The organism is Ruegeria sp. R14_0, assembly GCF_017743975.1.
GTDB lineage: Bacteria > Pseudomonadota > Alphaproteobacteria > Rhodobacterales > Rhodobacteraceae > Ruegeria.
Genome location: NZ_JAGHRC010000008.1, coordinates 1 through 55,317, shown reverse-complemented (window position 1 = coordinate 55,317; position 55,317 = coordinate 1). Strand labels below are relative to the sequence as shown.

Sequence of the window (55,317 nt, the reverse complement as noted above, 5' to 3'; positions counted from 1 at the left end):
GTGCGGGGGCTGCCAAGCGGTTCCCCGGCCTGTCGGGACGGGCACAAGTGGATGATTGGCAGACGCTCGTTCAGTCCAAGGACGATCTGGTCACGACCCTGCGCCAGAAGAAATACGCGGACCTTCTGCCGGAATATGAGGATGTCGATTACATCGACGCCGGTCCCGCGCGGCTGATCGAAGGTGGCGTGACAGTCGGTGAGCGAACCCTGAAAGCACCGAGGACCATCATCGCCACGGGCGGGCGTCCCGTTCTGCCGACCATCGACGGCATCGAGGAAATCGGCGCGCTCAACAGCACCAGTCTTCTGGAACTCGAAGTACTGCCGAAAAGCCTGATCTTCATCGGCGCGGGCTACATCGGCGCGGAGCTGGCCCAGATGATGAGCCGCATGGGCGTGAAGGTCACGCTTGTCGCCCGTTCGCATCTGTTGCCCGGCGCGGAACCAGAGGTCTCGGAGGCATTGGCGGCGGCGTTCGAGGCCGAAGGCATCACCCTTCTGACCGGGTTAAGCTACGACACTGTGCGCCGCGACGACGCGGGCGTGACACTGCGCGTGATCCAGAACGGAAAGCCTGTCGAAGTGACGGCGGATCACCTCGTTTCGACCGCTGGCAGGCGGGCCAATACCAAAGATATGGGCCTGGACGCAATCGGCGTGGAAACCGACGCGCGTGGGTCCATCGTCGTCGGCGAGGACATGCAGACATCGGTGCGCGGCATCTATGCCGCAGGCGATGTGACCGACCGCGACCAGTTCGTCTATATGGCGGCCTATGGTGCAAAGCTCGCGGCCAAAAATGCGGTTCTCGGCGAAGACCATCGCTACGACAACGCCGCGATGCCCTGGGTGGTATTTTCCGACCCGCAGGTCGCGGGCGTCGGTCTCGGTGAAGCCCAGGCGCGGGACGCGGGCCTCGACGTCAAGACGTCCATCGTACCGCTCGATCAGGTGCCGCGCGCACTGGCCGCACGCGACACGCGCGGATTGATCAAGCTGGTGGCGGACAGAAAGTCCGACCGGCTGCTTGGCGGCCAGATCATCGCGCCCGAGGGGTCCGATACGATCCAGACCCTCGTTATGGCGCTGAAGTTTGGCATGACCACAAAGGCGCTCGGGGAGACGATCTTCCCCTATCTGACGACCGTGGAAGGGCTGAAGCTGGCGGCGCAAACCTTCGATATGGACGTGGCAAAGTTGAGCTGCTGCGCCGGATGAAGATCAGGACAAGGACCGGAGAATGAATGAAGACTACGACCTGATCGTCATCGGGGCGGGCATGGCGGGCGTGGCCGCGGCCAACAAATGTGGCGCGGCAGGATGGCGTGTCGCCATTGTCGATGCGCTGCCCTACGGCGGCACCTGCGCATTGCGCGGCTGCGATCCAAAGAAAATCCTGCGGCGCGGTGCGGAAATCATGGACGCGGCACGGCTCATGCAGGGCAAGGGGATCGATCCCGGTGATCTGTCGATCAACTGGGCCGATCTGATGGCACACAAGCGTGGCTTCACCGATCCCGTGCCGGACAAGATGGAAAAGGGCCTGTCGGGCAACGGCGTCGAAACCCTGCATGGAGCCGCGCGGTTCACGGGAAGCAACACGCTGGAGGTCGATGGAACGGCATATCAGTCGGAACGGTTCCTCGTGGCCGCCGGTGCCATGCCCAGGCCGCTGAGCTTCACAGGGGCCGATCTCGTGATCGACAGCACGGATTTCCTCAACCTGGAGGCCCTTCCCAATCGGGTTCTTTTTATCGGTGGCGGCTTCGTGTCCTTCGAGTTTGCGCATATCGCCGCACGGGCCGGAGCCAACCCGATCATCGTGGATCGTGGCGCCCGGCCCTTACGCGGCTTCGATCCCGATCTGGTCGAAATGCTGATCGACCGCAGCGGCGGTATCGGCGTGGACCTGATGCGCGAAACCGAAATCGTATCGGTCTCGGAAGCCAGTAGAGCATTCACTGTCGAGGTGAAGTCGGGCGATGAAACCCGAACAATCGAAACCGATCTGGTCGTGCATGGCGCGGGCCGTGTGGCAGCCCTGGCCGATCTGAATCTTGAGGCGGCTGGTGTTGATTACAGCGACAAGGGCATCGTTGTAGCCCCGCATCTGCAAAGCACGACAAACAGCGCGGTCTTTGCCGCCGGAGATTCCGCCGACACCGATGGCATGCCGCTGACGCCAGTCGCAGTGATCGAAGGGAAGGTCGCGGCCTCCAACATGCTCAAAGACACTCAGACCGCACCGGATTATGCCGGTATTCCTACAGCCGTCTTCACAGTCCCGGAAGTGGCGCGTGTCGGCATGTTGGAAAGTGAGGCAAGGGACGCCGGGTATGATGTCGATGTTCGGTTCACCGACACTGGCGATTGGTATTCGAACTACCGGATCGGCGAGACCTCTGCTGCCGCGAAGGTCCTCGTGGACAAGTCGAACGGCAAGATCCTCGGCGCGCACCTGTTCGGCCCGGAATACGGCGAACTGATCAATTTCTTCGGGCTGGCAATCAAGCTGGGCCTGGCGGCCAAGCAACTTAAGTCGATGACGGCGGCCTATCCAAGTGTTGGATCGGATTTGGGCTCGCTTCTCTGAATTTGAAAGATTTTTCGCAATAGACCCGATCCTCCTCGGAACGTATGTCTGGCCCGATGAAGACGGTTCTTATCTACTTCGCCGCTGCGCTGGCCGAAATTGCCGGATGCTTTGCTTTCTGGGCCTGGTTCCGGCTGGACAAGAGCGTGTTTTGGTTGGCACCGGGCATGCTGTCCCTTGTCGCTTTCGCCTGGCTACTGGCGCTCAGCCCCGCCGATCAGGCGGGCCGCGCCTATGCAGTCTACGGTGGCGTTTACATCGTATCGTCCCTGCTGTGGCTATGGGGCGTAGAAGGGCATCGCCCGGATCAATGGGATGTAGTTGGAGCGGTCATTTGCCTTGTCGGTGCGGGTATTATTCTCTGGGCACCGCGCAGTATTTGAGAGGCAGCCGCAGACGGGGTGAAGCGCTGAATCGTTCGATTAGATCGCCTTTTGGTTCACGCGTTCCGACAACTCGGCGCTGCTTTCCCTCCGCATCGCGGCTGCGATCAAGCAGGTTTTCTACCGCCCTCGAAAGCAGCGATACATCCTTTACGCAGCATCGGTCAAAGTGGGCTCGAAGCTGCCATTTTCTGCGTTGCGGAAGAGCATAGGTCATGCTGCCTCAGCGCCCTCCCCTGCCCTGCACGCCTCCGATCTGGCGATCAGATAGTCGCAGGCCCGCTGCGCGTCCGCGGCGTGCCGGAAGATTGCGCCCTTGTCCGACCGAAGAACGCGCAACCAGTTGTGGAGGTAGGCGGCATTCATCTCGAGCGTATGCGCGGTAAAGCCCAGCGTCTGACCCAGGAACACCGAGGTCAATTCCGCGACGATCTCCTCGCGAGCATAGGACGTGTTGCCAAACTTCGAGAACCCGAAATCGCGGTTCAGCCGATGGGGGGCTTTTGTGGCATGGGCCAGCTCATGGGCCCAGACCCCGTAGAAATTGCGCGGGTCCTGAAACCGCGTGATGGACGGCATGTAGACCTTGTCCACGGGGGGCAAATAGTACGCCTCCGTGCCCGTGAAGACGGTTGTGATGTCGATGGCATCGAAAAACGCTTGCATGTGCGGGATGGGCTCGGACGGCGGATGCTCGGGCACGGGCTCCGGGTCAGGGTAGAAACTGTCGGGCAAGCCCTCGATCTGGCAGGCATTGAACACGCGGTAGGATTTCTGGAAGCGGAAGATGCGGGCTTCCTCGGAGTGATCATCCCCGCTGCTACGGTCGTCCTCGCCATCGGCGTCTTTCCGGCTTTGGCCGTAGTAGACAACGACAGAGGACTTCTCGCCTTTGCGCACCTTCGCGTCCAAGGCATTGGCCTGAGGCAGCGTCATCCAGAAGGGCGAGCTGTGGCCCGCCATCACGGTGCGCATCGTCAGCAGGAAGTTGTTGACCCCCTGGTAGGGCTCACCCCCCACGCGCAGGGGGCGAGAGCTGCCGCCTGCGGTCCAGGGCTTTCGCCAGGGCAGGACGCCGCGCTCAATGATACGGATGATTTCGTTTGTGATGACCTCGGAGGCATCGAATTTGGGCGTACGGGATCGGGCCATGGCTGGCCTCCTTTTCGAGTTTTGGTGAGAGGGAGTGGTGACTAGGTTGACCGACAGGGGCGCGGATCGTTGGCGATCCTGCCACCGAGGGCTTCGACCATGTCGATGTAGGTGGTCAGCGACACGGACTTGCCGGGACCCGAAGAGTCAGGGTCGACCGATCCGTCCCGCGTCACCCGCGGCAGGTTCGCGAAGGCGATGACATCGGTGACGAGTCGGATATCGATGAACGGCGTGCCACGTGCGACCGCAAGAGTGGCCAAGGGAAAGCGCTCGATCGGCGCGAAGGTCGACACGGTGGTCCAACCGAGATGGAGGAATGTCCCACCCTCCCCGCAGATCACATGCGCGTTTGGCAATGACGCCGCCTGCTTCAGATAGCCGAGATCACGCAGGACGGTCTGGCGTTCGAGCCGCTGTGCCAGCGCCCTCTGGCCAGTTCGGCGCAGCTCTCTATGCCGCCACCAGGAGGCGGCGGTTGCGCGGAGCACGCGCAAGACACCTGATTGCATAGGAATGCCCTTCATCCGGAACGGCAGACCGGAACCCGGCCCGGACCCATCTGAGGGACCCCAAAGGCCCTCATCCGTCAGTCACAAAACCCGAAGAACACTTTCTCTTTTTCCGGCCCCTTTGGGCACACAACAAAACCGAAAAGCCCGGCACATCTGCCGAAGCCATTGATTTCATGCAGCAATTCCAGATCGGCAGGCAAGATCGGCAACGCATATCGGCAAAACCTTGCTTGAAAGTACGAAATGTGTTTATTTTTCAAATACTTTGCAAACATGGAAGATCGGCAAAATGCTGGAAACACCCGCCAGGATCGAACCCTGCTTCTTCGAGGAGCATATTCCTACAGAACTGGCAGACCTTTCGGTCGACATCCAGAGGGAAGCCACCGGGCTGGGACAAGGGTTGCATCCTGACAGCGCAGCTGAGCTTGCCGATCTCGTCCGTGTGATGAACTGCTATTACTCCAACCTGATCGAAGAACACAACACGCGCCCCCGCGATATCGAAAGGGCGCTGGCTGGTGCCGAGCTTGAGGAAGAAACCCGTCCCCTCGCCCTTGAGGCCCGGGCGCACGTCATCGTTCAACGGGCCATCGACGAGATGCATCGCAAGGGCACCCTGCCCCGCCCCACATCCGTCGAATTCCTGACTTGGGTCCATAAGAGCTTCTACGACGAGATGCCGAATGAGTTTCGGGTCATCGAACATCCCGACGGCACACAAGAGCCCATCGTTCCGGGACGCATGCGCCAGGATGATGATCGGGAAGTTGCGGTCGGGCGCCACCTACCTCCTTCATCGTCGCGCGTCGCGGCATTCATGGACCACTTCGACAAACGATTTCAGATTGCGGCGCGGTCTTCGAGCGGACGGATCATTGCGATCGCCTCTGCGCATCACCGGCTCAACTACATCCACCCTTTCCCGGATGGTAACGGCCGTGTCAGCAGACTGATGTCTCATGCCATGGCCCTCACAGCGGGGATTGGTGGCCAAGGGCTCTGGTCCGTATCACGTGGGCTGGCCCGCGGGCTAACCGATCGGGGCGAGTACAAACGGATGATGGATCTGGCCGACAGTCCACGCCGCGGAGACCGCGACGGACGGGGGAACCTGTCAGAAGCGGCACTGAAGACGTTTAGTGAATGGTTCCTAAAGGTGACGCTCGACCAGATCAGCTTCTCAGCAAGATTGTTCGATCTCGGCGGATTGGACCAACGGTATCGTCGTCTTGTTGCAGATACCATCGATGACAAGCGAGCGCCGGAACTAATCTCGGCGGTTCTTCGTCATGGGGCACTGGAACGAGGCGATGCGCAGATTGTGCTCAAGACGTCCGAGCGTACTGCTCGCAACACGCTGAGTAAACTGACCGCCGCCGGATACATGACGTCCGTCTCGCCGAAGACGCCGGTTCGGTTGGCGTTTCCGTTGGATTATCGAGAGCGGCTCTTTCCAAACCTCTTTGGAGACGGTGACATGCCCGTGTGACTGGCAACCGAAGCACCCTGTTTCTGGCCAAGTCCGCGAGCGCTGCCTCTGACCGTGTTGGAAAGAAGTTCACAGCTGTGAACTATCCCGAGCTATCCTACTTGTCAGCCGAGTTCACAGCTGTGAACTCATCATGCAGCATCCCGCCGCATCAAGGCCATGATCATCGGACCGCAGGAGAACTCCCCAATTGCTGCCTTTGAAGATAGGGTTCTCAAGTAGCCTCCAGGTGATCGGATATCCGCAAACCGTTCAAGCATTGCAACGATCACAACAGACGCTTCTTCGGGACCCATATAGCGTTTCGCCTCGTCCCACGCGGACGGGGAAATACCCATCATGGGCCTGACCACATCAGCTACACGGACCAGATCGTGCCAGTGGCGAACAGGCTGCTCGGAATAAGCTTTGAATTCCTGACAGGAGGCGAGGACGAGACCAAGCGGTATATTCGGCATCAGTTGATCGTCAGTAATTGCCGTTGGGTTCGCCTCATCTTCAGAACACAGAGGGCTATCGGCAACTTCTGGAATATCGCGCGCAACGCCTCCGCCCCGCGCTTTTTCTAAGCGAGGTTCAAGATCATAAGAGTCTTTATTTGAATTCTGATAGTGCTGCTCAGAAACAGCATCATTGGTGCTCATATTTTCTGTTTCACAGCCATCCAGAAGGTTTCTGGCGTGATCTAAGGCTGACCCCAAAGAGTCTTCGATGCGCCTAAGGTCTTCCATTTCGAGTTTTCTGCGAAGATCTCGGGCCATTAGGGCCGCAAGATCAGAGAATTGGTCCCAGACGCCCTGATCCGGACGAAGTGAGCGCCCGTACTCGGCCAGCCCTGCGAGGTCACGCCGCATGAGGCTCACAGTGGCACGTAGGCGCTTGTACCGCTCTTCTGCGGCCCGGACGGTCTCAGCGGCCTCACAAACCTCCTGGAAGCGTCGAACGAGCGGAGAGAGGTCGAACCCAAACGCAACCTTTTCGTCGCCGTAGCGGCGGGCATAGCGCTTCCCATTGGGGCTATCGCGCCGGACAACAAAGCCAGTCTGCACAAGGTTGGAGAGGTGGCGCCGCATCGTCGAGCAGGGCATGCCGTTCAGGCGCTCGCAAATCGCCTTGTTGGACGGATGTACAATCAATTCGCTGTCATTGCCTCCGAGAATTGTCGCTTGGTGAAAGCTGACCAGCGCCTGAAGCACCGTCAAATCCCGATCGGACAAGCCGAACGCGACTCGAGCGGCAGCGAGCTCCCTCAGGACCTCCCACTTGTTGGCGCCGACTGGGGGCAGGTCTTCCTGGGTCGCTGCCTGATGTTTCAGGATGGCAGCATCTATCGTTCGCCGGAACGGCGTTACGGGCGTGTAGTCCATTTTGTCATTCACGAAGACAAAAATATCCCGGTCCGCGAATCACTTTGGACTTGCGGAAAATAGCTCCGGACACTACCTTGAAGGTGCTAGAAACAAGTTAGGGTCTCGTGGAGTGGTCGCTTTGCGGGACCTTTTCTTTTGCCTTTTCGTGCCTCCTTCTTTGATTTCTGCTCTTCCTCAGTCTTCCGACCGCTGCTTCCAGCGTTCGTGAAGGTCTTCAATCATGTCATGCACTTGCGTCTCGACCCAATCGGCGAAGTCTCCATCCGCCAACTCGATCGATAGGCCCTTGGCAGTGCGTTTGACCGTGCCGCCGCGTTTGCCGCCGATCTTCAGCGGGACGCTGGAAGGTGGGGCAGGGGAGGGCGACTTGGCCGGTTTAATCGCCTTGGTCACAGCCTTTTCTACGGCCAGGAACGTTTGGATGGACGGGTCATTGGTAGAGGCAATGTCATCCACCACCATGGAGGTCTCGGCATTTTCACGTGCCTCTTTCGCGATCCCGATAAGGTCCTCGCGGTCCAGACCATTCTCGTCGATGGCCCGACCAAGGGATTCCCATCGGGGTCGGCCAATGCCATGGGCGGCGCCAATGGCGCGTACCAGATCCGGCCCGACCATGTCCGCGATCGCGATCGCCATAGATATGGACGACTTCGTGACGGTAAGAATTTCTGCAACCTGAGATTGATTTCCGAAGCCGGACGACACAAGGTCCTTTGCGAACAGGGCCTTTTCAATAAAAGACAAATCGCGCCGACCCATGTTCTCCGAAATCTGAGCACGCAGAGCGCTGTCGTCATCCAGGTTGGTGACTAACGCGCGAACCTTGGTAACCTTATCGGACTGACGGATCGCCTCCAGCCTGCGTCGCCCATAGACCAAAAGGTAGCGATCATCTTCACCCGGCGCACGTCGCACGAGGATCGGAACAGTCTGACCGTTCGCCTCAATCGCATCGCGCAAATCCATTACATCGGCCGGGTCAAGCCGGTCCGCCATACGCCCGTCTTCGATGCTCGCCGGGTCCAGTTCCCAAACATGATGGGAATCGACCGCGTCGCGGGCGGACCGAAGGGCACGATTCGAGGTCATCATCGGTGTCACAGCACCTGTCTGAGGGGCAGGGGAGGGGGCCCCAGCTGCCGCGAGACTGTCCAGCATTGACATGCGCTTCTTCTTGCCACTGGTCATGTGCGCCCCCAGGTTTTCTGGATTAGGTCGGCGATCTCGTCATTTAGCGTATTCAGGCTCTCAATCGCGCGATCATAGGTGGAACGCGTGAACGCGCTGCGTTCCACTTCATAAAGTGTCTGCTTGGTCAGGCCCGCATCTGAGATGGCTGTAGACTTCAACATGGGCGAATTCAGCACGGCTTCGCCGTACATTGTTCGCAGGAAAGCCACGATGCGGTTCTGCGGCGCATCCTGCGGCTCGTAGCGGGTCAAAACATAGCGCATCCAGTCATGAGACATGTCAGCGCCGCTCTCGGCAATCACGTCCATGAGGTCGGCTGTCATGCGGAGGAATTGCGACATGGACATCACATCGAGCATCTCTGGATGGATGGTCACCAGAACGCCCGTGGCCGCGGACAGGGCGGACATGGTCAGAAAGCCAAGCTGCGGCGGGCAATCTATGACGACCACGTCGTAGTCCTCATCGACCTGGGCCAGCGCCTCCTTCACGCGGAAGAAGAAAAGTCCGGCATTGCCCTGCGCCAGCGCGCGCGGGGTGTCGTGCTCGAACTCCATCAATTCGAGGTTGCCGGGGATCAAGTCCAAATTGGGGATATAGGTCTTGCGGATGACCGACCGGATCGGCTCCGGGTCCTCATAGCGGATCGCATCGTAGAGAGTGCCGCCATCTTCGAGGTCCAATTCCGGCTGAACGCCGTGCAGCGCGGTGAAGGAAGCTTGTGGGTCAAGATCAATGCCCAGCACACGATATCCGCGCAGGGCAAGCCGTTGGGCGAGATGGGCAGAGGTTGTTGTTTTTCCGGACCCGCCCTTGAAATTCATCACGCCGATGACCTGAAGATGATCACCCTCTCGTCGTCCGGGAACGTAATCGCCCGGCTTGCGAGCGGTTTTTTCAAGGAGCACACGCAGCGCTTGGATATCCTGCGCCGAGTAAAGACGACGGTTGCCGGCGGTCAGCTCGGGAGAAGGCCCTTTGCCATCCAAGTTGAGTTTGCGAAGATAGGAATCGTTTACGCCGAGCAGCGCCGCAGCCTCACCAGAGGTGAATTTGCGCATGGTCTTCTCGGCATCGGGTGGAAACAGGCTCTCACGTTGCGAATGCAACTGGTTCGCCAGCCATTCCGAATGCTGGCGGATCACCGCGTTGAGATCCTCATGCACAAAGGTATTATCCATCTGCCCTCTCGCTTCCGAGACATCGCGTCTTTGGCGTGTTCACGGAAATTGACGTTTTTTGCCTCGTTTCCGTGACTATTGGCGCAAGAGTCGGATTCGCGCAAGGTTTTTCCACATCTAGTGGGCGGGTCGTCACCGAACACAAGGCTGTTAGGCTTCCTGCTGCATGGTGTAACGCACCGCATCTCACGAAAAGGGACAGGGGAGAACTCTTGTCGGAGGGCTCCAGCATGGCTTTGAGCGCACCAGAGCTTGCCTTTTGGCAGTTCTGGATATACATTATTGGATGTTTATCCATGCATGAGAGGACAAGATGCAAGTTGCCAAATGGGGAAACTCCCTTGCCGTCCGGCTACCCGCGGATCTTGTGAGAGAACTCGGCTTAAAGGAAGGCGATCAGGTCGACCTGGTAAAGGACGATGGAACCATTCTTGTGAGACGCCAACCTCGCGCCGATGAAGTTCTACAAGGGCTAAGGCGGTTTCGCGGAAAACTGCCCAAGGACGCGCGTCTAAGCCGCGACGCCGCGCATGAGCGCTGAATTCGCAGACACGAATGTTGTGCTCTACCTGCTCGACGATGGTCCAAAGGCTGAGAGGGCGGAGGAAATTCTGGGGCAGGGACCCCGGATCAGCGTTCAGGTCCTGAACGAAGCGATGGTAAATTGCCGACGGAAAGCTGGTCTCAGTTGGGAAGATACCGGAGCGTTTCTTGAGGGTATTAAGTCCTTATGCCCTGTCGAGGACCTCACGATTCAAACCCATCAAGTGGGTCGCGCGTTGGCAGCGAAGTACCAGTTATCGGTCTATGACTCGATGATCGTGTCTGCCGCGCTGATCGCTGGGTGCACGACGTTATGGACTGAGGACATGCACGACGGATTGCTGGTCGAAGATCGGCTGCGCGTCGTCAATCCATTTGCCTGACCAGCAACCCAAGTCGCTCCGCCCGTTCCAACAGCATCCTGACGGAGGACGGTTGCCAGCTTGTACGTCCCCGTGGAGTCCGCTCACGCATGGATTCCAATCGGTCGCAGATCGCCTGTAGCGTGATATCGGGGTCCGAACCTTTGATGGCCGCCACGATGGCAGGCAGGCGATCGTCGGTTTCGCGGCGTCCGGCGCGGCCAAGCACTTCATCGGGCAGAAACCCGTCGCGCACATATGCCTTTACGGCGCGAAGCAAGCGGCTTTGCGTCCAGCGTCGATCATGGGGCAGGGGGCCATTGATAATCTGCAAGACGTCTTCCCAAGCCATATCGGGGCGCAAGCGGCGCACATGGGGTACCCAATCCTGCGCGGTCTCGTTCAGGCGCTCCATGTAGCCGTCCTGTCGCGCCAGCCGCACCTTGCGCAGCGCGACGGGATCCTTGGCGCTTAGCCCAGGATTGCCACCAACGCGACCCTTGGCGCGCGCAGAGGCAAGCCCGGCCTTTGTGCGTTCGCGGATCAGAGCGCGTTCGAACTCGGCTGCGGCGCCCAGAACCTGCAGCGTAAACTTGCCCTGCGGTGAGGACGTGTCGATCGGGTCTTGCAGGGAGCGGAAGAAGGCACCCTTCGCCTCCAGACTCTCGATCACCTCGAGAAGATGCGACAAGGACCGCGCAAGCCGGTCGATCCGCACGACGACCAGCGTGTCGCCGATCTGAACGCGTTCGAGAACGCGCGCAAGCACTGGCCGCGCGCGATTGCCGCCTGAGGCGTGTTCTTCGAAGATTTCGACGCATCCCGCGATTTGCAGGGCCTCAGACTGGGGCAGGGGTGTCTGATCCTCTGTCGATACGCGCGCATAGCCAATCAGGGGCATGAAATCCGGCCGTTTGCAATTTAAGATATCTCCAATAAACGACCGAATGAGCGTGCGATCAGAGACCGGCTGCTTTGGTTAGGTTCACCCGGAACCGGTCGCGACGGCGCTGGTAGCGGCGGGTCATCTCGGCCGAGGCGTGTCCGAGCTGTTTCTGGACAAAGCGCTCATCGACTTCGGCCGAACTTGCGAGACCGGCGCGCAACGAGTGACCGGAGAACAGCGCAAGGCGCTCGTTTTCGGGCAGCTCGGCTCGGATGCCGGATTTCAGCACCGTCTTCTTGATGAGGCGCGCGACATGCTTGTCGTTGAGCCGCTCGTCCATCGCCCGCTTCCCGTCCCTCGACGTGCGGGTGAACACGGGGCCGAAATCGATCTTGGCGAAATGCAGCCATTGCTCGAGCGCATGCACAGGACAGGTCTGTTCTGAGGATCCGCGTCCGATTTCCACCTCGCGCCAGCCTGTCTTTGCGTTCAATGTCAAAACCGCGCCATCTTCGAAGACGTCAATCCATCCGCTACTGTCAGGCGTGTCGTCTTTGCTGACGTCCAGGCTGACGACTTCGGAGCGGCGCAGACCGCCTGCAAAGCCGATCAGCAAGATCGCCCGATCCCGCAGGCCGCGCAGATCGAAGGGCAGGGTGGCCACCATGGCGAGAATGTCCTCGGGCAGGATCGCTTCCTTTTGCACAGGCGGGCGCGCGTGCCTGCGTTTGATCCCAGCGAGGACGTTGGCGATATGGCGGTCCTTGCGATCGAGCGAGAAGCCGCGTTGCGCATAGTTCCAGGCCAGGCCGGACAGGCGGCGCTCGATCGTAGAGACGGAGAGGGCAGGGGTGCCTTTCGCCGGCGCTGCCAAATCGGTCAGGTAGAGCCCGATCATTTCGGGAGACGGGGGGAGGGGATCCGTTCCCTTCAATCTGCACCAACGCGCGAAGTGCTTCCAGTCGGCGGCATAAGCTTTGTTGGTGTTCTCGGCGGTCGAGGCCCTGGCGTAATCACGGGCGGTGTCGACAAGCCGGTCGAGCGTGCCGGACCCGGCCACATGGGCCGGTAGGGCGATGGGGTCGGTGCTGACTTGGTCTCTCTCGTCGCGCTGAGCTTGATTGTTCGAATCGGAGGGCGCTGAGGTCGATTTCTCGGCGTCTGGGGGCTGAATTTCTGGTGTTTCTTCCATGCTATGGAGCTTACTTCAAATATGTCCGATAATGCAAACTTATTGGACACAGAAAGGCTTGGCAAAGAGGGGCGGTTTCTACACTATGTGGTAGTCAAAAGCGCCGCCGCGAGATAGTGTTGTGGCATGACATATGTCCGGCCAACCTTCGTCAGCGACCCTCTTGGCTTACCCCAGATGCCTCCCTGGGTCACCTCGGCACGCGCCGAAACCCTTGAAGATGTGGCGTTTTTGTCGGGCGCAGCACTGAGCCACCTGCATCTTGTGTTGGGGCGAGAGGTGGTCCCCCAAGCCTTGTTACGGGATCGGCTGGCACTGCGCGCAGCGGAGGCTTGTGTCGCGTTTTCGGGTCGTCTGGAGCGGACAGGGGAGCTGCGCGACGTGGTCCATCTGCTGCGCCCCGTCGACCTGCCCGGCCCGGCAGGCGAAACCTGTCAGGCGTGGCGTCGCGCCACGGAAAGGCCGGTGACCGTGAAAGCTCTGGTCCGGGCGCTGCCTGAACTTCAGGGTGATCAGATCGCGAGTTGGCTCGATGCCGGGCAGGGGGCACCGGTCAGTCGCGCGGCAATGGTGCTGGAGACGGTACTAAACTATGCCCCCCGTGCCGAGGTGCCCGCGCTCGTCCTTGCTGACGCGACCCTCGCTCAGGCGCTTGCTTGGGATCATGTCGTGCCGCTTCTGGCCACAGGCCTGAAACGCGCCGACATGCGCAAGCGAGGCGAAGACCTACGCTCGGCTTGTCATCGTGCGCTCGTCTCATCGGCGGTCGATGCCATGCGTCTCTCAACTGACCTCGCGCGGCGGGCAGCGCATCTCAAAGCGGTCGCGCCGAAGCTGCGCGCCAAAGGCGCGGAGGCCGCCGTCGCGATGTTCCTGACCCAAGATGCCGTCGCGCCTGCGGCCCTGCCACTACCGGACCGGTCCGCACGGCGGCTCTGTGACCGGTTGGTCGATCTCGGCGCGGTGCGCGAGCTGACCGGCCGCGACACGTTCCGGCTCTACGGGATCTGAGCGATGGCCAAGGATCACGCCGAAACGGACTTCGATCGGGAACTGAACGATCTGCCAGCCGAATTGCGCTGGCGCGAATGGATGCGGCGGATTGAAGCCGTTCTCTTCGCCAGTGCATCGCCGGTCCCTCGCGAGGACCTGGCTCGGGTGGTAGGGCAGGGAGCTTCGGTTGAGCTTCTGATCGAGGACCTGGCCGCTGACCTTGACGGCCGATCATTCGAAGTGACAGAGGTCGCCGGCGGTTGGATGCTGAGGACGAGGCCCGCCTACGCCCCGGCGATCCGGACCGCCGCTGATATAGGTGAACAGGACCTCGATCTGCGCGAGTACGATGTCGCTGTCCTGGCCGCCATCGCCTACCACCAGCCGATCACACGGGACGGCCTGAAAGACATCTTCGGCAAAGAGATCAGCCGCGACCTGATCGGAAGATTGCATGCGCGTGGATTGATCGTCACCGGGCCACGGTCGCCGCGGCGCGGGGCACCCTATACCTATGTGACGACGGAGCAGTTCCTGGTCGCTTTCGATCTGGAGTCGCTGCAGGACCTGCCCGATCGGGAGCAGATGGAGGATGCAGGGGTCATCAATTGGCAGGCATAGCCGTTGCCAATGATGTGCGGCGGTTTGAATGAAGGCGGATGATGGCTAGCTGTAAACCTGCCAAATCAGAATGTCTGGAGCGCGCCTTTGCTCGCGGTGTTATCCGTGACGTGATCTCTGCACTCAATGACGCCACCAAGTCGGAATGCTTAGGCGCAGCCAGTGCAATGCGGGTCCAGAGATCAATTGCAGGATGCACGGAACGTTTTTGGAGGTGCGTCATTCCATCGGCCAACTGGCGGAACAATACGTAGCGGACCCGGTGCGGCAGGCGCGAAATTGACGTCGTCTCGCCCTTGAACGCGAAACAAGCCGCTCCAAGCATGGCGGGCAGGGATGTCTTCCCATGCCGTCCATGTCCCGCAACATGCACTCGAAGCAAATCGTCGATGAGCCGCTCGAAACGCTGCGCATCATACTCGGCAGGCAGGGTGGGTTTTCGGAGATCAGCATCACACCAGACGCAGAAATTTTGCGGCAGAAGGCGGTTTTGTCGAGCAGGCGCAATGCCGCCGCCACAGGCAGGGCAGTGATCGCGCAAGCGGCATCCATGCCGAAAGCAGGAAACGCGCGTCGCCAGGCTCCAGCCGCGCCGGAAGAACGGTGCGCGATCCTCTTTCAGGCATGCCGGGCAATATTGCAGGCGATTGACCCGAGCGGTCGATGTGCGGGCATCTCCTGATCCTGTGATCTGCCGCAATCGCAACCGGGCTAGTGGGTCGCGGTGCAAAGCCAGGCCATCAATATCCTCGGCAGGCAACCGGGTTCGCTCGACCAGCAATTTGAAGATTTGCCCGGGAAGGTCTCGGTCAAGCTTCGCAGACCAATCTCCACCTACGACACCCAAAACCTGGCCAAAATACTGAGGCGGAACTCCATTGGCCAAGGCCAGCCGATGCAGCCAGCTCGACAGAAGTTCTCCCGGTGCCGGTGCAACAACGCCGGGCCAGCCTTGCCCCACCTCATTGCCGTAGTCGCGCGCAGGTGTGACTGTGATCTCGGATGTAGCCTGGGTCACATCATTTCGCGGCGCAGAGGCGCATTCCGGCGTTTCGACAGGGGCGTGTAACCAAGAGTGGTGATGGTCGCTTCGGAAATGTGTTCCTCGCCGGTCCTTATCGCGTTGATAGCCGCGTTGCTCACGATATCGACGACCTCTCCGATCAAGCCCTCTGACAATTCATGGATGATCTCAGCCAGTGATGGTCGCGACAGGTCCGAGGCTCGGGCGAGAGGCATGCTGGTCTCAAGACTATCGAGGAGCGTCGCGAAATCCTCGTCATACGCCCATCTGGGAACAGGGATCGTATCGAACCGCGATCCCATTTCCTCGGTGTCGTGTACCGCGTCATAGACCGCAGGTGAAAGGACTGAGGGAGATCGTTTTGATCCATGATTTGAAGAAGCAGGGTCTGAGCATATCCGCGATCGCGCGGAAGGTTGGTTCTGACCGGAAGACCGTGCGGAAGTATCTCGACCGTGGGCTTGAGGCGCCGGTCTACGGCCCGCGCCAGCCGCGGGCGCGTGTGATCGAGCCCTACGAGCAATACCTGCAGGAGCGCGTTCAGACCTTTCCCGATCTCAGCGGGGCGCGCCTGCTGCGCGAGATCCGGGAGTTGGGCTATGACGGCGGCTACACCGCAGTGACGGACTTCCTGCGCGAGGTGCGCCCGCCCAGGCAGGTGCAGTTCGAGCGCCGGTTCGAAACCCCGCCGGGCCAGCAGGCCCAGGTCGATTTTGCCGAGTTCACGGTTGAGTTCACCGATGAGCCCGGCATCGTCCGCAAGGTCTGGCTGTTCTCGATGGTGCTCGGGCACAGCCGCTGGCTCTGGGGCCGGTTCGTTGCCAGCCAGAACCTGCAATCGGTTCTGCGTTGTCATATCGCGGCCTTCTCGGACATGGGCGGCGTGCCCGAGGAAATCCTCTATGACCGGATGAAGACCGCCGTGATCAGCGAGGACGAGGCCGGGGTGGTGACCTACAACGCCTCCCTGGTGGCGCTGCTGAATCATTATGGCGCGGTGCCGCGCGCCTGCCAGCCGTATCGGGCCAAGACCAAGGGCAAGGTCGAGCGACCGTTCCGCTATATCCGGCAGGACTTCTTCCTGGCCCGGACGTTTCGGAACATGGACGATCTCAACGCCCAGTTCGACGCCTGGCGGACCGGAGTTGCCAATCCACGCGTTCACGCCACCACCAGGCGCGTGGTGGATGACGCCTTCGCCGAGGAAGCACCCCATCTGAAGCCGCTCCCGGCGATCCCCTACAGCGCGGTGCTGTCGGTGGAGCGCCGGGTGAGTAAGGACGGGATGATCGCGGTTGGTGGCAACTTCTACTCCGTCCCGGACACCACTCGGCGCCGGACGCTCGAGGTTCAGCATCACGCCATCGAGCTGCGGATCTACGAGGATGGCCAACTGATCGCCCGCCATCCGGTGCTGGAAGGCAAGGCCCGGCGTCGTGTCGATCCCGCACATCGCAAGGCACCGCCACCGAGACCAGCCCTGTCGCGGTCCGCGCAGGGGCTGCGGCGGCCGCTAGAGTTCTACGGTGCGGTTGGACAGCGTCTGGCGGCCGAGGGGGCACGGTCATGAGCGATCTTCTGGATCGGATCCACGGCGCTCTGGTCGGGCTGAAGATGCCGCGCGCGCTCGAAGCCCTCGATCACACGCTGCAGCAACTGGAGAAAGGCGAGATCACCGCGATCGAGGCCATCGACACGCTCCTGAGCGAGGAATACGCGACACGGGAGACGCGCCGCATCGACGTCGCCCTGCGTACCGCCAAGCTCCTGCCTGCAAAGACGCTCGAAGGCTTCGACTTCAGCTTCCAGCCGTCGCTCGACCGCGAACGGATCGCGGCTCTGGCCCAACTCGACTTCATCCGGCGGGCCGAGGTCGTCCACTTCCTCGGGCCACCGGGCACCGGCAAGTCGCACTTGGCCACAGCCCTTGGCGTCGCAGCCGTGAAGGCTGGAAGAAGCGTTTACCGCGCAACCCTGGCCGAACTGATCACGGCGCTGAGTCAGGCCGAACGTGAGGGCCGGCTGGCCGAGAAGATCCGCTTCTATACCCGGGCCTCCCTGCTGATTGTCGATGAGATCGGCTACCTTCCGATCACAACCGGCGGCGCCAACCTGTTCTTCCAACTCGTCAACGCCCGCTACGAAAAGGGGGCCATGATCCTCACCTCGAACCGCGGCTTCGCGGAATGGGGTGAGGTCTTCGGCGATCCGGTCGTCGCGACCGCACTGCTCGACCGGCTCCTGCACCACGCCGTGGTCATCCAGATCGAGGGCGCCAGCTACCGGTTACGCAGCCATGCTGACCTCATCCCCGAGCATATCCGCGCCAACGCCCCAATCACCCCACCACCGCCGCCAAAGCGGCGCGGGCGACCGCCCAACACCAAAAACGGAGCTGCAGATCACTGACACCGGCTGATCACCGGACCCGTGCAAGTGGGGAAATTTACTTCGGCACTTCTGGGGATTCTTAACGCGGCGTTGACACCATCTCGAGCTCCCGCATCGACGACTATGCAAGGGTTGCTCTCTTGCGCGCCTTCGAGACGGAGCCACGTCTGCTTGCTGCGGTTGATCACATCGCCCGGCAGCGCGCGAAAAGCATAGGCGCGATGGCAGTCGAATCTCATAATTAAGAGCAAAAATATCCCCGAACGCGTCGTGTCTCAGATTTAAGGGCAACGCGACAATCAGCATGGATGGCAAGGGCGCTTGGCGGGACAACGTCTTTGTCGAGCGCCTCTGGCGGACCATCAAATACGAGGAAGTCTATTTGCGGGCCTATGCCAGCGTCTCGGAAGCTCGCGCCGGAATCGGCCGTTATCTCGGCTTCTACAACAGCCGTCGACCTCATTCATCGCTTGACGGGAAAACGCCCGATCAGGCCTACTTCAACCAGCCGACACCCCAAGCTGCGGCGGCATAAACGAGGCGGAAATCCACTTAGAAAACGCCCAGAACCTGTTCAGATCAACCGAACCACCTCTCACTGCGGTAGGTGGCCGTCTGCGTGGTTGATGCCGATGGCAAGCACGTCTTCGAACGTTTTGTTGTGTGCGAGATAGAAGATATCGTGGACTGCCTGCGCGATATGCCGGAGGGGCAGTGCCGGATCGGCTTTGAGTCTGGCGCGATGAGCCAGCATCTCTACTTCGGACTTCGCAAGGCTGGCTTCGATGTCGTTTGCATGGAGGCGCGCCATCATGTTCGAAGACCGCTTCCCGATGGCCTGACAAACAACGTCAGAGCACAAAATAGCGGACAGTCTCCCTTCGGCCGATGCGTCGCAAAGGTCGCCGCCGGGCCGTCGTTGCCGTCGCCCGCAAACTGGCCGTCATCATGCGCCGCATGTGGGCCGACAACACCGAGTTCCGTCACCGGCCTTTGGAGGGCGCTATGACCTGACAGCCATCCAAAGCTCAACGACGGGATCGTCCCTCACCGGACGAGGTCTGTAGATGACGCCGAATATGTCTGCTGCGACAATCCAAGCGCGAGACGAAGCGGGGCGCTCTACGTCCAATCCGACACATGCATGCAGCGGCCCAACTGAACCGGGCCAATAATGACTGCGAAGAGAAGCGTGACCCGGATGAGAGACCCGATCCCGAAGGACGGAAACGAAACCATGAAATGAACTTGACCCAAACGCCCGATTGGAGAAGCGGACATTGATCATACAGAACTCAAGCACTGCTGTGGCAGCCAAGACAGCACAGGGAGCCGCGTGGAAACCCCTCAATCGAAAGTCTGTTGCCAGTCGTAGAGTTGTCCGAGGATATCACCAAGCGCGGATCCTTTGCGCGTCAGGGCGTAACCGACACGTTGACGCGCGTCACCTTTGGGGGTGCGCGCAACCAGCCCGCTCTCTTCGAACTCTTTCAACTGGGCCCGCAGCACCTTTCGGCTGACGCCATCCATCTCCCGCTAAAGCTCAAGAAAGTGCCGCTCTCCTGCGGTGAGGCAATGAAGGATTTTTGCCCCATGCTTTCCGCCCAAAATACTCAAAGTATCTGCCACCGGACATTGCCCGGTCACCGGGTCAGCCCAGGGGCGGGTCGTCGCAATTGCGTCTTTCATCTCTGATCTCCGGTTACAAAAAGGTGCCCAATTTCGCGGCGGTGCGATTCGAGGCAGTGTTGTTTGACCTTAGCAACAGCGGAACGCGCTCATGACCAAGATCCAAATTGAGACTATCCCAATTCTGCCTTTCGGGATGCTTAATTCTTTCCTCATCGTACATGGAGACGATGCCATTCTTGTGGATACGGGGCTACCCAAGTCCGAAGCAAAGATATTCAAGACGTTGAAGAAACTTGGCCTGAGTTGGTCCAATGTGAAATTGATTGTTCTGACGCATGCGCATATCGATCATGCCGGATCTGCCGTCGCGATAAAGGCTTTGACCTCTGCTCCTATTTGGGCCCATGCACTTGAAGTTCCATACTGTTCTGGTCAGCCCCCCAAACTCGCAGCAACGGGTCCGTTTGGGTGGACATTCCAAAAGACCGGGGCGATCGAAAGACCGTTTCCCTATTTCAAACCGGATGAGATCATGACGGCTGGGGAGATGGGCCTGGAGGATCGCGGGTTTCCACTGAAAATCATCCACACTCCTGGCCACACGCGGGGATCGGTTTCGGTGCTGTTGGAAAATGACCGCGTCATTGCGGGAGATTTGGCAGCCTCTGGCGTGCTGCTCGGTGGTATTGTATTGCGAAGTAAGCCCAAGCGCCCCCCTTTTGAAGAAGACCACTTGGCGGTGGCAACCTCATTGGAGCTCTTGTTGCAGCGAGGGTGCACGACCTTTTACCTTGGCCACGGAGGGCCTTTGAACGCTGATCGGATCGAAGAACACGTGTCAGCTCTAGGACGCGTTCAAGCGTGACTTATGCGACCCCACGTGCCAAGGGGTGCTTCGCTGCCACCGCGAAGCACGATCACTTTGGGCTCACTGCCGACATTTTCGTAAACGCGACGCCGACCACCTCCTGCCATTTCTGAGCTGATCCGGCCATTCTGCGCGCATGTGCGTGACGGAGGGTTTGGATCTTGGAAAGAGACGGCAAAATGGGCGTCCAATTGGACGGCTCAAGGGGTGTTGCGGTTTCCCCGCTCGCGGTGATCGAGGGGCCAAGTGGCCGGCGGCGGCGCACGAAGGCTGATCGGGCGCGGATCGCGGCGGAGAGCATGATGCTCGGAGTGAGGGTGGCCGATGTCGCGCGCAAGCACGGCACCACGCGCTGGCAGATCTACGACTGGCGCAAGCAGATACGCAAAGGCAACCTGGTGCTGCCCGAGAGCGTGGCGACGCTTGCGATGTTCGCGGAACTGACGGTCAACGACAGCGCGGTGGATGCGGCGACGGCGCGTCCCGCATCCGATCTGGAGATTGTCGTGGGCGACATCGTGATCCGGGCGGGGGCGGATGCCGACGAAGCCCAGCTGACGCGGGTGTCGCGTAGCCCTTAATTGTGAGATGAGAAATCCAACGAAATCAACGGCTATCCTTTGCCCTTAAATGTGAGATTTTGTCCTTAACTCCGATATTTTTGCCCTTAAACCTGAGACAGGGTTCACAGGTTTTTGCGGCAAATGTCGATGAACAATGATGACGAAGAGTCAGTTGCCGATGGAGCTGAAGAGGCGCGCAGGGCCGTCGTGCTGCGTCCGGTTGTTCAGGCATATCTCAATGGGACTGGCAGTCTGGAAAGTAACATCAATGACGCCGTTTGGGAGCTTGGTGTCAGCAGGGCGACGATCTGGCGTTGGATAAAGCGGCTGGCGGAAGAGGGTGGGCGCACCAGTGCCCCGGCTCCGCGGAAACGGGGCCGCCCGGCCGGTACGACCTTGATATCCAGCAAGGTCGAAGCGGTGATTGAAGAACATCTTCGCCGTTATTTCTTGAGGCGGGAGCGTTCGAGCCTTTCGCGCGTCGTGACAGAAATCCGCAGCGCGTGCTGGCAACAGGGCTTGCAGCCGCCGACACGACGGACAGTTCAGCGTCGTCTGGATGCGATGGATGCCCGCGAAGTTGCGAAGGCACGCGAGGGCGCAAAGGTGGCCCGCCAGAAATGGTCCCCCCGGCCTTGTTCAAGACCGGCAGAATGCCGTAACATCGCAGGCGATGATCAACCGTGTCCGAGCCCTCCCGGAACTGTCCGGGATTTACCGAAATCCCTGTCCGGGATTTACCGAAACCCGCAGGGCCCTGTGGATATATTGTAATTAAGGGTACAGAAGCCGTCGAAAAGGCGTCCAATCCGCAGATTCTGATTAATTAGGGTGCAGCGACACCAGGTTTGTATGTAAGGCGGCAGACCGTTCCTCGTATCCAGTCGGGATGAAGGGCCGCCGTCTGAAGAGAAGTCGCGCCGGAGGCCACCGGGGAAGCTCTCTGGATCGGTCGATCCCGTCAGAGAACGATGCTGTTGACCCGTTCGAGTTTTCCGCGAGCAAAGTTATAGGAAAGCCGCAGCAGATCGAGAACAGTTTCGATCTCGGCGCTGTCCCTTGGGGCGTAGACCATTACCGCTGTAGGTGGAATCATCCCCGCCGCCGCCATCGGGTGTGGTTCGGCCCAGCCCAGATCCACGATCCTCGGCACCGCATCCTCGGGCAGCATCATGTGCAGGCTGCCGTCCTGCGGCGGGTGGACGTGGGCAAATTCCCTCCCGATCATGAACGCCTCGCGGCACTCGCATTCGTGCCCGTGTTCGAGGCAGAGTGCCTCGGCCCCCGGAACCGAGATCATCGAAGGCTTGCGGATGACAAAGGGGAAATCGAAGGCCCTGTCCCTGAATGCCCGAAACGTCTCGGCATCCGGGTTCTGACTGATTTGCGTATGCGGGGCGCAAGGCGTGGTAACGGGCCTATGCCCCTCGCGCGGCGGTATCTTCAGCATGACTAGGCCTCCTTTGGTGTCGTTTGTGCCTGCCCGGCCAAAGTGGGTTTGTTTGCCAGCAGGAAATCCCGGACCGATTGTGGCTTTTGTCCGGTGAGCTTTTCAACGTCGTCCGAGACGACGTCAAGATTTCCCCTGGCGATGGCGACGTCGAAGGACGAGAAGACATCCGCCATGAACTCCGGCAGGCCATTCCTGACCATCGCGGCCACCAAGGCGTCGCGCGTGATTGGGGCGTAGGGAATTTCTTTCCCGGCAACCTCGGACAGGATCGTGGCGATCTCGGCCTGGCCGACGGCTGAGGGCCCGGTGATGTCGCGCACGCTCGATCCGGTCTCGGTCAGCAGGGCGGCAGCGGCGGCGCGCGCGCAATCGGCGCGCGTGACATAGCCCGCCTTGCCGTCGCCCGCCGCAGCGTAGAGCGCCCCCGCACCGATCGCCTGCTGCCCACTTGACAGCAGGAGATCGGCGTAAAGGCAATTGCGCAGGATCGTGTAGGGGACCCCGGTCGCCTTGATCAGCGCCTCGGTCTCGCGGTGATCCACGGCGAATCCGATCGGGTTGTCTTCATCGGGATTGGTGAGCGAGGTATAGACGATATGTGACACGCCGGCCTCCCTGGCGGCCGCGATCGCGTTGCGATGCGCGGCGAGCCGTTTGCCCGGCTCAAGGTCGTCCGTCGAGATGATCAGCAGCCGCCCGCCGCCGGCGAAGGCCGCGCCAAGCGTGGCCGGGTCATTGAAATCACCCGCCCTGACGTCGACCCCTCGCGCCCGAAGCGACTCGAGCTTTTGCGGCTTGCGGGTCATCGCGACGAGGGGTTCGGCCCCTTGCGCCAGCAGGTTCTCAATAACGTGGCTGCCGAGTTGACCGCATGCGCCGGTCACGATGAAGGGGCCCTTGATGGAATTGGACATGGCGTTGTGTTCCTTTCCTGAGTTTCTGTTCAACTGAAGCGAAAGGCGCTTTCGACGGCGCCAAGAACGTGGTCTTCGAAGGTCTTCCGGCCGATATCGGTGCCCGCCGCGCCCGCCACGACATGCAACGGGATCAGGTGCTCTTCGCGCGGATGTGCATCGCGGCCGCCCGGCGCCTCCGACCAGCGCGCGAGCCTGCGGTTGCGTTCATCGGGATCGGGGCAGGTCACCGCATCGGTCAGCCAGGCATCGAACGCCTTGCCGGCGATGGGGCCGCGTGGCCTGCCGCGCAGGCTCTGCATCATTGCAGCCATGTTGTGATAGGTGTTGCCGCTGCCCAGGATCAGCACGCCCTCGTCGCGCAGCGGTTCCAGCGCCCGACCGAGGGCGATATGGCGCCCGGGGTCGAGATCGCGGGCAAGCGAGAGCTGGACACAGGGAATGTCGGCCTCGGGAAAGGCGACCTTGAGCGGCACGAAGGCGCCGTGATCGAACCCGCGCACGGCGTCCTTCGCGGCCGGGAGACCGGCGGCGCGGATCAGGTCATGGATGCGGTCCGCCAGCGCCGGATCGCCGGGGGCGGGCCAGCTCAACTCGTAGGTATGGGGCGGGAAACCGCCATAGTCGAACAGAAGCGGAGGCGCGGGGTTGGTCTGCACGGTGACGGCGGGCTCTTCCCAATGACCCGAGATCACCAAGAGTGCCCCGGGGCGCTCAGGCAGCGTGCCCGGCAGATCCTGCAGGAACTGCCGGTGCCGGTCCCATTCATCCGGCGGGTTCCAGTCCATGAAGAAGCAGGGGCCGCCGCCATGGGGAATGAAGAGCGTGGGCTGGCGGGCCATGTCCGATTGTCCTTCCCGGTTCGCGGGGAAACCCCGAGTGCCTTTTGCAGGAGGTGGAATAGTTGATTTGTAGCGAAAACTAAAGTAGGAACAGAAAAGTAACCACCCGGTAAGCGAGTGCACAGCGATGCCCAAAACTCCGCCACAGTGCCCGATGGACTCGATCTTGCGTCTGCTCATGGGACCGTGGACGACCTACATCATCTGGGTCCTGAGCGATCAGGGGCCGCAAAGGTTCGGGGCGCTGAAGCGCGCCGTGCCCGGGATATCGACCCGAATGCTGACCGAGCGTCTGCGAATGCTGCAATGTGCCGGGGTCATCTGGCGGGAACAGGCGGAGACTATTCCGCCTGCGGTGACCTATGGCCTGACGCCGCGCGGCGACGACCTTCGAAACGTTCTGGACGCACTGGGGGAAATCGCGAACAGGTGGATGGCTGAGGGGGTCTTTGATGACGATGACGTGGGCGCTGTTTGACTGCGCCGGCCCAAAGAACATCCGGGTGAGAAAGCTTTCGGCGAGGTCGCGTCGCCCCGATTGTGTGTACCCGATTGTGTGTATGAGTTGCACAGCGAAAGCTCGTTTTTTGCCGAAGACAGGTGATGGAAACGCCGGATGCCGTTAAGCGCGGCCAGACAGGTGGAGCTATGCGTTCGGTATCACGTATTGGAATCAGGTGATCGATATGAGGGAGAGTAAAGTGGCCGATGTTCTGAAAGGAGCCAGAGAGGTCTTCTTGAAGTTCGGCTTCGAAGGTGCAAGCGTCGATGCGATCGCCGAAGAAGCCAAGGTGTCGAAGGCAACCCTCTATGCGCATTTCCCAAGTAAGGACAAACTCTTTTTAAGCGTCTTGCAAGCTGAGTGCGACAGCCTTTCAATGGAAATCTGCCGTCCGCTTTCAAGCCAGAACGATGCGCGGAGCGTGCTGGAAGAACTCTCGCAGCGGATGATCGGGCTGGTCATGGATGATGACTATATTCGCCTCCTGCGTGTTTGCATCGGCGCGGCCTCGGTTCTGCCGGAGGCAGGCGAAATATACATGGGCTCAGGCCCAACACGCGCCATCAGGACAGTCGCGCAAATACTCGAACGCTTGCACGAGGCAAAATCACTGAACGTGCAAGACATTCAAGGCGCCGCCAGTCAGTTTATTCATCTGTCAATCGCCGGCGTTATCATGCCGCGCTTGCTGGCCGTCGACCAGCCCGTCGATGCATCTGAGCACTCAAAGAGGGCGGCTGACGCGTTTCTGAGGATCTATGCCGGACGAAATAACTTGTAGAGCGGGGGCGCTCAACCGCTTGGCTTCGCATGGTCTGCGGGCGTCATGGTGAGCCACCCGGGTCGGATTCGATTGAACGCTTGACCTTGATGGAACCCCAGACTACCTGAAAGTCAACGTGAACCGACCGGACGGTACAGTTTTGAGTGAGCACATGCCCCTTGCAGAATCCAGAAATGCGTCCCGCAGGATACTTTCTGCGGCGCGTGCGATAGCCGCGCGTGAGGGAGCGGGAAGGATCACGATCGACGCGGTCGCAAAAGAGTCAGGCCTCAGCAAGGGTGGCTTGCTTTACAATTTCCCGACGAAGAAAGCCCTGCTTTCCGGGCTGTTGGATCAGATGTTGGCCGAACATCGGGATCTGCTGGGAAGTGTGCCGGAGCAGCACCCGCTACGCACTTTACGTGGTCATCTCGAAACGGCACTGCAGTCCGAAGGCGTTACCGATGACCTGTCTATGGCCATTCTTGCGGCTGCCGCATTGGACCCGCCGTTGCTCGATCCGCTACGAGTTGAACTGGCCGACGACCTTGAACGTATCGTGTCCGAGACGCAAGACGCTCCGGGTGCTATGGTCGCTGTCCTGGCAATCCAGGGACTGCGGTTCCAGAAACTCCTGAATCTTCCCGACGGCGGCGCAGATCTCAGAGATCGCGCCATCGAACGCTTGAGGACCATGATCGATGAACTCGAATAGAAAGCGAAGTTGGAAACGGGTCGCTTCCGTGCTTGCGGGCGCAGTCGCGGCGGCTCTGGCCATTCCGTTCCTTCCGGCGCCTCTGAGCGATGTGTTGGCCCAAGCGAGGAAAGATACCAATGAAACTGCCGAAGCGGCGGTCGCGCCCGAACTCGACCAACCGGTCGTGGTAGAGGTAACCCGAGCACTCACCCGGGCTGTCAATCGGTCCCGCACTGTTGCCGGCCGCGTCGAGCCCGCCCGCACGGTGGATATTGCGTTTCAGGTGCCGGGACAGATTATTCAACTTCACGTCGAACCGGGCGACAGGATACGCGAGGGCGAGGTGATCGCCAAGCTCGATCAGGTCGATTTCGAACTCACGGTCGTTCGGACTCAGGCGTCCTTCGAGCTTGCGGAGTCCGAATTCGAACGCGCGTCGAGTCTCGCCGAACGGGGAGTCGCGGCCGACGCCCGTCTCGACACTGCACGCGCTCAGTTGGCACAGGCAGACGCTGCGCTTCGCGAGGCCGAGCGGCGCCTCGAACAAACCGAGCTCGTCGCGCCCTTCGATGCGATTGTCGCACGCGCCTTCATCGAAGTGTATGTCAACGTCACCTCGGCCGCGCCGGTCTTGCGGCTCCAGGATATCAGCGAGATGCGGATCGTGATCTCGCTGCCCGAGGAACTGGCCGCCATCGCGCGGGCGTCCCCCGACGCCTTCGACGTTGTTGCGACTTTCCCGGCGGTGCCGGGCTACACGGCGCCGCTGGTGCTGCGGTCCTTCGCCACGGATGTGGATCCCATGGCGCAGACCTACGACGTGGAATTCGCAATCACGGGCAAGATCGACCCACGCCTGCTTCCGGGAATGACGGCGGATGTGCGCATCTCGATCGCGGCGGAGGAAGATCGCCCGCACTCCGTCATCGTTCCGGTATCGGCGGTGGACACGACGAGCCGGACCGAGCCGTCCATTTGGATCTACGAGGAAGCGTCTGGCCAGGTCGCCCGCAAAACGGTTCGTCTGGGCCTTCCGATGGACGACGAGATCGCCATTCTGAAAGGCCTCCAAGGTGACGAAGTGGTCGTATCCGGCGGCTGGTGGCGGCTTAGAGAAAACCAGACGGTGGCAGTCTCGGGACTCTGACCCCGTGCTCCTGGGATAGGCGGAAAAGGATCTATGGCACTCAGCATATCGCGCGCAAGCATCCGGCGTCCGGTGGCGGTTTGGCTCGCCATCATCTTCTGCCTCGTTGGCGGCTATTGGGGCCTCAATACGGTCGGCCGCCTCGAAGACCCCAGCTTCACCCTCAAGACGGCGCTTGTCTTCGTGGCCTATCCCGGCGCTACGGCCGTAGAGGTTGAAGAGGAGGTCGCCGACGTCGTTGAGAATGCGTTGCAGCAGATGAAGCAGCTTGACCGGGTGGAGTCCAAGTCCATGCCGGGCATGGCCCAGATCACTTTCGAGATCGAGATGACCTATGGGCCGGACGAAATCCCGCAGGTCTGGGACGAGATGCGCCGCCGCATCCGCGACGTGGAGGGGGACTTGCCCGCGGGCGCCCGCCCGCCGATCATCAACGACGATTTTGGCGACGTCTATGGCATGTTCTATGCGGTGACGACGGAAGGTTTGAGCCCGAAGGAACAGCGCGACCTGGCCAAGACCCTGCGGCTCGGGCTGGTCACTGTCGATGGCGTCGCGAAAGTCGAGGTTCAGGGCCTTGCCGAAGAGGTGATCAACATCTCGATCCCGTCCGCACGGCTCACCGAACTGGGCCTTCCGCCGAACCAAATCCTGGGTATTCTGGCGGACGAGAACCAGGTGTTCTTGAACGGCGAGATCACCGAGGGCCCCGCCCGAATCGGCCTATCGGTTCCGCCAGGCTATGTAAGTCCCGAAGGTATAGAGTCGCTGCGGCTGGGCACGGCCGGAAACGTCGGCCAGGTCGCGGTCCATGACATCGCCCGCGTGACCCGTGAGTCGGCCGAACAGCCCAGCCAGATCATCCGGCAAAACGGCGCCCCAGCCTTCACCCTCGGCGTTTCGGCGTTAACGGACCGAAACGTGGTCGAAGTCGGCGAGGCGGTGTCGGCACGGCTGGAGCGCCTCGAGGCGGAGCTTCCGGAAGGCGCTGAGATCATTCCGATCTACGAACAGCACGTCGTCGTGGATGAAGCGGTTTCAAGCTTTCTCGTCAGCCTCGGACAATCGGTCACCATCGTCATCGCGGCGCTGATGCTGACCATGGGCTGGCGCGCAGGGCTCGTGGTTGGCGCGACGCTCGGGCTGACCGTCTTCTCGACGCTGTTCTTCATGTCGATCTTCGGGATCGCGATGGAACGGATCAGCCTCGGTGCGCTGATCATCGCGATGGGAATGCTCGTCGACAACGCCATCGTCATTACCGAAGGGATGGTGATCGGCATGGCGCGCGGCAAATCCGCAGAGGAGGCGGCGGCAGAAACGGAAAGCGCGACGTCGATCCCGCTGCTCGGTGCGACCGTGATCGGGATCATGGCCTTTTCCGGAATTGGCCTGTCGCCGGATGCGACGGGCGAGTTTCTGTTCTCGCTCTTTGCGGTGATTGCGATCTCGCTGCTGATGAGCTGGGCGCTTGCCGTTACGGTTGCGCCCTACCTCGGCAAGCTGCTGCTCCGAGCGCCGAAGGACACGTCGACCGATCCTTACAAGGGCGCATTCTACGGGCTTTACCGCGCGTTTCTGTGGCTGGCGCTGCGAACCCGTGTGCTGGTCGTCCTGACGATTGTGGGGGTGACCGTCTGGTCCGTCATGGCCTTCGGGCAGGTCAAGCAGGCCTTCTTTCCCGCTTCGAACACACCGATCTTCTATGTCGAGTTCCAGATGCCGCAAGGAACCGACATCAACGTCACCGACACTGAAATGCGGCGGCTGGAGCAGATGCTTCTGGACGAGGACGGCGTGACGGACCTGACCGCCCTCGTCGGGAGAGGGGCGAGCCGCTTCATGCTGACCTATAATCCCGAGCAGTCGGATCCGAGCTACGGTCAGCTTATCGTTCGAGTTGCCGACGCCGAGGCTATCACGTCCATCGCGAGGCGGCTCAACCGGGATCTGCCCGCCGAATTCCCCCACGCCTTGGTCCGCGTCGAAGAAATCGTGTTCGGTCCGCCCGCCGGCGCCGATGTGGCAGTCCGCTTTTCGGGACCAGATCCTGTCATCCTGCGCCAGCTCGCGGACGATGCCACCAGGATTTTCGAGAAAGCAGGGACAATCACCAATCCGCGTACCGATTGGCGACAGCGAGAGATCCTTGTCGAACCCATTGTTGACGAGTCACGCATGCGCATTGCTGGCGCGACACGAAGCGCGATCGCGGATACCATTCGCTACGGAACGTCCGGCCTGCGTGTAGGCGAGCTGCGCGAGGACGACACGGTCATCCCAATCCATCTCCGTCTTCCCGAGAGTGACCGCGACGGTGTCGACCGTCTTCTTGACCTGTCGGTTTGGTCCGATGGGGGAGGATCATACGTTCCGATGGCCAACCTTGCCGAGCGGTTCGAGCCACGACTCGTCGAGGCACTCATTCACCGGCGCAACCGTGAACGAACGATCACCGCCCTCGGCGGCGCACGCGGCGACCTGACCGCCGACGAAGCCTTCCGAAGTGTCCGGACACAAATCGAGGCCCTCCCGCTTCCCGATGATTATTCGATGGAATGGGGCGGCGAGTACGAAAGCGCCAAGGATGCTCAGGCAAGCCTTGGCAAACAGCTTCCCTTGGGCTTTCTCGTCATGCTGACGATCTCGATTTTGATGTTCAACAAAGTTCGCCAGCCGCTCATACTGTGGCTCGTCGTGCCTATGTCCGTGACGGGCATGGTCTTGGGGCTCCTGTTCACCGGACTGCCCTTCACCTTCACCGCCCTGCTCGGCTTCCTGTCGCTTTCGGGCATGCTGATGAAAAACGCCATCGTTCTGGTCGAAGAGATCGACCTGCAACGTGCAGATGGTGTTGCGGACTACGAGGCCGTGATGAATGGATCGGTCAGCCGTCTGCGCCCAGTGGTGCTCGCGGCCGGCACGACGATTTTCGGCATGGTTCCGCTCCTGCCGGATGCCTTCTTCGCCTCGATGGCTGTGACCATCATGGGCGGCCTTGCCTTTGCTTCGGTCTTGACAATGGTGGCAGTGCCCGTTCTCTACGCGCTCCTGTTTCGGATCCGTCCTCCGAGGCGGGAGATGAATCCGACCACGTTGCATTCGAAGGCGACCTCTTCCTGACTTTGCGAACTGGTCGATAGCCCGTGATTAAGGTGACGACTTTGTGGACAAACATTCTCTCTGTCTGACCGCAAATTTCTAAAAGACAGCAATCGTTGACCCTTTCCCGAGCCATTCGAATCGCACTCACCGCTTGAATTTGATCCGCATCTTCGCTAATAATCTAACGGATGTTAGATTATTAGCGAAGAGACCATATGACCTCCCCACTTCATCAGCTGAAAATCATCGAGCTCGGTCATGTTATTGCTGGACCACTCTCGACCTCGCTGCTTTCTGATTTTGGGGCAGACGTCATCAAGATTGAGGCACCCAACCGGACGGACATGATGCGCGATCTCGGACCAAGGGCCGGGGACGGGGTTGGCGTTTGGTGGAAAACTCTGGGCCGCAACAAAAAAATTCTGAGCCTAGACTGGAAGTCGGGCGAAGGCCGGGACATCCTGCGCAGACTGGTTGAAAGCGCCGACGTACTTGTTGAAAATTTCCGGCCAGGCGTGCTTGAACGTGCGGGTGTCGGGCCTGAAACCCTGCATGAATGGAACCCGGATCTGGTTATTCTGCGTGTATCGGGTTACGGTCAGGATGGCCCGATGCGCGACGTGCCGGCTTTCGGGCGCGCGGCTGAGGCTATGAGCGGTCTGGCCTATCTGACTGGTTTCCCCGACGGGCCGCCGATGCACCCCGGATTTCCGGCGGCCGACAGCACGACAGGTCTGATGGGCGCATTGGGAATCATGATTGCGCTGTTCGCCCGCGAAAAGGGGATAGCACGGGGTCAGGTTGTCGATCTGGCGGTATTCGAAGCGCTGCTTCGATTGATGGACTATCCTGTTCCCGCGTTGACGGGTGCTAACCTTTCGCCGCGGCGCAACGGGCTGCGCCAGCCGATGGACTTTGCGCCGGGGGGCATGTTCCGCACGTCTGATGGGGTTTGGCTGACCGTCTCGGCAGGTAGCGCGGAAACAGCGCAACGCCTGTTGCGGGCGGTCGGAGGGGACTCTTTGGCCGATGACCCGCGGTTCGAGACACTCGGCGAGATGTCGCAGCACATGGCGGTGGTCTTTGACGCGATCAATGATTTCGTCACGCAGCACACCGCTGAAGAAGTTACGGCTGTATTCGCCCGACATGATGCGGTTGCCTCTCGGGTGTTTAGCGTCGAGGAGATCACGACCAATGAGCAGATACGCCATCGCGGGAACATCGTATCGGTCGACGGCGAGCAGACCCAAGTCATCGGTCCGATCCCGCATCTAAGCGCGACGCCCGGTGAACTTCGCTGGCTGGGAAGATCGCCCGGCGCAGACAGCCGAAGTATTCTAAACGATCTTGGCCTCGATGATGAGCAGATCTCTGACCTTTGTGAGGCAGGACTCGTGAGACTGGAAGGCAAGGGGACGCCATGACATTTAGAATGACCACCGACCAACAGGAAATCCGGGACCATATTCTGCGGATTTGTGCACAATTCGACGATGACTACTGGCTGGACCGGGATCGCAACGGTGGTTTTCCGCATGATTTGCACAGGGCAATGGCCGATGGCGGTTGGCTTGGCATCGCCATGCCTGAAGCGGTCGGCGGCGCCGACCTGGGGATCACTGAAGCGACGATCATGATGCAGGCGATTGCCGAGTCCGGGGCTGGCGCGAGCGGGGCCTCGACCATCCACATGAACATTTTCGGGCTCAACCCGGTGGTGAAGTTCGGGACTGATGAACAGCGCGCGCGCATGTTGCCCCCCCTAATCGCGGGTGATGAAAAGGCCTGTTTCGCCGTGACCGAGCCAACAACCGGGCTGGACACCACCAAGTTGAAGACGATGGCGGTGCAGCAGGGGGACAGGTATGTCGTGCATGGGCAGAAGGTCTGGATTTCAACAGCGCAGGTGGCGGACAAGATGCTGCTTCTGGCGAGAACAACGCGTCTTGAGGATGTGACCAGCCCGACCGATGGTCTGAGTCTGTTCTATACCGATCTCAACCGCGATTTCGTTGATGTTCGAGAGATCGAGAAGATGGGGCGCAAGGCGGTCGATTCGAACGAGGTCTTCATCGACGGGCTGCCGATACCTGCTGAAGACCTGATCGGAGAAGAGGGCAAGGGCTTTCGGCAGATTCTGCACGGGCTGAACCCTGAGCGCATCCTTGTGGCCGGCGAGTGCATCGGCATCGCCCGCAACGCTCTGGCGCGCGCGGTGCAATATGCCAGGGAACGGGTGGTTTTCGACCGGCCAATCGGCCAGAATCAGGGCGTTCAGCATCCGCTGGCCAAGGCGTGGGCGCAGGTGGAGGCCGCCAACCTCATGGTGATGCACGCCGCCGCCCTTTACGACGCCGGAGAGCCCTGCGGAGTCGAGGCGAACGCGGCCAAGCTATTGGCGGCAGACGCCGCGGTCGAAGCGACCGAAGTCGCGCAGATGACGTTTGGCGGATTCGGATACGCCAAGGAATATCATGTGGAGCGGCTGGTGCGCGAGGCGCTGCTGTTCCGAATAGTACCGGTGACGCCACAGATGCTTTTGTCGTTCATAGCAGAAAAAGCTCTTGGGCTTCCAAAGTCTTACTGAACGGAGGGGACGGGCGGTAACACCTGCGAAATGTTTTCTTGATATTTTTCTAACACGCGTTAGATTTGCATCAACTGCCCTGAATGGGGAATGGGAGGAGGCGTCATGAGTGAGACGCAGTTCGGGTCTTCGAAAGAAGACCTCGCAACACGCTCGACTGTATATGCTGGCGACCTGTTCGCAGGCAAAACCGTCGTTGTCACCGGAGCAGGTGGCGGTTTGGGGCTGGCAATTGCGGCCCTGTTCGCCAAACTGGGTGCCAACTTGGCGATCAATGGACGCAACGAGGAAAAGCTGGCTTCGGCCAAGGCATTCCTCGAAAGCCTGGGCGCGAAGGTCTTCGCGATGCCGATGACCATCCGCGACCCCGAACAGGTTGGGGAGTTTATCGCCGGGACAAATCAGGAATTCGGCTCGATCGACGTGCTGGTGAACAATGCCGGGGGCCAGTTCCCCCAGGCGGCGCTGGACTTCAGCCCGAACGGCTGGAACGCGGTCATTGACACCAACCTCAACGGCACCTGGTGGATGATGCAAGCCATGGCGCGCCACTGGGTCGAGAACAAGCAGCCGGGCTCCATCGTGAACATCGTGGCCGATATCTGGCGCGGCATGCCCGGGATCGCGCATACCTGTGCGGCCCGCGCAGGGGTGATTTACCTGTCCAAGTCGGTGGCGGTAGAATGGGCACCGCATGATATCCGCGTGAACTGCGTGGCACCGGGGTGCTGCGAAAGCAACGGTTTCGGGAACTACCCAGCCGAGGGCTCTGCGACCTTTCAGGACTCCAATCCGATGCGGCATGCCGGAGATGAATGGGATGTCGCAGAAGGCGTTGTCTATATGGCGGCCAATTCAGGAAAATTTGTAACCGGCGAAGTTCTGAACATCGACGGCGGGCAACAATTGTGGGGGGATCCATGGCCAACGGGGCGACCGGACTACTTCCGGATTTCCTGATGAAAGCCATGAACCTAAGTGGGGACAATGGGACTTAAATGACGACGAAGAGCAAAACAGCAATTGGTGCCGGTGACGGGACGATACTGGAATGCAGCGGGATCGAACGCCGGTTTGGCGGCATCGTCGCTGTCACCGGTGTGGATCTTACTATTCGCCAGGGCGAAATTTTCGGACTTGTCGGCCCGAATGGCAGTGGCAAGACAACACTGACCAACGCAATCACCGGGTTTTACCCACCAAATGTTGGCACTGTCCGGCTGGGGGGGGAGGACATCACGGGCACGGCGCCTCATAAGGTTGCCAAACTCGGGGTTGCCCGGACGTTCCAGAACCTTGCCCTGTTCAACGGGATGAGCGTGCTGGACAACATTCTGCTCGGGCGGCACATCCACATGAAGCCGGGCGTCTTGCGCACCGCGCTTTATTGGTGGGCCGCACAGCGCGAAGAGATCGAGAACCGCAAGATCGTCGAAGAGGTGATCGAGTTTCTACAACTCGAGAGCATCCGGCATGAGTTGGTCGATGGTCTTCCGATCGGGTTGAAAAAACGGGTCGAGCTGGCGCGGGCATTGGTGGCAGAACCGGAAATGCTGATTCTGGATGAGCCGATGGCAGGCATGAACCAGGAAGAGAAGGGGTATATGTCCCGCTTCATTCTGGATGCCCGTGCCGAACGGGGCGTCAGCGTCCTGCTGATCGAGCACCATATGGATGTCATTACCGGCATTTGTGACCGGATGCTGGCCCTGAACTATGGCGAAATGATCGCCAGCGGCATTCCGAAAGAAGTCGTAAAGGACCCGCGGGTCGTCGAGGCATATATCGGAGGGTCGCATGACTGATTTTACGAAGAACCAGTCTTCGGACGGCGATACGATCGGTGCCTTGCTGGCGCATAACGCGTCGCGCCACGGAAGCGAAATCGCGCTTCGTGAAAAGGAACGCGGGATCTGGAAGGAAACCACCTGGGCGGAGTATGCCGAAGAGGTGCTTGCCTGTGCCGCCGGGCTGGAGAAGATCGGTGTAGAGCCGGGCAAAGCCGTGCTTATTCTGGGCGACAACCGGGCACGTCTGTATGGCGGGATGCTGGCCGTCTCATTGCTGGGGGCCTATGCAATGCCTGCCTATGCGGGCGCGACGCTTGCGGAACTCCAGCACTTTCTCGGCGAAGTCGAGATTGTCGCGGCCATCGCCGAGGATCAGGAACAGGTCGACAAGATCCTTGAACTGAAGGACGCCGGCGCGAAAGGCATCGACCACATCATCTATGATGAAACGCGCGGCCTTGGGTTCTATGAGGTCGAAGGCCTGATGTCCTGGGATCACCTGATCGAGGTTGGTCTGCACGACCTGAACGAAGCACCGGGGTTGCGTGACGCGCTTTTGCAGCGGGCAAAGCCTGGCGATCCGGCGATCTTCATGCATTCGTCCGGCACCACGGGCGCGCCCAAAGGGATCGTTCTAAGCCAAAAAAACGTGCTTGCCGCGGCCCGCAACGGCCATGCGGCGGGGGCCTTTGACAAAAACGAGGATGTGCTTGCCTATCTGCCCATGGCCTGGGTGGGGGATTACGCCATTACCGTCGCGGCGGCGTTGCTGCTGAGGTTCACAGTGAACGTGCCCGAGCGGCAGGAAACGGTGATCCGCGACATGCGTGAGATTGCGCCGACCTTCTATCTGGCGGCGCCAAGAAGCTGGGACCAGATGCTGACGACAATCCAGGTCGGCATCGAAAATTCGACCCCTCTCAAGAAATGGCTGTACCATTTCTTCATGGACCGGGCCGTTGCGGCCGAGACGGCCAAGCTGAATGGCAAGAGCGGCGGCGCACTGGAGCCTTTGGGCCGCTTGCTGGGCGAGGCGATCGTGTTCGGTCCGATCAAAGACCAGTTCGGCATGAGCCGTCTGAAGAACGCCTTCACCGGCGGCGAAGCGATCGGTGAAGACACGTTTGTGTTCTACCGCGCCCTGGGGATCAAGCTGCGCCAGCTCTACGGTCAGACCGAAAACAGCGCGATCAATGCGATCCAGGCACCGGGCGAGGTGCGGCTGCATACCGTTGGCAAACCCGCGCCGGGTGTCGAGCTGAGCATCGCCGAGGACGGCGAGATCCTGGTGCGTTCGGACAGCGTGTTTGAAGGCTACTTCAACAAGCCCGAAGCGACCGCCGAGGCCCTTGCGGACGGCTGGCTGCATACGGGCGATGCCGGTTATCTGGAGGATGACGGCCACCTCGTCGTTTTGGGCCGTGTCTCCGAGGTCATGCATACGGCTGGCGGTGAACGTTATGTGCCAAACTACATCGAGAACCGGCTGAAATTCAGCCCGTATATCAAGGACGCGGCGGTGATCGGCGCGGGCCTTGATGAATTGACGGCGATGGTCTGTGTGGATTTCGAGGCTGTGGGGCACTGGGCCGAGGTGAATGGCGTGCCTTATGTGTCTTATGCCGATCTGTCGCAGCGCGAAGAGGTCGCGGCATTGCTGGGCGAGGCGTTTGAGCGGGTCAACAAGGCCGTCACCAAACCATTGCGCCTGAAGCGCTTTGTCAGTCTGCCGAAAGAGTTCGACCCCGACGATGGCGAGATCACGCGAACCCGAAAACTGCGGCGCAAGGTCGTTCAGGAACGCTACGCTGACGTGATCGCGGCACTCTACGACGGTTCAAAAGAGGTCCATGTAAGCGCGCAGGTGACTTACGAGACCGGGGAAGTAGGGAAGGTTGAAAGAATCCTTCCCGTCAGGGAGGTATAAATGGACTGGATATTTCTAGCCGAGCTTGCGATCAACGGGGCCCTGACGGGCCTGTTGTATTCGCTGTTCGCCATTGGACTTGTGCTGATCTACAAGGCGTCCTCGGTGCCCAATCTGGCGCAGGGCGGGCTGACGATGGTGGGGGCCTACGTGGTTCTTGCCCTGTCGTACGATGCGGGTCTGCCTTTGTGGCTGGCCATTCCGCTGGCTGCGGTCATCATGTTCGGCCTGGGTTTTGGCATCGAGCGGGTGGCGCTGCGGCGTCTTGCCGGACGCCCGGTCGTCATGATCCTGATGCTGACACTTGGCCTCGATATTTTCCTGCGGGGCACAACGCTTGCAATCTGGGGCGGGACGTCGCGTTCGATGGAACTGGGCGTCAGCTATGAGCCGCTGTTCCTGGGCGACATCTTCGTTAGCCGCATCCATCTTGTCGGTGCAGGCGTCGCGCTGGCTCTGTTCGTCGCGTTCATGCTGTTCTTCCGGACCCGCACCGGGATCAAGCTGCGGGCGATCGCGGATGATTACATGGCGTCGTGGTCGGTTGGTGTCTCGGTCGAGCGCGGTGTCGGGCTATCCTGGGCGCTGGCGTCTGTGGTGGCCGTGGCGGCAGGTGTGATCTGGGGCGAAATCCAGGGTGTCGATCAGGCGCTGTCGCTGTTGCTGCTCAAAGGGCTGACGGTGGCCGTTCTTGGCGGTCTCGATTCCATCCTTGGCGCCGTGGTCGCGGGCATCATTCTGGGCGTGGTCGAAAACGTCGGCGCCGATTTCCTCGATCCGCTGGTCGGAGGCGGGAGCCGCGAGCTTATCGTCGCCGCCGTGCTCATTCTTACGGTGATGATCCGCCCGCACGGTCTGTTCGGCCGTCACGACATCGAAAGGGTGTAAGGCATGTTTTACAGACTTTCCGGCGTCCATCACGCGAACTATGTCTCGGACAGCCGTATCTTCAAGGTCCCTGCCGACCGGAACCTGGCCGCGTTCATCCTCCTGTTGGGCCTTGCTGCGCCATTCATCATACCTTCGCTCTACCTGAACGGTTACATGCTCCCGTGGCTGATCTGGACGGCAGCCGCACTCGGGCTGAACCTGGTGACAGGTTGGGCTGGGCAGCTGCACCTGGGCTATGCCGCGGTGATGGCGGTCGGGGCGTACTCGGCGATCCACGCCGCTCGATTTGGGGTGCCGTGGGAATTTGCCCTGATCATCGGCGGGCTGATGTCATCCGTGATTGGCAGCCTGTTCGCCTTTGCCGCATTGCGGGTCAAGGGTCTCTACCTCGCCCTCACGACTCTTGCGATGCAGTTTGTGATGGATTGGGTTCTGACCCATTCGCCAATGATCTCAGGGGGCTCGCACGCATCGCTGCAATCGCCGACACTTGCGCTGCTCGGGCAGGACATCACGTCGGATACCGGGTATTACTATGTCGCTTTTGGATGGTGTGTGTTGGTCACGATCTTCATGCTCAACCTCAAGCGCTCCGGGCTTGGACGTGCCCTGGTCGCCGTGCGGGAAAAGGATTTTGCCGCCGCGATCCTGGGTGTGAACAGCTTCTACTACAAGATCCTGGCCTTCGCGACATCGTCGTTTATCGCCGGCGTCAGCGGTGCGTTGCTTGTTGCCACCTTCTTCTTTCTTGCCGCGCCAGAGCAGTTCTCGGTTGCCGTTTCGATCCAGGTTCTTGCGATGGTGATCGTTGGCGGGCTTGGCAGCATCATCGGATCCTATTTCGGTGTTGCCCTGATCCTGCTGGTTCCCGGGCTTGTGAACGGTCTTGTCGTTTCGATAAGCGAAGGGCTGGGCATGCAAGTGAACATCGAAACGCTCGCCCATATCCCGAACGCGGTCTATGGCGCGCTGATCGTCGTTATCCTTCTGATCGAACCGCTTGGTCTGGGGAAACTCTACGGCAACATCAGGGACTACCTGATGGTCTGGCCCTTCGATCAGTTCAAGAAATGAGGGAAATGTCGATGCAAGAAAAAGCTGAGGCCCAGCCCATCCTGTCCATGAACAGTGTCGAGGTGCTGTATGACAATGTAATGCTGGCGATCAAAGGTGTTTCAGTCCAGGTGCCAACGGGCGCGATGATCGCGCTGCTGGGCTCGAACGGCGCGGGGAAAAGCACCACGCTGAAAGCGATCAGCGGTCTACTGAAGGCCGAGCGCGGACGTATCAGCCGGGGCGAAGTGATGTTCCAGGGAACGGACATCACCGAGATGCTTGCCCAGAAGCGCGTCGAGATGGGCATCTGTCACGTCATCGAAGGGCGACGGGTCTTTGAACATCTGACGCCGGACGAGAACCTGACCGCCGCCGCGCCACGCGGCATGTCCCGGTCGGCGCTGAATGCGGAAAAGGAGAAAATCTACGCCTATTTCCCACGGCTTGCCGAGCGCCGCAATTCGCAAGCAGGCTATTTGTCGGGTGGCGAGCAACAGATGCTCGCCATCGGCAGAGCCCTGGTGACCCAGCCGAAACTACTGATGCTGGATGAACCAAGTCTTGGCCTTGCCCCGTTCCTGGTCGAAGAGATCTTTGGCATCCTGCAAAAGATCAATCAGGAGGCGGGCATGTCCGTTTTGCTGGTGGAACAGAATGCCCTGGCCGCACTGGAGATCGTTTCCGAAGGCTATCTGATCGAAAACGGCCGCGTTGTCATGCACGGCACGGCCGAGGCGCTCAAATCCAACTCCGATATTCAGGAGTTTTATCTCGGCGGCGGGGAGGCCACCGATTTTCACAATGTCAAACACTACAGCCGCCGCAAACGCTGGCTGAGTTGAGGTTTTAACCAAGACTGTTCAGGGAGGACATGATGAAGACACTTACAAAGGCGTTAGCCGCCATATCGCTGATGACCGGCATGGCAGCCGGAACGCAGGGCCAGACCGAACCATTCAAGGTCGGCGTCTGCTACGACCTCAGCAAGGCCTATACCTTTGCCACACCACAAGTGGCCCAGGCGGCGCAGGATCTGGCGAAGCTGATCAACATGAAGGGCGGGATTGGCGGCGAGCCGGTCGAAGTCATCGTGCGCGACCACGGCAACGAGCCGCAGCGCGGGATCGAGTGCTACTCCAAGCTCAGCCGCGAGGGCGTCTTTGTCTTTGACACGCTGTCCACGCCTGTGTCCCTAGCAGTGCTGCCGCGGGCTATGGAAGATGGGAACATTCTGATGCAGTCGCTCGTGGGCCGCGGCGATGCCGTGGACGGCACGGTGTTTGACTGGGTCTATCCGATTGGACCGACTTACTGGGGGCAGGCCGCCAACGACGTTGCCTATATCAAGCAATTGCATGACGGCGATATGTCGGATGTGAAGGTGGGCTTTGTCTATTTCGATTACCCGTTCGGGCAGGAGCCTATCGAGATCCTGGAAACCTTGTCCGAAAAAGAGGGTTTCGAGCTTCAACTCTATCCCGTGCCGCTTCCGGGCAATGATCAGGCCGGTGTGTGGTCCAAGGTGCGCCGCGAAAAGCCTGACCACGTGATCGTCTGGATGCTGGGAGGCGCGCATGTGGTCGCCTCGAAAGAGATGAAGAGAAATGGCATCCCGATGGAGAAGTACATATCGGTCAACTGGCTGAACGAGGTGGACATTGCCAATATCGGCAACGAAGCAGCCATCGGTATCAAGCGCGGCACCAATGTCGTGGGTGGACAGAATGTTGCCCTGTACCAGGAAATCATGACCGAGCTCTATGATAAGGGACAAGGTTCCGGCCCGCTGGAGAAGACGCAGGACGTTTTCTACAACACCGGACTGGCCATGTATTCGATCATGTTTGAGGCCGCGCGCAAAGCGGTCGAAAACGAAGGTCTTCCGATCACCGCGAAGTCTTACAAGGCGGGGCTGGAAGCGCTTGACGGCTATGACGCGAACGGGCTGATGGCACCGATCACGGTGACCGCCGACGATCATGGCGGTGGCGGCAAAACGCGTATCGAGATGTGGGATGGCGAGGCCTGGGTGCCGCAAACCGACTGGATCGCGGAATACACCGATGTCGTATGGGAAGTGGTGAAGGAAAGCTCTTCGAAATACGAACAATAAAAAGCGACCGAAAGATGGGCAACTGCCGTGAACGGCTGCGGCGCGCCCGGAACAGAATCAAGCCGGTAGACCATCATCCATGGGAGGAAAACATGGTGAACCTTACAAAGCAACTCAAGACTGTGGCTCTTGCCGCAGCGTTGGCAACAGGTGGGACGCTTGCGTCCGCGCAAGACAAGGAACCGATCCGGTTCGGGCTGTGCTTCGACCTCAGTAAATCGTATACCTTCATCTCGCCACAAGTGGCCCAGGCCGCGCAGGATCTGGCGATGTACACCAACGACAACGGTGGCATCGAAGGGCATCCGGTGGAAATAATCGTGCGCGATCACGGCAACGAACCCCAGCGTGGCGTTGAATGTTATGAGCAACTCAAGCGCGACGGTGTCTTCATCTTCAATTTCCTGTCCACCCCGGTCACGAACGCTGTTTTGCCGCGTGCGATGAAAGACGGCAACGTTCTGATGCAATCCTTCGTTGGCCGCGGCGATGCCGTGGATGGCGAAGTGTTCGAATGGGTTTTCCCGGTCGGTCCGACGTACTGGCAGCAGGCGGCAAATGACGTTGCCTTCATCAAGGGCCAGATGGACGGTGATCTGTCCAACGCGAAGATTGGCTTTATCTATCTGGATTACCCCTTCGGTCAGGAACCGATCGAGATCCTGAAAACACTTTCCGATAAGGAAGGGTTTGAACTTGAGCTTTATCCCGTGCCGCTTCCCGGGTCGGATCAGGCCGGTGCCTGGAGCAATATCCGCCGTGACAAGCCAGACTATGTGATCAGCTGGCTTCTGGCGGGCGGGCATGTCGTCGCTTCGAAAGAAATGCGCCGCAACCGTTTCCCGATTGATCGTTATCTGTCGGTAAACTGGCTGAACGAAGTGGATATCGCCAACATCGGCGCACAAGAGGCGAAGGGCATCCTGCGCGGAACCAACGTGGCCGGTGGTCAGGAAGTTCCGATCGTGAAGACGATGCTGGACACCTACTATGCCAATGGCAAGGGCAGCGGGCCCGAAGAACTGGTCCGTGACGTTTACTACAACACTGGCATGGCGATTTACTCGGCCGGTTTTGAGGCTGCACGTATCGCAATTTCCGAAAACGGCTGGCCGATCACGCCGGAGAGCATGAAGGCGGCCTATGAATCGATCGAGAACTTCGACGCCAATGGCCTGATGGCTCCGGTTACAGTGACCGACAAAGACCACGGTGGCGGCGGCAAGACGCGCGTCGAACAATGGAATGGCGAAACCTGGGTTCCGCTGACCGACTGGAGCGCCGATTATCTCGACGTTGTGTGGGAAGTCATCAAGCACAGCTCGGCGACGTTCACCACCGAATAAGTCGGCCGAACAAGCATGAACTTCCCCGCGGCAAACCTGTCGCGGGGAAGCTTCGCCCCAAGTTTATCCAAAGAATACGAGGCAGGCATCATGAGCCCCATTGACGTGAACATCGCGGACGGTATCGCGACCGTCTCAATCAACCGGCCCGAGCGCAAGAATGCGCTTTCCGTGGCCGCGACAAACGGGTTGACCGATGCCTGGGAACAGATCGAAGCGGATGACAACGTGCGCGTGGCAATTCTAACCTCTGCCGATTGCGGGGTTTTCAGCGCGGGGCTGGATCTGAAGGAAGCCACGCAGATCAAACGCGACGAGGGTGTCGATATCCTGTCCAAGATGCGTGATCCGTTTCACGAGACCATGCGCGCCTGCAAGAAGCCGATCATCGCGGCGATGACGGGGTCGCTGATGGCGGGTGGCATGATGCTGACGCTGAATTGCGATCTCCGGGTCGGTCTCAAGGGGACCAAGGTCGGCATCACCGAGGTGAAGATCGGTCGTGGATCGCCTTGGGCGTCGCCGGCGCTGTCGATGTTGCCGCAGCCCATCTTGATGGAAATTGTTCTGACCGGCGACCTGATGCCGATCGAACGTTTGCACGATTACGGGTTCACCAACTACCTCGAAGAGACGCCCGATGCCGTTCGCTCACGCGCGCTCGAACTGGCCAGACGCATCGCCAGCGCGGCGCCGCTTTCGGTGATTGCGGCGAAAGGCAGCGTTCGCGCAACCATGGATCTGGGCTGTGCGGGTGGCCTTGAGGAAGGCAAGCGCCTGCACGAGGTGGTCTATGCCAGCAATGATGCCATTGAAGGCCCCAAGGCCTTTGCCGAAAAGCGCAGGCCGGTCTGGACCGGAACCTGAAGGAGACATACCATGAGCGACTTGATGCGATTGGACAGGGAAGGCCCCATCGGCGTCCTGCGCTTTCTTCAGCCAGCAAAGCGCAACCCCTACAGCATCGCCTTCGTCGATGAACTGGTGACCCACCTGCGCAAAGCGGAACGCGACGATACGATCCGTGCCGTTGTCATGACCGGTGGCGACCATTTCAGCAGCGGCGGCGATCTCGTCGGGTTTCAAACTGAGATCGCCAAAGGCGCGCGCGCGACATCGGAAATGGTGGACAAGGTCCACGATGGCGGGCGCGCGGCCTATCTGTTTCGCAAACCGCTGATTTCCGCCGTGTGCGGCGTCGCCTTCGGTGCGGGCCTCAGCCTGGCCCTGTCGGCGGATATTGTCGTGGCGGCAGAAGATGCCCGGCTGTGCGAGGTCTTTGCCCGCGTTGGCGGCTGTCCCGACACCGGGTCGAGCTGGCTTTTGCAGCAACGTGCCGGCGCGGGTGTGGCGCGGATGCTTGTTCTTACCGGGCGCGAGATCGACGGGCGGACCGCCCAGGAACTGCGCATCGTCGAAGACTGCGTTCCGGCCGACCAGGTCGAGACCCGCGCGCTGGAAATCGCGCGCGAGATTACCCAGCATCCGATGTTCGGTGTTCAGACCGCCAAGCGTGTGATGCGCGCCGCCGCGGAATGCAGTTATCTTGAGGCACTGGACATCGAGCGTGATTGCCAAAGCGTCCTGTTGTGCGCGCACGACTTTCCGGAGGCCATGAAAGCGTTCTCGGAAAAACGAAAGCCGGAATTCCAAGACCGCTGAACCGGTCGAAACCAAACCAGAAAATCAAGGAGATCCACGCCAATGAAGGTACTCGTGCCTGTGAAACGCGTGATCGACTACAACGTGAAGGTCCGCGTCAAGGCGGATGGCAACGGTGTCGATCTCGCTAACGTTAAGATGTCGATGAACCCGTTCGACGAAATCGCCGTCGAAGAGGCCATCCGCCTGAAGGAGGCCGGGAACGCCGAAGAGGTGGTCGTCGTCTCCATCGGTGTGAAGCAGGCGCAGGAAACCCTGCGGACCGCGCTCGCCATGGGTGCAGACCGCGCCATCCTGGTTGTCGCCGCCGATGACGTGCACACCGACATCGAACCGCTGGCCGTCGCCAAGATCCTCAAGGGTGTCATCGACGAGGAGGCCCCGGGCCTCGTCATCGCGGGCAAACAGGCGATCGACAACGACATGAACGCCACCGGCCAGATGCTGGCGGCCCTGCTCGGCTGGTCCCAGGCAACCTTTGCCAACGAGCTGGACATCGACGGCGACAGCGCCGTCGTGAAGCGTGAAGTCGACGGCGGTCTGCAGACCATCAAGGTCAAGATGCCCGCCATCGTCACCGCCGACCTGCGTCTGAACGAACCGCGCTATGCCTCGCTGCCCAATATCATGAAGGCGAAGAAAAAGCCGCTGGATGAGAAATCGGCCGACGACTACGGCGTCGACGTTTCGCCGCGACTGGAGATCGTGAAGACCTCCGAGCCCGAAGCGCGCAAAGCCGGTGAGATGGTGCCCGATGTGGATACCCTCGTGGCGAAACTCAAAGAGAAGGGGATTATGTAATGGCCGTTCTTCTGCTTGCCGAAGTCAACAACGGCGAACTGGCGCTGGACGCCACCGCCAAGGCTGTCTCTGCCTCCAAGGCTCTGGGCGATGTGACCGTCCTGGCCGTTGGCGCCTCCGCCAAGGCCGCAGGCGACACTGCCGCCAAGATCGACGGCGTCGCATCGGTTCTGGTCGCCGAGGATGCGCTTTACGGTCACCGCCTGGCGGAGCCTGTGTCGGCGCTGATCGTTTCCCTCGCGAGGGATTATTCGCACATCGTGGCCCCCGCCACGACGGATGCGAAGAACATCATGCCGCGTGTTGCTGCCCTGCTGGACAGCATGATCCTGACCGACGTGACCGGAGTGGTCGACGCCGATACCTTCGAGCGCCCGATCTACGCCGGCAACGCCATCCAGACTGTAAAGTCGAAGGATGAAAAGAAGGTTATCACCTTCCGGACCTCCACCTTCGACGCGGCCGGTGACGGCGGCTCCGCTTCTGTCGCGGATGCGGCCACGGCCGAGGATCCGGGCCTTTCGGAATGGGTCGAGGACGCGATGGCCGAGTCGGACCGCCCGGAACTGACCTCCGCCAAGGTGGTTGTCTCCGGTGGCCGCGGTGTCGGCTCCAAGGACGACTTCGCGATCATCGAGGGCCTCGCCGACAAGCTGGGCGCCGCCGTTGGCGCGTCCCGTGCAGCCGTCGACTCGGGCTATGCCCCGAACGACTGGCAGGTCGGCCAGACCGGCAAGGTTGTCGCGCCCGAGCTCTACATCGCCGTCGGCATCTCCGGCGCGATCCAGCACCTGGCAGGCATGAAGGACAGCAAGGTCATCGTCGCGATCAACAAGGACGAGGAGGCCCCGATCTTCCAGGTCGCCGACTACGGACTGGTCGCGGATCTTTTCACCGCCGTCCCCGAGTTCGTCGAGAAGCTCTGAGGCGCGGCACACGGTGCTTCACGGAAAGGCCCGCCAGACCGGCGGGCCTTTTTTTGCGTGTGGCGAGTGGAAGGCGGGCCCAACGGAACCACCCGGAGACGCGTGGTGCAAGAGCCGGTGACGCTTCGTCATCAGCTGCTCAGGATCGTTGTCAAGAAACGGAACGCTCGTTAGATTCCTCCAAATGAAAGCTTGGCTCGATAGGTAAGAAACATGTCTCTGATCAAGAACTCGCCTGGTTGGGCGGCGGATGAACACAAGATATTTGCGGATAGCACGCGCAAGCTTTTTGATGCCGAAATGGCCCCGAATATCGAAAAATGGGCCGAGCAGGGGATCGTGGACCGCGAGTTCTGGAAGTCCGCCGGACAGCAGGGCATCATGGGGGGCTCGATCGCCGAAGACTATGGCGGGTTCGGCGGCGGTATCGGGTTCGATGCGATTACCGTTTACGAACAAGGGCGTACCGGAGACATGGGGTGGGGCTATGGCATCCAGTCCATCGTGATCCATTACATCGACGCCTATGGCAGCGAAGAGCAGAAGAAAAAGTGGCTGCCGAAGCTGGTCAGCGGCGACCGTGTCGCGGCCATCGCGATGACCGAGCCGGGAACCGGCTCTGACCTTCAGAACGTCCAGACCCATGCGGAGAAGGACGGCAACCATTACAGGATCAACGGGTCGAAGAACTTCATTACCAATGGGCACACCGCCGATCTGGTGATCGTCGTGGCAAAAACCGACCGGGGCGCCGGCGCCAAGGGTGTTTCGCTGATCGTTCTGGAAACCGAAGATGCCGAGGGCTTTCGCCGGGGGCGCAACCTGAAGAAACTGGGCATGAAGGGGTCGGACACGGCGGAGCTGTTCTTCGAGGACGTGCGCGTGCCGACGGCGAACCTGCTCGGCCCGGAAGAGGGGCAGGGGTTTTATCAGCTGATGAAGCAACTGCCATGGGAGCGGCTGATGATCGGCATCACCGCGCTAGGCTTCATCGACTTTGCCATCGCCGAAACCGTGAAATACGTGCAGGACCGCAAGGCGTTCGGCAGCCGGATCATGGATTTCCAGAACACAAGGTTCAAGCTGGCGGAATGCAAGACCAAGGCCGAATTGCTGCGCAGTTTCGTCAATGACGGGATCGCACGGCTGGAAGCGGGCGAGCTTGATGCGGCCACGGCCTCGATGGCAAAGTGGTGGGGCAGCCAGACGCAGAACGAGGTCATGCATGAATGTCTGCAACTGCATGGCGGCTATGGCTTCATGATGGAATATCCGATCGCGCGGCTTTATGCCGACAGCCGTGTTCAGATGATCTATGGCGGCACGAACGAGATCATGAAGGAACTGATCGCACGTTCGATGGATGTGTGATCGACCCGGTGCCGGGTGGGGTTATTCCCCGCCCGGTCCGAAGATCTCTTCGTCGTGCTCTCCCAGTCCGGGGGCAGGGCGGTGGTCATGCCGCGCCGGTGTTGCCGAGAACCGGATCGGCGGGCGTGTTGTCCAGATGGCGCCTTCGCTCGGGTGATCGATCTGCTGAAAGAACCCGGTCGCGGCAAGATGGGGGTCGCTGGGCAAATCCGACAGGTTGTTCACTGGCATGGCGGGGATGTCGGCCTGCTCCATCAGGGCAAGCCAGTCATCCGTTGTCCGGGTCAGGGCAATCTGCGCCACCATATCGTATACCGCGCCGATGTTGCGGCTGCGCGCATCCATGTCGGTGACCCAGATGTGGTCAATCATGTCGTCGCGCCCGACCGCCATGAAGAACCGCGCCCACTGGACGTTGGTGTAGGGCAGAATCGTGATGTAGCCGTCCGCCGTCTGAACCGGGCGCCTGTGCGGAACCAGCATCCTTGCATAGCCGAAATCCCGCGGGGTTTCTTCGAAAGTGGCGCCGTCCAGATGCTCGACCATCAGAAAGGAGGCCAGCGTTTCGAACATCGGAACCTCGACATGCTGGGCTTCGCCCGTGCGCTCGCGGTGGAAAAGGGCCGCCATGACGGCGTAGGCAGCTGTCACGCCGCCGAGCTTGTCGGCGAGGATCGTCGGGGCATAGGCGGGCGGAGCCTCGGGGTCACGCAATGTTGCTAGGCCGGCCAGACCCGAAACCGACTGGACGGAATCGTCAAAGGCGGGCTTGGCGGCATAGGGTCCGTCCTGCCCGAAGCCGGTGGCCGAGACCGTGATCAGCTTTGGGTTCTCGTGACGCAGGGTTTCGGGATCAAGCGAAAGGCGCGCAAGTGCGGCGGGCCGGATGCTTGAAATCATCACATCGGCATCCGAGAGAAGCTTGCGCAGCCGGTCGCGGCCGGTTTGCGTTTTCAGGTCGAGCACAACACTGCGCTTGTTGCGGTTGGTGCCCAGGAAGGCCGCGCCCATCAGCTTGCTGCGGGAGGGCTGGACCTGGCGAAGAAGATCGCCCTCAGGGCCTTCGACCTTGATCACATCGGCCCCCAGATCGCCCAGCATTTGCGTGGCCAAAGGTCCGAAGACCACCGAAGTCAGATCGACGACCTTCACGCCGTCAAGGATCGCGGGCTTTTTTGCTGCGGTCATTAATTTCCGTAACCTTTGTTATGAACGCGGCCCGAATTCGGCGCGCAGAGCTTTGCCTTCCGCATCAAAGGCAGGGCAGGGGCCAAGCGTCGCCTCACCGCCGCTGCGCCGGATCGGGGGCGTCGGGACATTGATTTCGCCAGAGGGCGTGGCAATGGCGGACCTGTCAAGCTGCGGGTGCGCGGACAGGGTCGCCACGTCGTTCACGGCACCGGAGGCAATGCCCGCAGCATCGAGCCGTTTCAGCATTCCGGCACGCTCATGCGCGGCGAACTCCGCCTTGATCAGCGCCTCCAGCGCGGGCTTGTTGTTCAGGCGCGATGTGTTGTCATGAAATCGCGGGTCCGATGCCAGTGTTGCGTCGCCCAGTATGTGTTCGCAAAACCGCTGCCATTCGCCGCTGTGCTGCACGGCAACGACGACCAGCTCACCGTCCTTGCACGGGTAGGCCCCGTAGGGGCAGATAACCGTGTGGTTCAGCCCGACACGTGGCGTCTCCTTGCCAAGGTAATCGTGATAGAGCAGCGGAACCGACATCCAGTCGGCCATCACGTCGAACATGGCCACCGAAACGCCGCTGCCCCTGCCGGTGCGGTCGCGCCCGACGAGCGCTTCGCAGATCCCGGCATGGGCTGCCATGCCGGTTGCGATGTCACAGACCGACACGCCAACCCGCCCCGGTCCGTCTGGCGTGCCCGTCACCGATGCCAGACCGCTTTCGCATTGCACCAGAAGGTCGTAGGCCTTGGCATTGCGCATCGGGCCGTCTTCGCCGTATCCGGTGATGTCGCAGGTCACCAGGCGCGGGAACCTTTCTCGCAGGGTCGCGGAGTCGAGCCCGAGCTTGGCCAGCGCGCCCGGCAGCAGGTTCTGAATAAACACATCCGCGTTTTTGAGCATCCTGAGCAAGACTTCCCGGTCCTCGTCCGCCTTGATATCCAGCGCGACCGATTCTTTTCCCCGGTTCAGCCATGTGAAATAGGCGCTTTCGCCATTGGCGGCGGTATCGTAGGCGCGCGCGAAATCCCCCGTGCCCTTGCGTTCGATTTTAATCACACGCGCGCCGGCATCGGCCAGCCGCGAAGAGCAAAAGGGTGCCGCCACCGCCTGTTCGAGCGTGACGACGAGCTTGCCGGAAAGGGGGGTTAAGTCTGAACCTGACATGAGTTTCTCGCAGATGATCCTGGGCGCTTGACTAAATCTAACAAATGTTAGAAATATTGGCAACACGCTTGACCAGTGACTGAGACATTTTGAGGAGAACGCCGGTGCCGGATGCCACAGGACCAGACCAGATATTCCAGAACGCGCTGGCAATGGGAGAGATCGTGCTGCCCAGATGCGATGATTGCGGGGCCTATCACTTCTTTCCCAGAATCCTGTGCCCGCATTGCCATGGCACCGCGATTTCGTGGTCGCAGGCCAGCGGCAAGGGCCGGGTTCATACCACCACGGTCGTGCGCCGCAAACCCGAGCGCGGCGGCGACTATAATATTTGCATGGTCGAGCTGGAGGAAGGTGTCCGGATGATGAGCCGGGTCGAGGGCATCGCCCCGGGTGATGTCACCATCGACATGGCCGTGACCGCTTTCGTGGGCGAGGCCGAGGGCGCCCCCGCCGTACTTTTCAAGCCGTCGGAGGGATAAGCCATGACCACTGAACTTCGGGGAAAATCCGCCATTGTGGGCACCGGCCACGCAGGGTTTGGCGAGGCGCATGGGCTGACCGCCTATGATGTCATGGCGCAATCCGCGCTTGCGGCACTTGGCGATGCGGGGCTGAAGCTGTCAGATGTGGATGGTCTGTTCTGCACCATGATGGAAGACAGCATGCCGGCGCTGATGGCGGCTGAATATCTGGGTATTCAGCCCCGGTTCATCGACGGCACCATGACGGGCGGATCGTCCTTCGTGAATTACCTGACCTCCGCCACCATGGCGCTGGAGGCAGGTTTGTGTGACGTGGCGCTGATCGTTTATGGCTCCAACCAGCGCACGGCGTCGGGCAGGCTGGTGACGGCCTCGCGTCCGCCCGCCTATGAGGCGCCATATAATCCGCGCTATCCGATTTCCGCCTATGCGATGGCGGCGGCACGGCACATGCATGAATATGGCACCACCCGTGAAAATCTGGCCGATGTGGCGGTGGCCGCGCGAGCCTGGGCGCAGGCCAACCCCGAGGCGTTCGAGCGCGGCCCGCTCAGCCGCGAGGACGTGCTGGGCGCGCGCATGGTGGGTGATCCGCTGACTGTGCGCGATTGCTGTCTGGTCACCGATGGCGGCGGGGCGATCGTAATGGTGCGCGCCGAGCGCGCACGCGACTTCCCCAAGGCGCCAGTTTACGTCCTGGGCAGCGCGGCGGAAAGCTCGCACCGGCAAATCTCGCAGATGAAGGATTTCACCGTGACGGCCGCCCGCGAATCCGGCGTACGCGCCTTTGCCGCGGCGGGCGTGTCGTCTTCGGACATTCAGGCGGTCGAGCTTTACGATGCGTTTACCATCAACACGATCCTGTTTCTGGAAGATCTCGGCTTTTGCGCCAAGGGCGAGGGCGGGGCCTTTGTCGGGGACGGGCGTATCGCGCCGGGCGGGGCCTTGCCGGTGAACACCAACGGCGGGGGCCTGTCCTGTGTGCACCCCGGCATGTACGGCATCTTTACCGTGATCGAGGCCGCGCGTCAGATTCGGGGCGACGCGCCGGGCATTCAGTTGAACGATATCGACCTGGCGCTGGCGCATGGCAACGGCGGTGTGCTGTCCAGCCAGGTCACGGCCATTCTGGGGTCGCAAAACACGCTCTGACGGCAACTAAGGGAGGAAAGTAAATGCCATTGGATTTCGATGCACTATCGAACTGGGATTTTGAGGAAGTCGAACAGACGCTGACCGAGCGGGATACAATCCTTTATGCGCTCGGCCTTGGGTTCGGCGAAGATCCGGCCGACAAAAAGGAACTGGCCTATGTCTATGAGGACGGGCTCAAGGCCGTTCCCTCGATGGCTGTCGTCATGGGGTATCCGGGCTTCTGGCTGCGCGATCCCAAGACGGGCGTGAACTGGCAGAAAGTGCTGCACGGCGAACAGTGGCTAGATATCTACAAGCCGCTGCCGACCCATGGCCGGATTGTCGGCCGCAGCAAGATCGACTTCATCTCGGACAAGGGCGAGGGCAAGGGCGCCGTCATCTACCAGAGCCGCGATATCGTCGACGCGGACACCGGCGACAAGTTGGCGCGCGTGGCGATGTCGGCCTTCTGCCGCGGCGATGGCGGCTTTGGCGGCGACAACAGGCCCGGCCCGGCTCCGGCGGCGCTGCCTGATCGCGCGCCCGATCATGTCTGCGACATCGACACCCTGCCGCGCCAGGCGCTGATTTATCGTCTCAGCGGTGACTATAACCCGCTTCATGCCGATCCGGATGTCGCCCGCTCGGTCGGGTTCGATCGCCCGATCCTGCATGGTCTGGCGACCTATGGGCTGGCGGCGCGGGCGATCCTCAAGACGCTGCTCGACTATGATGCCGCCCGGCTTGTCGGTCTGGATGTCCGGTTCTCGGCACCGGTCTATCCCGGCGAAACCGTGCGGTTCGAAATTTGGGAAGAGAACGGCGAGGCCCGGTTCCGCGCGTCGATCCCGACCCGCGATGTGGTGGTTCTGAACAACGGCGCGGCACGCTTCGCCTGAGGTAGTGAAGATGGCTCAACCGCTCAAGGATATCCTGGTGCTGGATTTCAGCACCCTTCTTCCCGGTCCGATGGCCACGCTCATACTGTCAGAGGCTGGGGCCGAGGTGATCAAGTTCGAGCGCCCGGGCACGGGCGAGGACGCCCGCCTGACCGCGCCGAAAATTGACGGTGAGAGCATTGGCTTCTCCGTTCTGAATCACGGCAAGCGGTCGGTGGCGATCGACCTCAAGTCAAAGGGCGCAATAGAAGTTCTGCGTCCTTTGCTTGAAAAGGCCGATGTTCTGGTAGAGCAGTTTCGCCCCGGTGTGATGGACAGGCTCGGGCTGGGATACGACACCGTCCGCGAGATCAATCCGGGCCTCATCTACTGCTCGATTACCGGTTACGGACAGACCGGACCGAAGGCCAGCGCCGCCGGTCATGACCTCAACTACGTGGGCGATGCGGGTATCCTGTCACTGAGCCGGGGCCCGGACGAACAGCCGACTATGCCATACGGTCTGATCGCCGACATCGGGGGCGGCACCTATCCAGCGGTCGTCAACATCCTGCTGGCGCTGATGGCGCGGCAACAGAGCGGAAAGGGGACGCATCTGGATATCGCCATGTCCGAAGGGGCGTTTGCCTTTGCTTATTGGGCGCATGCGGAAGGTGTGATCGCGGGGCAAGAGATCGAAAACGCCTCTGGCCGTTTGACCGGCGGGCTGGCCCGTTATCGGCTCTATACCGCTGCGGATGGGCGCCAGATTGCGGTTGGTGCGTTGGAAGAAAAGTTCTGGCAATCGTTCTGCGATGTTATTGGCCTGCCGCAGGATCTTCGCGATGACTGGTCCGACCCCGATGCCAGCGCCGCCGAAGTCGCGCGCCTTTTGGGCGAGCAACCCTCGACCCATTGGGGGCCTTTGCTGGCGGCGGCCGATTGTTGTTGTTCCGTCGTGAAAACGCCCGCAGAGGCGTCGACCGAGGCGCATTTCACCGCGCGCGGCGCATTCGGACGGACCCTGAACATATCCGGACAGGAGGCGCCCGCATTGCCGCTGCCAATCGCGCCGGCATTCCGCGCTCCGGCGAGTTCGGCGGGGCGTGCGGCCGTCCTTGGCGAAGACAACGCGCGTTACGGGCTGGACGAGCCTGAGACAGAGTAAACCCGGTTGACGCGCTGGTTGAGACTCACTATTCTAACAGGTGTTAGAAAAACGGAGATGCACGATGGTCAAGCCCAATGACGACCTGCCGACAGAAGCCGAACGCTATGTCATGCCATCGCATTATGTCGAAAGCGACAGCCTGGAAGTGCAGGGGTTTGTGACAACGGCCTTGCGCGATCTCTCGCCGGATGCGTCCAAGCGGGACAAGGCGATCCGCCTGTTCGAAGCGGTCCGCGATGACATCCGGTATGATCCATACACATTCGCGCTGGATGAAGACTCCTACCGTGCAAGCCATATTGCCGGGGCAGAGGCGGCTTTTTGCGTTCCCAAGGCGATCTTGCTTGCCGCCTGTCTGCGTGCCGTCGGCATTCCCGCCGCATTGGGGTTTGCGGATGTGCGCAACCACCTGAACACACCCAAGCTGCAGGAGCTGATGGGCACCGATCTTTTCATCTATCACGGCTACGTTCAGTTGTGGCTGGATGGAGAGCCTTACAAGGTCACGCCTGCCTTCAACATGGATCTGTGCGAAAGGTTCGGGGTCAAGCCTCTGGTCTTTGACGGCTATCACGACGCCCTGTTTCATGAATTCGACGAACAGGACCAGCGCCACATGGAATATGTGAACGACCGGGGGCTCTATTTCGATGCGCCGATTGAGGAGTTCCTGAACGCCTTCAGCGCAACCTACCCGAAACTGGAAGAGTTCAACCGCATTCGGATTTCCAGGGATGCGAACGGGTACGATGCCGGATTCGCGAAGGAGGGTTCCTCTTGAGGTATCTGGAGGATTTCTCGCCGGGCCAGGTCTATCGCTTCCGAACCGCCCCGTTGAGCGCGGATTCAATAAAGGCATTCGCCACGGAATGGGACCCGCAGCGGCTGCACATCGACGAAGATTATGCGACCAGCATCCATGGCAGCCTGATCGCCTCGGGGTTTCAGACGATGCTAGAGGTGTTCAGGCCGGTCATGGCCGAGATGATGGTCGATGTTGCCAATATCGGCGGTCTGGGCTTTGACAATCTGCGCTGGTTGCGGCCCGTGCGCCCGGATGAACCCCTTGATGTTGAGATGACGGTCAACTCGGTGACGCCGTCCAAAAGCAAGCCCGACAGGGGTGTCTTGCACTATACGCTCAGCGCCAAGAATCCGATCGGCGAGGTGGTTTTTTCAACCGATACCCCCGTGATGATCCAGCGAAAACAAAATGACACAGACTGACATGCAATCCAGCGAACAAGAAGAAGACCTTCGCCTGCTGCGTGAAAGCGCGCGCACGCTGTTTGACCGAGCGGGCGGAAGTGGACGGGCGCGAAAACTCCGCGATGCCGGGGGCGAATTTGACCCGGATATGATCCGGGAACTGGCCGAAGCCGGTGTTTTCGGCGTGGCGGTGCCCGAAGACCAGGGGGGGCTTGGCATGGGCCTCGCCGCCGGCGGCGTCATCGCCGAGGAAGCCGGCCGCGTAATCGCACCGGAACCGGTGGTGGCGACGATCGGTCTGGGTCTCGGGCTTCTGCACCGCCTTTGCCCGGACCATCCGAAGTTGGCCCAGCTCATCGGCGGCGAGGCTTCGCTGGCGGTTGCCTGGCAGGAACGTGGCCCGGGCGGCGCGCCCGCCCAAGCGACCTGCCGATACGCGGAGGGCAAGCTGACAGGTGGCAAGGCCTGGGTGGTCGGCGCGGCGGGATCGCAGGGTTTCCTTGTTGTGGCCGAAGGTGACGATGGCCCGGTCCTGGTTCTGGCCGAGGTCGGTGCGGCCGGGCTTGTCACGAACACGCGGGCGCAGGCCGACGGCAGTTCCCTGGGCGAGCTTTCGTTCTCGGCAACCCCGGCCGAGGAACTGGCCAGCGGCGCCGCGGTTCGGAATGCTCTGGCCGAGGCTGTGGCCGATGCCACGGCGCTTGCCGCGGCAGAGCTTGTCGGCCTGTGCCAACGCGCCTTCGAGATTACCCTCGACTACATCAAGACGCGCGAGCAGTTCGACAAGCCGATCGGGTCGTTCCAGGTCATCCAGCACCGTGCCGTCGATCTTAACGTGATGTGCGAGGTCGCCCAGGCCGGAGTGCGCGAAGTTCTGGCGCGGATGGACGGTGAAACAGACGCAAATACCCGGTCAAGGCTGGCCAGCCGGGCCAAGGCGCGGGCCGTCACCGCCGCAAGGAAAGTCACCCGCGACGCCATCCAGCTGCACGGGGCAGTCGGCTACACCGACGAGTTCGATATCGGGCTTTACATGAACCGGGCGCTGGTGCTGTCGGCCTGGCTGGGCGACGACGCCTATCACCGCCGGGCCTGGTTCGACGCGCGCGAAGAAGAGGGGGCCGCACAATGACCGACTGGAACGCAATGAGCGATGCGGAGTTCCGCAAGGAAGTGCGCGGTTTTTTTGAGGCCGAGTACCCCGAGGAGCTGCGCCACCTGCCGCACCGACCCAA

56 protein-coding genes and 2 pseudogenes (1 of these 58 only partly in view) are annotated in these 55,317 nt (G+C 60.7%); 42 read left to right on the top strand and 16 right to left on the bottom strand.

Translation table 11 applies throughout. From position 1 onward, the window contains the following. The 3 genes in view from merA to J7416_RS18695 are tightly spaced (at most 56 nt apart) and all read left to right on the top strand, a layout consistent with a single transcriptional unit that may run on beyond the window. Positions 1-1,220: the 3' portion of a mercury(II) reductase gene (gene merA, locus J7416_RS18705; RefSeq protein ID WP_082631153.1), read on the top strand. Its footprint begins 229 nt before the window's first position; 1,220 of the gene's 1,449 nt are visible here — the last part of the coding sequence; the start codon falls outside the window, past its left edge; it ends in the stop codon at positions 1,218-1,220. A gap of 22 nt (positions 1,221-1,242) precedes the next feature. After that, a complete protein-coding gene (locus J7416_RS18700; protein ID WP_017467591.1) occupies positions 1,243-2,595 on the top strand; it encodes an NAD(P)/FAD-dependent oxidoreductase in 1,353 nt (450 codons plus the stop codon). Positions 2,596-2,651: 56 nt separating this feature from the next. After that, positions 2,652-2,978, top strand: coding sequence for a YnfA family protein (locus tag J7416_RS18695; protein ID WP_209226961.1), 327 nt, complete (start codon positions 2,652-2,654; stop codon positions 2,976-2,978). Between the two features lie 213 nt (positions 2,979-3,191). Here the strand turns inward: J7416_RS18695 and J7416_RS18690 are convergent, their stop codons facing one another. Next, positions 3,192-4,130, bottom strand: coding sequence for a zincin-like metallopeptidase domain-containing protein (locus J7416_RS18690; protein WP_064260190.1), 939 nt, complete (start codon positions 4,128-4,130; stop codon positions 3,192-3,194). A 41-nt stretch (positions 4,131-4,171) separates the two neighbouring features. Further along, complete coding sequence (locus J7416_RS18685) at positions 4,172-4,657, bottom strand: hypothetical protein (RefSeq protein WP_057796630.1); 486 nt, start codon at positions 4,655-4,657, stop codon at positions 4,172-4,174. A gap of 277 nt (positions 4,658-4,934) precedes the next feature. Here J7416_RS18685 and J7416_RS18680 point away from each other — a divergent pair, with 277 nt between their 5' ends. Next, positions 4,935-6,137 (top strand): Fic family protein, encoded by a 1,203-nt coding sequence (locus tag J7416_RS18680; RefSeq protein WP_209226960.1) that lies wholly within the window; start codon positions 4,935-4,937, stop codon positions 6,135-6,137. A 131-nt stretch (positions 6,138-6,268) separates the two neighbouring features. Here the strand turns inward: J7416_RS18680 and repC are convergent, their stop codons facing one another. The 3 genes from repC to repA all read right to left on the bottom strand — a co-directional run bounded on the left by repC (position 6,269) and on the right by repA (position 9,882). After that, positions 6,269-7,504, bottom strand: a complete 1,236-nt coding sequence (repC, locus tag J7416_RS18675; RefSeq protein WP_064260193.1) for a plasmid replication protein RepC — start codon at positions 7,502-7,504, stop codon at positions 6,269-6,271. Positions 7,505-7,681: 177 nt separating this feature from the next. Further along, a complete protein-coding gene (gene repB / locus J7416_RS18670) occupies positions 7,682-8,698 on the bottom strand; it encodes a plasmid partitioning protein RepB (RefSeq protein WP_057796633.1) in 1,017 nt (338 codons plus the stop codon). Next, on the bottom strand, positions 8,695-9,882 hold the full coding sequence (gene repA, locus J7416_RS18665; RefSeq protein WP_027263652.1) for a plasmid partitioning protein RepA: 1,188 nt from the start codon (positions 9,880-9,882) through the stop codon (positions 8,695-8,697). The genes repB and repA overlap by 4 nt, the downstream gene beginning before the upstream one ends. A 313-nt stretch (positions 9,883-10,195) precedes the next feature. Between repA and J7416_RS18660 the strand changes: the two genes are divergently transcribed. After that, positions 10,196-10,423 (top strand): AbrB/MazE/SpoVT family DNA-binding domain-containing protein, encoded by a 228-nt coding sequence (locus J7416_RS18660; RefSeq protein ID WP_009815510.1) that lies wholly within the window; start codon positions 10,196-10,198, stop codon positions 10,421-10,423. After that, complete coding sequence (locus tag J7416_RS18655; RefSeq protein WP_017467198.1) at positions 10,413-10,808, top strand: PIN domain-containing protein; 396 nt, start codon at positions 10,413-10,415, stop codon at positions 10,806-10,808. The genes J7416_RS18660 and J7416_RS18655 overlap by 11 nt, the downstream gene beginning before the upstream one ends. On the opposite strand, the gene J7416_RS18650 is transcribed toward J7416_RS18655, so the two are convergent. Together J7416_RS18650 and J7416_RS18645 are read right to left on the bottom strand one after the other, a co-directional pair. Then, on the bottom strand, positions 10,792-11,688 hold the full coding sequence (locus tag J7416_RS18650; protein WP_027263653.1) for a recombinase family protein: 897 nt from the start codon (positions 11,686-11,688) through the stop codon (positions 10,792-10,794). The two genes, J7416_RS18655 and J7416_RS18650, sit on opposite strands and share 17 nt — an antisense overlap. Positions 11,689-11,746: 58 nt before the next feature. Beyond that, positions 11,747-12,865, bottom strand: coding sequence for a tyrosine-type recombinase/integrase (locus J7416_RS18645; protein ID WP_012187369.1), 1,119 nt, complete (start codon positions 12,863-12,865; stop codon positions 11,747-11,749). A 126-nt stretch (positions 12,866-12,991) separates the two neighbouring features. On the opposite strand from J7416_RS18645, the gene J7416_RS18640 reads away from it, so the two are divergent. Next, the gene (locus J7416_RS18640) at positions 12,992-13,876 is read left to right on the top strand and encodes a DUF1403 family protein (RefSeq protein WP_209226959.1); all 885 of its coding nucleotides are present in this window, start codon (positions 12,992-12,994) and stop codon (positions 13,874-13,876) included. Positions 13,877-13,879: 3 nt separating this feature from the next. After that, positions 13,880-14,479: an SMC-Scp complex subunit ScpB gene (locus tag J7416_RS18635; protein ID WP_209226957.1), complete on the top strand. Its 600-nt coding sequence runs from the start codon at positions 13,880-13,882 to the stop codon at positions 14,477-14,479. On the opposite strand, the gene J7416_RS18630 is transcribed toward J7416_RS18635, so the two are convergent. Together J7416_RS18630 and J7416_RS18625 are read right to left on the bottom strand one after the other, a co-directional pair. Next, positions 14,463-15,440: a TniQ family protein gene (locus tag J7416_RS18630; protein WP_209226956.1), complete on the bottom strand. Its 978-nt coding sequence runs from the start codon at positions 15,438-15,440 to the stop codon at positions 14,463-14,465. The two genes, J7416_RS18635 and J7416_RS18630, sit on opposite strands and share 17 nt — an antisense overlap. A 53-nt stretch (positions 15,441-15,493) precedes the next feature. Next, positions 15,494-15,805 (bottom strand): hypothetical protein, encoded by a 312-nt coding sequence (locus tag J7416_RS18625; RefSeq protein ID WP_209226955.1) that lies wholly within the window; start codon positions 15,803-15,805, stop codon positions 15,494-15,496. Positions 15,806-15,840: 35 nt separating this feature from the next. On the opposite strand from J7416_RS18625, the gene istA reads away from it, so the two are divergent. The 3 genes and pseudogenes from istA to J7416_RS18610 form a co-directional block, all read left to right on the top strand. After that, positions 15,841-17,073: an IS21 family transposase gene (gene istA / locus J7416_RS18620; protein ID WP_209226953.1), complete on the top strand. Its 1,233-nt coding sequence runs from the start codon at positions 15,841-15,843 to the stop codon at positions 17,071-17,073. Beyond that, positions 17,070-17,912, top strand: coding sequence for an IS21-like element helper ATPase IstB (istB, locus tag J7416_RS18615; protein ID WP_209226952.1), 843 nt, complete (start codon positions 17,070-17,072; stop codon positions 17,910-17,912). The genes istA and istB overlap by 4 nt, the downstream gene beginning before the upstream one ends. Positions 17,913-18,192: 280 nt before the next feature. Further along, positions 18,193-18,429 (top strand): annotated as a pseudogene (locus J7416_RS18610) (integrase core domain-containing protein); the annotation flags it as partial. 60 nt (positions 18,430-18,489) lie between these two features. On the opposite strand, the gene J7416_RS18605 reads toward J7416_RS18610, so the two are convergent. Next, entirely contained in the window at positions 18,490-18,708 is a 219-nt protein-coding gene (locus tag J7416_RS18605; protein WP_209226951.1) for a hypothetical protein, read from the bottom strand. A 65-nt stretch (positions 18,709-18,773) separates the two neighbouring features. Here J7416_RS18605 and J7416_RS22695 point away from each other — a divergent pair. Next, positions 18,774-18,908: pseudogene (locus J7416_RS22695) on the top strand (IS110 family transposase); the annotation flags it as partial. 333 nt (positions 18,909-19,241) lie between these two features. On the opposite strand, the gene J7416_RS18600 reads toward J7416_RS22695, so the two are convergent. Further along, the gene (locus tag J7416_RS18600; RefSeq protein ID WP_209226950.1) at positions 19,242-19,424 is read right to left on the bottom strand and encodes a winged helix-turn-helix transcriptional regulator; all 183 of its coding nucleotides are present in this window, start codon (positions 19,422-19,424) and stop codon (positions 19,242-19,244) included. 250 nt (positions 19,425-19,674) lie between these two features. Between J7416_RS18600 and J7416_RS18595 the strand changes: the two genes are divergently transcribed. From J7416_RS18595 to J7416_RS18585, 3 genes are all read left to right on the top strand, one after another. Further along, on the top strand, positions 19,675-20,391 hold the full coding sequence (locus J7416_RS18595; protein WP_209226948.1) for an MBL fold metallo-hydrolase: 717 nt from the start codon (positions 19,675-19,677) through the stop codon (positions 20,389-20,391). Between the two features lie 182 nt (positions 20,392-20,573). Then, positions 20,574-20,975 (top strand): transposase, encoded by a 402-nt coding sequence (locus J7416_RS18590; protein WP_209226947.1) that lies wholly within the window; start codon positions 20,574-20,576, stop codon positions 20,973-20,975. 129 nt (positions 20,976-21,104) lie between these two features. Then, on the top strand, positions 21,105-21,731 hold the full coding sequence (locus tag J7416_RS18585; RefSeq protein WP_244867375.1) for a DNA-binding domain-containing protein: 627 nt from the start codon (positions 21,105-21,107) through the stop codon (positions 21,729-21,731). Between the two features lie 187 nt (positions 21,732-21,918). Here the strand turns inward: J7416_RS18585 and J7416_RS18580 are convergent, their stop codons facing one another. From J7416_RS18580 to J7416_RS18570, 3 genes are read right to left on the bottom strand one after another with little or no spacing between them, the layout of a single operon-like run. Then, positions 21,919-22,407 (bottom strand): luciferase family protein, encoded by a 489-nt coding sequence (locus tag J7416_RS18580; protein ID WP_209226944.1) that lies wholly within the window; start codon positions 22,405-22,407, stop codon positions 21,919-21,921. 2 nt (positions 22,408-22,409) lie between these two features. Beyond that, complete coding sequence (locus J7416_RS18575) at positions 22,410-23,324, bottom strand: NAD(P)H-binding protein (RefSeq protein WP_209226943.1); 915 nt, start codon at positions 23,322-23,324, stop codon at positions 22,410-22,412. A gap of 29 nt (positions 23,325-23,353) precedes the next feature. Then, complete coding sequence (locus J7416_RS18570; protein ID WP_209226942.1) at positions 23,354-24,166, bottom strand: class III extradiol ring-cleavage dioxygenase; 813 nt, start codon at positions 24,164-24,166, stop codon at positions 23,354-23,356. 127 nt (positions 24,167-24,293) lie between these two features. On the opposite strand from J7416_RS18570, the gene J7416_RS18565 reads away from it, so the two are divergent. The 20 genes from J7416_RS18565 to J7416_RS18470 all read left to right on the top strand — a co-directional run bounded on the left by J7416_RS18565 (position 24,294) and on the right by J7416_RS18470 (position 46,853). Further along, positions 24,294-24,644: a helix-turn-helix domain-containing protein gene (locus J7416_RS18565; RefSeq protein ID WP_247744378.1), complete on the top strand. Its 351-nt coding sequence runs from the start codon at positions 24,294-24,296 to the stop codon at positions 24,642-24,644. Between the two features lie 223 nt (positions 24,645-24,867). Beyond that, positions 24,868-25,449 carry a TetR/AcrR family transcriptional regulator gene (locus J7416_RS18560; RefSeq protein ID WP_342344583.1) on the top strand — a complete coding sequence of 194 codons (582 nt, stop codon included), beginning with the start codon at positions 24,868-24,870 and terminating at the stop codon, positions 25,447-25,449. 154 nt (positions 25,450-25,603) lie between these two features. Continuing rightward, positions 25,604-26,146, top strand: coding sequence for a TetR/AcrR family transcriptional regulator (locus J7416_RS18555; protein ID WP_209226937.1), 543 nt, complete (start codon positions 25,604-25,606; stop codon positions 26,144-26,146). Further along, on the top strand, positions 26,133-27,275 hold the full coding sequence (locus tag J7416_RS18550) for an efflux RND transporter periplasmic adaptor subunit (RefSeq protein ID WP_209226936.1): 1,143 nt from the start codon (positions 26,133-26,135) through the stop codon (positions 27,273-27,275). The genes J7416_RS18555 and J7416_RS18550 overlap by 14 nt, the downstream gene beginning before the upstream one ends. Positions 27,276-27,308: 33 nt before the next feature. Then, positions 27,309-30,398, top strand: coding sequence for an efflux RND transporter permease subunit (locus tag J7416_RS18545; RefSeq protein WP_209226934.1), 3,090 nt, complete (start codon positions 27,309-27,311; stop codon positions 30,396-30,398). Between the two features lie 197 nt (positions 30,399-30,595). After that, positions 30,596-31,807, top strand: a complete 1,212-nt coding sequence (locus J7416_RS18540; RefSeq protein ID WP_209226933.1) for a CoA transferase — start codon at positions 30,596-30,598, stop codon at positions 31,805-31,807. Further along, positions 31,804-32,970, top strand: coding sequence for an acyl-CoA dehydrogenase family protein (locus J7416_RS18535; protein WP_209226932.1), 1,167 nt, complete (start codon positions 31,804-31,806; stop codon positions 32,968-32,970). The genes J7416_RS18540 and J7416_RS18535 overlap by 4 nt, the downstream gene beginning before the upstream one ends. Before the next feature lie 105 nt (positions 32,971-33,075). Continuing rightward, the gene (locus tag J7416_RS18530; RefSeq protein WP_209226930.1) at positions 33,076-33,930 is read left to right on the top strand and encodes an SDR family oxidoreductase; all 855 of its coding nucleotides are present in this window, start codon (positions 33,076-33,078) and stop codon (positions 33,928-33,930) included. Between the two features lie 38 nt (positions 33,931-33,968). Continuing rightward, the gene (locus J7416_RS18525; RefSeq protein ID WP_209226927.1) at positions 33,969-34,775 is read left to right on the top strand and encodes an ABC transporter ATP-binding protein; all 807 of its coding nucleotides are present in this window, start codon (positions 33,969-33,971) and stop codon (positions 34,773-34,775) included. After that, entirely contained in the window at positions 34,768-36,687 is a 1,920-nt protein-coding gene (locus tag J7416_RS18520; protein ID WP_209226926.1) for an AMP-binding protein, read from the top strand. Before J7416_RS18525 ends, J7416_RS18520 begins: the two co-directional genes overlap by 8 nt. Then, positions 36,688-37,575: a branched-chain amino acid ABC transporter permease gene (locus tag J7416_RS18515; RefSeq protein ID WP_009803605.1), complete on the top strand. Its 888-nt coding sequence runs from the start codon at positions 36,688-36,690 to the stop codon at positions 37,573-37,575. Between the two features lie 3 nt (positions 37,576-37,578). Beyond that, positions 37,579-38,652 carry a branched-chain amino acid ABC transporter permease gene (locus J7416_RS18510; RefSeq protein ID WP_209226925.1) on the top strand — a complete coding sequence of 358 codons (1,074 nt, stop codon included), beginning with the start codon at positions 37,579-37,581 and terminating at the stop codon, positions 38,650-38,652. An 11-nt stretch (positions 38,653-38,663) separates the two neighbouring features. After that, positions 38,664-39,476: an ABC transporter ATP-binding protein gene (locus J7416_RS18505; RefSeq protein WP_209226923.1), complete on the top strand. Its 813-nt coding sequence runs from the start codon at positions 38,664-38,666 to the stop codon at positions 39,474-39,476. A 32-nt stretch (positions 39,477-39,508) separates the two neighbouring features. Further along, positions 39,509-40,747, top strand: a complete 1,239-nt coding sequence (locus J7416_RS18500; RefSeq protein ID WP_342344582.1) for an ABC transporter substrate-binding protein — start codon at positions 39,509-39,511, stop codon at positions 40,745-40,747. Positions 40,748-40,842: 95 nt separating this feature from the next. Further along, a complete protein-coding gene (locus J7416_RS18495; protein WP_209227040.1) occupies positions 40,843-42,093 on the top strand; it encodes an ABC transporter substrate-binding protein in 1,251 nt (416 codons plus the stop codon). 90 nt (positions 42,094-42,183) lie between these two features. Beyond that, complete coding sequence (locus tag J7416_RS18490) at positions 42,184-42,960, top strand: enoyl-CoA hydratase-related protein (RefSeq protein ID WP_009803600.1); 777 nt, start codon at positions 42,184-42,186, stop codon at positions 42,958-42,960. A 12-nt stretch (positions 42,961-42,972) separates the two neighbouring features. Further along, complete coding sequence (locus tag J7416_RS18485) at positions 42,973-43,755, top strand: enoyl-CoA hydratase-related protein (protein ID WP_009803599.1); 783 nt, start codon at positions 42,973-42,975, stop codon at positions 43,753-43,755. 42 nt (positions 43,756-43,797) lie between these two features. Continuing rightward, positions 43,798-44,556: an electron transfer flavoprotein subunit beta/FixA family protein gene (locus J7416_RS18480; protein ID WP_009803598.1), complete on the top strand. Its 759-nt coding sequence runs from the start codon at positions 43,798-43,800 to the stop codon at positions 44,554-44,556. After that, entirely contained in the window at positions 44,556-45,482 is a 927-nt protein-coding gene (locus J7416_RS18475; RefSeq protein WP_009803597.1) for an FAD-binding protein, read from the top strand. The genes J7416_RS18480 and J7416_RS18475 overlap by 1 nt, the downstream gene beginning before the upstream one ends. A gap of 213 nt (positions 45,483-45,695) precedes the next feature. Further along, complete coding sequence (locus tag J7416_RS18470; protein ID WP_009803596.1) at positions 45,696-46,853, top strand: acyl-CoA dehydrogenase family protein; 1,158 nt, start codon at positions 45,696-45,698, stop codon at positions 46,851-46,853. A gap of 21 nt (positions 46,854-46,874) precedes the next feature. On the opposite strand, the gene J7416_RS18465 is transcribed toward J7416_RS18470, so the two are convergent. Both J7416_RS18465 and J7416_RS18460 read right to left on the bottom strand, forming a co-directional pair. Then, a complete protein-coding gene (locus tag J7416_RS18465; RefSeq protein WP_009803595.1) occupies positions 46,875-48,041 on the bottom strand; it encodes a CoA transferase in 1,167 nt (388 codons plus the stop codon). Positions 48,042-48,059: 18 nt separating this feature from the next. Then, positions 48,060-49,205 carry a CaiB/BaiF CoA-transferase family protein gene (locus J7416_RS18460; RefSeq protein ID WP_209226921.1) on the bottom strand — a complete coding sequence of 382 codons (1,146 nt, stop codon included), beginning with the start codon at positions 49,203-49,205 and terminating at the stop codon, positions 48,060-48,062. Positions 49,206-49,309: 104 nt separating this feature from the next. Here J7416_RS18460 and J7416_RS18455 point away from each other — a divergent pair, with 104 nt between their 5' ends. From J7416_RS18455 to J7416_RS18425, 7 genes are all read left to right on the top strand, one after another. After that, positions 49,310-49,687, top strand: coding sequence for an OB-fold domain-containing protein (locus tag J7416_RS18455; RefSeq protein ID WP_040608770.1), 378 nt, complete (start codon positions 49,310-49,312; stop codon positions 49,685-49,687). 3 nt (positions 49,688-49,690) lie between these two features. Beyond that, the gene (locus J7416_RS18450) at positions 49,691-50,842 is read left to right on the top strand and encodes an acetyl-CoA acetyltransferase (RefSeq protein WP_209226920.1); all 1,152 of its coding nucleotides are present in this window, start codon (positions 49,691-49,693) and stop codon (positions 50,840-50,842) included. A 23-nt stretch (positions 50,843-50,865) separates the two neighbouring features. Then, the gene (locus J7416_RS18445; protein ID WP_193371876.1) at positions 50,866-51,723 is read left to right on the top strand and encodes a MaoC/PaaZ C-terminal domain-containing protein; all 858 of its coding nucleotides are present in this window, start codon (positions 50,866-50,868) and stop codon (positions 51,721-51,723) included. A gap of 10 nt (positions 51,724-51,733) precedes the next feature. Next, a complete protein-coding gene (locus J7416_RS18440) occupies positions 51,734-52,870 on the top strand; it encodes a CaiB/BaiF CoA-transferase family protein (protein WP_209226919.1) in 1,137 nt (378 codons plus the stop codon). A 64-nt stretch (positions 52,871-52,934) separates the two neighbouring features. Continuing rightward, positions 52,935-53,654 carry a transglutaminase family protein gene (locus tag J7416_RS18435; protein ID WP_209226917.1) on the top strand — a complete coding sequence of 240 codons (720 nt, stop codon included), beginning with the start codon at positions 52,935-52,937 and terminating at the stop codon, positions 53,652-53,654. Next, positions 53,651-54,100 carry a MaoC family dehydratase gene (locus J7416_RS18430; RefSeq protein WP_209226916.1) on the top strand — a complete coding sequence of 150 codons (450 nt, stop codon included), beginning with the start codon at positions 53,651-53,653 and terminating at the stop codon, positions 54,098-54,100. Before J7416_RS18435 ends, J7416_RS18430 begins: the two co-directional genes overlap by 4 nt. Beyond that, positions 54,087-55,214: an acyl-CoA dehydrogenase family protein gene (locus J7416_RS18425; protein ID WP_244867371.1), complete on the top strand. Its 1,128-nt coding sequence runs from the start codon at positions 54,087-54,089 to the stop codon at positions 55,212-55,214. The genes J7416_RS18430 and J7416_RS18425 overlap by 14 nt, the downstream gene beginning before the upstream one ends. Positions 55,215-55,317 lie beyond the last annotated feature (103 nt).

Excerpts from the sequence above, each read along its gene's own strand:
- repC (WP_064260193.1), bottom strand. The coding sequence starts at position 7,504 with ATGGACTACACGCCCGTAACGCCGTTCCGGCGAACGATAGATGCTGCC.
- J7416_RS18525 (WP_209226927.1), top strand. The coding sequence starts at position 33,969 with ATGACGACGAAGAGCAAAACAGCAATTGGTGCCGGTGACGGGACGATA.
- J7416_RS18470 (WP_009803596.1), top strand. The coding sequence starts at position 45,696 with ATGTCTCTGATCAAGAACTCGCCTGGTTGGGCGGCGGATGAACACAAG.
- J7416_RS18590 (WP_209226947.1), top strand. The coding sequence starts at position 20,574 with ATGGGCGTCCAATTGGACGGCTCAAGGGGTGTTGCGGTTTCCCCGCTC.
- repB (WP_057796633.1), bottom strand. The coding sequence starts at position 8,698 with ATGACCAGTGGCAAGAAGAAGCGCATGTCAATGCTGGACAGTCTCGCG.
- J7416_RS18505 (WP_209226923.1), top strand. The coding sequence starts at position 38,664 with ATGCAAGAAAAAGCTGAGGCCCAGCCCATCCTGTCCATGAACAGTGTC.
- J7416_RS18490 (WP_009803600.1), top strand. The coding sequence starts at position 42,184 with ATGAGCCCCATTGACGTGAACATCGCGGACGGTATCGCGACCGTCTCA.
- J7416_RS18635 (WP_209226957.1), top strand. The coding sequence starts at position 13,880 with ATGGCCAAGGATCACGCCGAAACGGACTTCGATCGGGAACTGAACGAT.
- istB (WP_209226952.1), top strand. The coding sequence starts at position 17,070 with ATGAGCGATCTTCTGGATCGGATCCACGGCGCTCTGGTCGGGCTGAAG.
- J7416_RS18445 (WP_193371876.1), top strand. The coding sequence starts at position 50,866 with ATGCCATTGGATTTCGATGCACTATCGAACTGGGATTTTGAGGAAGTC.
- J7416_RS18700 (WP_017467591.1), top strand. The coding sequence starts at position 1,243 with ATGAATGAAGACTACGACCTGATCGTCATCGGGGCGGGCATGGCGGGC.
- repA (WP_027263652.1), bottom strand. The coding sequence starts at position 9,882 with ATGGATAATACCTTTGTGCATGAGGATCTCAACGCGGTGATCCGCCAG.
- J7416_RS18520 (WP_209226926.1), top strand. The coding sequence starts at position 34,768 with ATGACTGATTTTACGAAGAACCAGTCTTCGGACGGCGATACGATCGGT.
- J7416_RS18510 (WP_209226925.1), top strand. The coding sequence starts at position 37,579 with ATGTTTTACAGACTTTCCGGCGTCCATCACGCGAACTATGTCTCGGAC.
- J7416_RS18650 (WP_027263653.1), bottom strand. The coding sequence starts at position 11,688 with ATGCCCCTGATTGGCTATGCGCGCGTATCGACAGAGGATCAGACACCC.
- J7416_RS18435 (WP_209226917.1), top strand. The coding sequence starts at position 52,935 with ATGGTCAAGCCCAATGACGACCTGCCGACAGAAGCCGAACGCTATGTC.
- J7416_RS18555 (WP_209226937.1), top strand. The coding sequence starts at position 25,604 with ATGCCCCTTGCAGAATCCAGAAATGCGTCCCGCAGGATACTTTCTGCG.
- J7416_RS18660 (WP_009815510.1), top strand. The coding sequence starts at position 10,196 with ATGCAAGTTGCCAAATGGGGAAACTCCCTTGCCGTCCGGCTACCCGCG.
- J7416_RS18515 (WP_009803605.1), top strand. The coding sequence starts at position 36,688 with ATGGACTGGATATTTCTAGCCGAGCTTGCGATCAACGGGGCCCTGACG.
- J7416_RS18460 (WP_209226921.1), bottom strand. The coding sequence starts at position 49,205 with ATGTCAGGTTCAGACTTAACCCCCCTTTCCGGCAAGCTCGTCGTCACG.
- J7416_RS18485 (WP_009803599.1), top strand. The coding sequence starts at position 42,973 with ATGAGCGACTTGATGCGATTGGACAGGGAAGGCCCCATCGGCGTCCTG.
- J7416_RS18465 (WP_009803595.1), bottom strand. The coding sequence starts at position 48,041 with ATGACCGCAGCAAAAAAGCCCGCGATCCTTGACGGCGTGAAGGTCGTC.
- J7416_RS18425 (WP_244867371.1), top strand. The coding sequence starts at position 54,087 with ATGACACAGACTGACATGCAATCCAGCGAACAAGAAGAAGACCTTCGC.
- J7416_RS18645 (WP_012187369.1), bottom strand. The coding sequence starts at position 12,865 with ATGGAAGAAACACCAGAAATTCAGCCCCCAGACGCCGAGAAATCGACC.
- J7416_RS18475 (WP_009803597.1), top strand. The coding sequence starts at position 44,556 with ATGGCCGTTCTTCTGCTTGCCGAAGTCAACAACGGCGAACTGGCGCTG.
- J7416_RS18695 (WP_209226961.1), top strand. The coding sequence starts at position 2,652 with ATGAAGACGGTTCTTATCTACTTCGCCGCTGCGCTGGCCGAAATTGCC.
- J7416_RS18690 (WP_064260190.1), bottom strand. The coding sequence starts at position 4,130 with ATGGCCCGATCCCGTACGCCCAAATTCGATGCCTCCGAGGTCATCACA.
- J7416_RS18450 (WP_209226920.1), top strand. The coding sequence starts at position 49,691 with ATGACCACTGAACTTCGGGGAAAATCCGCCATTGTGGGCACCGGCCAC.
- J7416_RS18605 (WP_209226951.1), bottom strand. The coding sequence starts at position 18,708 with ATGATGGCGCGCCTCCATGCAAACGACATCGAAGCCAGCCTTGCGAAG.
- J7416_RS18530 (WP_209226930.1), top strand. The coding sequence starts at position 33,076 with ATGAGTGAGACGCAGTTCGGGTCTTCGAAAGAAGACCTCGCAACACGC.
- J7416_RS18680 (WP_209226960.1), top strand. The coding sequence starts at position 4,935 with ATGCTGGAAACACCCGCCAGGATCGAACCCTGCTTCTTCGAGGAGCAT.
- J7416_RS18595 (WP_209226948.1), top strand. The coding sequence starts at position 19,675 with ATGACCAAGATCCAAATTGAGACTATCCCAATTCTGCCTTTCGGGATG.
- J7416_RS18550 (WP_209226936.1), top strand. The coding sequence starts at position 26,133 with ATGAACTCGAATAGAAAGCGAAGTTGGAAACGGGTCGCTTCCGTGCTT.
- J7416_RS18440 (WP_209226919.1), top strand. The coding sequence starts at position 51,734 with ATGGCTCAACCGCTCAAGGATATCCTGGTGCTGGATTTCAGCACCCTT.
- J7416_RS18540 (WP_209226933.1), top strand. The coding sequence starts at position 30,596 with ATGACCTCCCCACTTCATCAGCTGAAAATCATCGAGCTCGGTCATGTT.
- J7416_RS18655 (WP_017467198.1), top strand. The coding sequence starts at position 10,413 with ATGAGCGCTGAATTCGCAGACACGAATGTTGTGCTCTACCTGCTCGAC.
- J7416_RS18640 (WP_209226959.1), top strand. The coding sequence starts at position 12,992 with ATGACATATGTCCGGCCAACCTTCGTCAGCGACCCTCTTGGCTTACCC.
- J7416_RS18625 (WP_209226955.1), bottom strand. The coding sequence starts at position 15,805 with ATGGGATCGCGGTTCGATACGATCCCTGTTCCCAGATGGGCGTATGAC.
- J7416_RS18600 (WP_209226950.1), bottom strand. The coding sequence starts at position 19,424 with ATGGATGGCGTCAGCCGAAAGGTGCTGCGGGCCCAGTTGAAAGAGTTC.
- J7416_RS18580 (WP_209226944.1), bottom strand. The coding sequence starts at position 22,407 with ATGCTGAAGATACCGCCGCGCGAGGGGCATAGGCCCGTTACCACGCCT.
- J7416_RS18500 (WP_342344582.1), top strand. The coding sequence starts at position 39,509 with ATGAAGACACTTACAAAGGCGTTAGCCGCCATATCGCTGATGACCGGC.
- J7416_RS18535 (WP_209226932.1), top strand. The coding sequence starts at position 31,804 with ATGACATTTAGAATGACCACCGACCAACAGGAAATCCGGGACCATATT.
- J7416_RS18565 (WP_247744378.1), top strand. The coding sequence starts at position 24,294 with ATGCCCAAAACTCCGCCACAGTGCCCGATGGACTCGATCTTGCGTCTG.
- J7416_RS18585 (WP_244867375.1), top strand. The coding sequence starts at position 21,105 with ATGAACAATGATGACGAAGAGTCAGTTGCCGATGGAGCTGAAGAGGCG.
- J7416_RS18545 (WP_209226934.1), top strand. The coding sequence starts at position 27,309 with ATGGCACTCAGCATATCGCGCGCAAGCATCCGGCGTCCGGTGGCGGTT.
- J7416_RS18480 (WP_009803598.1), top strand. The coding sequence starts at position 43,798 with ATGAAGGTACTCGTGCCTGTGAAACGCGTGATCGACTACAACGTGAAG.
- J7416_RS18685 (WP_057796630.1), bottom strand. The coding sequence starts at position 4,657 with ATGAAGGGCATTCCTATGCAATCAGGTGTCTTGCGCGTGCTCCGCGCA.
- J7416_RS18575 (WP_209226943.1), bottom strand. The coding sequence starts at position 23,324 with ATGTCCAATTCCATCAAGGGCCCCTTCATCGTGACCGGCGCATGCGGT.
- J7416_RS18570 (WP_209226942.1), bottom strand. The coding sequence starts at position 24,166 with ATGGCCCGCCAGCCCACGCTCTTCATTCCCCATGGCGGCGGCCCCTGC.